The organism is Thermophilibacter sp., assembly GCF_966187215.1.
In genome coordinates this window covers 1-56,691 of the sequence record NZ_CBIFYV010000116.1, presented here as the reverse complement: position 1 = coordinate 56,691, position 56,691 = coordinate 1, and the positions used below count along the sequence as shown (strand labels likewise).

The 56,691-nt window shown below is 65.3% G+C and carries 52 protein-coding genes (1 of these 52 only partly in view); 44 read left to right on the top strand and 8 right to left on the bottom strand.

Annotated elements, in window-relative coordinates; translation table 11 throughout:
• From ACWTSU_RS09350 to ACWTSU_RS09230, 25 genes are all read left to right on the top strand, one after another.
• Positions 1-239, top strand: partial view of a Gfo/Idh/MocA family protein gene (locus ACWTSU_RS09350; protein WP_455140024.1) — the end only. It extends 808 nt beyond the left edge of the window; the window shows 239 of its 1,047 coding nt (coding positions 809-1,047); its start codon lies beyond the left edge, outside the window; it ends in the stop codon at positions 237-239.
• Between the two features lie 4 nt (positions 240-243).
• Entirely contained in the window at positions 244-1,164 is a 921-nt protein-coding gene (locus tag ACWTSU_RS09345) for a sugar phosphate isomerase/epimerase family protein (protein WP_455140022.1), read from the top strand.
• Between the two features lie 107 nt (positions 1,165-1,271).
• A complete protein-coding gene (locus ACWTSU_RS09340) occupies positions 1,272-2,387 on the top strand; it encodes a substrate-binding domain-containing protein (RefSeq protein WP_455140020.1) in 1,116 nt (371 codons plus the stop codon).
• 162 nt (positions 2,388-2,549) lie between these two features.
• Entirely contained in the window at positions 2,550-4,061 is a 1,512-nt protein-coding gene (locus ACWTSU_RS09335; protein WP_455140018.1) for a sugar ABC transporter ATP-binding protein, read from the top strand.
• Between the two features lie 9 nt (positions 4,062-4,070).
• Positions 4,071-5,126, top strand: a complete 1,056-nt coding sequence (locus ACWTSU_RS09330; RefSeq protein WP_455140016.1) for an ABC transporter permease — start codon at positions 4,071-4,073, stop codon at positions 5,124-5,126.
• A gap of 289 nt (positions 5,127-5,415) precedes the next feature.
• A complete protein-coding gene (gene metK / locus ACWTSU_RS09325) occupies positions 5,416-6,693 on the top strand; it encodes a methionine adenosyltransferase (protein ID WP_455140014.1) in 1,278 nt (425 codons plus the stop codon).
• Positions 6,694-7,039: 346 nt separating this feature from the next.
• Positions 7,040-7,702: a YveK family protein gene (locus ACWTSU_RS09320; protein WP_455140012.1), complete on the top strand. Its 663-nt coding sequence runs from the start codon at positions 7,040-7,042 to the stop codon at positions 7,700-7,702.
• A 2-nt stretch (positions 7,703-7,704) separates the two neighbouring features.
• Positions 7,705-8,646 (top strand): CpsD/CapB family tyrosine-protein kinase, encoded by a 942-nt coding sequence (locus ACWTSU_RS09315; RefSeq protein WP_455140010.1) that lies wholly within the window; start codon positions 7,705-7,707, stop codon positions 8,644-8,646.
• An 82-nt stretch (positions 8,647-8,728) separates the two neighbouring features.
• Positions 8,729-9,379: a CpsB/CapC family capsule biosynthesis tyrosine phosphatase gene (locus ACWTSU_RS09310; protein WP_455140008.1), complete on the top strand. Its 651-nt coding sequence runs from the start codon at positions 8,729-8,731 to the stop codon at positions 9,377-9,379.
• A gap of 229 nt (positions 9,380-9,608) precedes the next feature.
• A complete protein-coding gene (gene loaP / locus ACWTSU_RS09305) occupies positions 9,609-10,130 on the top strand; it encodes an antiterminator LoaP (protein ID WP_455140006.1) in 522 nt (173 codons plus the stop codon).
• A complete protein-coding gene (locus tag ACWTSU_RS09300) occupies positions 10,108-10,827 on the top strand; it encodes a sugar transferase (RefSeq protein ID WP_455140004.1) in 720 nt (239 codons plus the stop codon). Before loaP ends, ACWTSU_RS09300 begins: the two co-directional genes overlap by 23 nt.
• Positions 10,828-10,832: 5 nt before the next feature.
• Positions 10,833-11,846: a sugar phosphate nucleotidyltransferase gene (locus ACWTSU_RS09295; protein WP_455140002.1), complete on the top strand. Its 1,014-nt coding sequence runs from the start codon at positions 10,833-10,835 to the stop codon at positions 11,844-11,846.
• Positions 11,746-12,954, top strand: a complete 1,209-nt coding sequence (locus ACWTSU_RS09290) for a glycosyltransferase (protein ID WP_455140000.1) — start codon at positions 11,746-11,748, stop codon at positions 12,952-12,954. Before ACWTSU_RS09295 ends, ACWTSU_RS09290 begins: the two co-directional genes overlap by 101 nt.
• Positions 12,955-12,960: 6 nt before the next feature.
• The gene (gene gmd / locus ACWTSU_RS09285) at positions 12,961-14,001 is read left to right on the top strand and encodes a GDP-mannose 4,6-dehydratase (RefSeq protein WP_455139998.1); all 1,041 of its coding nucleotides are present in this window, start codon (positions 12,961-12,963) and stop codon (positions 13,999-14,001) included.
• Positions 14,001-14,945, top strand: coding sequence for a GDP-mannose 4,6-dehydratase (locus tag ACWTSU_RS09280; protein ID WP_455139996.1), 945 nt, complete (start codon positions 14,001-14,003; stop codon positions 14,943-14,945). Before gmd ends, ACWTSU_RS09280 begins: the two co-directional genes overlap by 1 nt.
• Positions 14,946-14,959: 14 nt before the next feature.
• Entirely contained in the window at positions 14,960-16,153 is a 1,194-nt protein-coding gene (locus tag ACWTSU_RS09275; protein ID WP_455139994.1) for a glycosyltransferase family 4 protein, read from the top strand.
• A 40-nt stretch (positions 16,154-16,193) separates the two neighbouring features.
• Positions 16,194-17,249 (top strand): glycosyltransferase family 4 protein, encoded by a 1,056-nt coding sequence (locus ACWTSU_RS09270; RefSeq protein WP_455139992.1) that lies wholly within the window; start codon positions 16,194-16,196, stop codon positions 17,247-17,249.
• On the top strand, positions 17,246-18,460 hold the full coding sequence (locus tag ACWTSU_RS09265) for a glycosyltransferase family 4 protein (protein ID WP_455139990.1): 1,215 nt from the start codon (positions 17,246-17,248) through the stop codon (positions 18,458-18,460). The genes ACWTSU_RS09270 and ACWTSU_RS09265 overlap by 4 nt, the downstream gene beginning before the upstream one ends.
• Before the next feature lie 9 nt (positions 18,461-18,469).
• Positions 18,470-19,798 (top strand): O-antigen polymerase, encoded by a 1,329-nt coding sequence (locus ACWTSU_RS09260; protein WP_455139988.1) that lies wholly within the window; start codon positions 18,470-18,472, stop codon positions 19,796-19,798.
• Between the two features lie 339 nt (positions 19,799-20,137).
• Entirely contained in the window at positions 20,138-21,592 is a 1,455-nt protein-coding gene (locus ACWTSU_RS09255; RefSeq protein ID WP_455139986.1) for a flippase, read from the top strand.
• 171 nt (positions 21,593-21,763) lie between these two features.
• Complete coding sequence (locus ACWTSU_RS09250) at positions 21,764-23,017, top strand: nucleotide sugar dehydrogenase (protein ID WP_455139984.1); 1,254 nt, start codon at positions 21,764-21,766, stop codon at positions 23,015-23,017.
• Positions 23,018-23,413: 396 nt separating this feature from the next.
• Positions 23,414-25,036 carry a phospho-sugar mutase gene (locus ACWTSU_RS09245; protein ID WP_455139982.1) on the top strand — a complete coding sequence of 541 codons (1,623 nt, stop codon included), beginning with the start codon at positions 23,414-23,416 and terminating at the stop codon, positions 25,034-25,036.
• 340 nt (positions 25,037-25,376) lie between these two features.
• Positions 25,377-27,908, top strand: coding sequence for a hypothetical protein (locus tag ACWTSU_RS09240; protein ID WP_455139980.1), 2,532 nt, complete (start codon positions 25,377-25,379; stop codon positions 27,906-27,908).
• Between the two features lie 262 nt (positions 27,909-28,170).
• The gene (locus ACWTSU_RS09235) at positions 28,171-29,058 is read left to right on the top strand and encodes a hypothetical protein (protein WP_455139978.1); all 888 of its coding nucleotides are present in this window, start codon (positions 28,171-28,173) and stop codon (positions 29,056-29,058) included.
• A 13-nt stretch (positions 29,059-29,071) separates the two neighbouring features.
• Positions 29,072-29,686 carry a hypothetical protein gene (locus ACWTSU_RS09230; protein WP_455139976.1) on the top strand — a complete coding sequence of 205 codons (615 nt, stop codon included), beginning with the start codon at positions 29,072-29,074 and terminating at the stop codon, positions 29,684-29,686.
• Between the two features lie 95 nt (positions 29,687-29,781).
• On the opposite strand, the gene ACWTSU_RS09225 is transcribed toward ACWTSU_RS09230, so the two are convergent.
• Together ACWTSU_RS09225 and ACWTSU_RS09220 are read right to left on the bottom strand one after the other, a co-directional pair.
• On the bottom strand, positions 29,782-30,081 hold the full coding sequence (locus ACWTSU_RS09225) for a type II toxin-antitoxin system RelE/ParE family toxin (protein ID WP_455139974.1): 300 nt from the start codon (positions 30,079-30,081) through the stop codon (positions 29,782-29,784).
• Positions 30,078-30,347: a type II toxin-antitoxin system RelB/DinJ family antitoxin gene (locus ACWTSU_RS09220; protein WP_455139972.1), complete on the bottom strand. Its 270-nt coding sequence runs from the start codon at positions 30,345-30,347 to the stop codon at positions 30,078-30,080. Before ACWTSU_RS09220 ends, ACWTSU_RS09225 begins: the two co-directional genes overlap by 4 nt.
• A gap of 113 nt (positions 30,348-30,460) precedes the next feature.
• Between ACWTSU_RS09220 and ACWTSU_RS09215 the strand changes: the two genes are divergently transcribed.
• From ACWTSU_RS09215 to ACWTSU_RS09205, 3 genes are all read left to right on the top strand, one after another.
• Entirely contained in the window at positions 30,461-30,754 is a 294-nt protein-coding gene (locus ACWTSU_RS09215; protein ID WP_455139970.1) for a hypothetical protein, read from the top strand.
• A gap of 119 nt (positions 30,755-30,873) precedes the next feature.
• Positions 30,874-31,173 carry a type II toxin-antitoxin system RelB/DinJ family antitoxin gene (locus ACWTSU_RS09210; RefSeq protein WP_455139968.1) on the top strand — a complete coding sequence of 100 codons (300 nt, stop codon included), beginning with the start codon at positions 30,874-30,876 and terminating at the stop codon, positions 31,171-31,173.
• Positions 31,170-31,481 carry a type II toxin-antitoxin system YafQ family toxin gene (locus tag ACWTSU_RS09205; RefSeq protein ID WP_455139966.1) on the top strand — a complete coding sequence of 104 codons (312 nt, stop codon included), beginning with the start codon at positions 31,170-31,172 and terminating at the stop codon, positions 31,479-31,481. Before ACWTSU_RS09210 ends, ACWTSU_RS09205 begins: the two co-directional genes overlap by 4 nt.
• Before the next feature lie 109 nt (positions 31,482-31,590).
• Here ACWTSU_RS09205 and ACWTSU_RS09200 read toward each other — a convergent pair whose 3' ends face one another.
• Positions 31,591-31,815, bottom strand: a complete 225-nt coding sequence (locus ACWTSU_RS09200) for a helix-turn-helix domain-containing protein (RefSeq protein WP_455139964.1) — start codon at positions 31,813-31,815, stop codon at positions 31,591-31,593.
• A 255-nt stretch (positions 31,816-32,070) separates the two neighbouring features.
• Between ACWTSU_RS09200 and priA the strand changes: the two genes are divergently transcribed.
• The 4 genes from priA to ACWTSU_RS09180 all read left to right on the top strand — a co-directional run bounded on the left by priA (position 32,071) and on the right by ACWTSU_RS09180 (position 37,276).
• A complete protein-coding gene (priA, locus tag ACWTSU_RS09195) occupies positions 32,071-34,380 on the top strand; it encodes a replication restart helicase PriA (protein WP_455139962.1) in 2,310 nt (769 codons plus the stop codon).
• Positions 34,381-34,476: 96 nt separating this feature from the next.
• Positions 34,477-35,028: a peptide deformylase gene (def, locus tag ACWTSU_RS09190; protein WP_455139960.1), complete on the top strand. Its 552-nt coding sequence runs from the start codon at positions 34,477-34,479 to the stop codon at positions 35,026-35,028.
• Between the two features lie 2 nt (positions 35,029-35,030).
• The gene (gene fmt, locus ACWTSU_RS09185; protein WP_455139958.1) at positions 35,031-35,963 is read left to right on the top strand and encodes a methionyl-tRNA formyltransferase; all 933 of its coding nucleotides are present in this window, start codon (positions 35,031-35,033) and stop codon (positions 35,961-35,963) included.
• Positions 35,945-37,276 carry a transcription antitermination factor NusB gene (locus ACWTSU_RS09180; protein ID WP_455139956.1) on the top strand — a complete coding sequence of 444 codons (1,332 nt, stop codon included), beginning with the start codon at positions 35,945-35,947 and terminating at the stop codon, positions 37,274-37,276. Before fmt ends, ACWTSU_RS09180 begins: the two co-directional genes overlap by 19 nt.
• Positions 37,277-37,416: 140 nt before the next feature.
• On the opposite strand, the gene ACWTSU_RS09175 is transcribed toward ACWTSU_RS09180, so the two are convergent.
• Genes ACWTSU_RS09175 through ACWTSU_RS09165 form a run of 3 tightly spaced genes read right to left on the bottom strand, consistent with a single transcriptional unit; the run spans position 37,417 to position 41,624 of the window.
• Positions 37,417-38,088: an HAD family hydrolase gene (locus ACWTSU_RS09175; RefSeq protein WP_455139954.1), complete on the bottom strand. Its 672-nt coding sequence runs from the start codon at positions 38,086-38,088 to the stop codon at positions 37,417-37,419.
• A complete protein-coding gene (locus ACWTSU_RS09170) occupies positions 38,085-40,292 on the bottom strand; it encodes a hypothetical protein (RefSeq protein ID WP_455139952.1) in 2,208 nt (735 codons plus the stop codon). The genes ACWTSU_RS09175 and ACWTSU_RS09170 overlap by 4 nt, the downstream gene beginning before the upstream one ends.
• 42 nt (positions 40,293-40,334) lie before the next feature.
• Entirely contained in the window at positions 40,335-41,624 is a 1,290-nt protein-coding gene (locus ACWTSU_RS09165; RefSeq protein WP_455139950.1) for a DUF1015 domain-containing protein, read from the bottom strand.
• A gap of 347 nt (positions 41,625-41,971) precedes the next feature.
• Between ACWTSU_RS09165 and ACWTSU_RS09160 the strand changes: the two genes are divergently transcribed.
• From ACWTSU_RS09160 to ACWTSU_RS09145, 4 genes are all read left to right on the top strand, one after another.
• A complete protein-coding gene (locus ACWTSU_RS09160; RefSeq protein WP_455139948.1) occupies positions 41,972-42,643 on the top strand; it encodes an HAD family hydrolase in 672 nt (223 codons plus the stop codon).
• Positions 42,644-42,784: 141 nt separating this feature from the next.
• On the top strand, positions 42,785-43,141 hold the full coding sequence (locus ACWTSU_RS09155) for a hypothetical protein (protein ID WP_455139946.1): 357 nt from the start codon (positions 42,785-42,787) through the stop codon (positions 43,139-43,141).
• Between the two features lie 33 nt (positions 43,142-43,174).
• Positions 43,175-44,944: an ABC1 kinase family protein gene (locus ACWTSU_RS09150; RefSeq protein ID WP_455139944.1), complete on the top strand. Its 1,770-nt coding sequence runs from the start codon at positions 43,175-43,177 to the stop codon at positions 44,942-44,944.
• Positions 44,945-45,116: 172 nt separating this feature from the next.
• Positions 45,117-45,710, top strand: a complete 594-nt coding sequence (locus ACWTSU_RS09145; protein ID WP_455139942.1) for an HdeD family acid-resistance protein — start codon at positions 45,117-45,119, stop codon at positions 45,708-45,710.
• 613 nt (positions 45,711-46,323) lie between these two features.
• Here ACWTSU_RS09145 and ACWTSU_RS09140 read toward each other — a convergent pair.
• Both ACWTSU_RS09140 and ACWTSU_RS09135 read right to left on the bottom strand, forming a co-directional pair.
• Complete coding sequence (locus ACWTSU_RS09140) at positions 46,324-48,333, bottom strand: ABC transporter ATP-binding protein (RefSeq protein ID WP_455139940.1); 2,010 nt, start codon at positions 48,331-48,333, stop codon at positions 46,324-46,326.
• Positions 48,330-50,171, bottom strand: a complete 1,842-nt coding sequence (locus tag ACWTSU_RS09135; protein ID WP_455139938.1) for an ABC transporter ATP-binding protein — start codon at positions 50,169-50,171, stop codon at positions 48,330-48,332. Before ACWTSU_RS09135 ends, ACWTSU_RS09140 begins: the two co-directional genes overlap by 4 nt.
• A gap of 388 nt (positions 50,172-50,559) precedes the next feature.
• On the opposite strand from ACWTSU_RS09135, the gene ACWTSU_RS09130 reads away from it, so the two are divergent.
• The 8 genes from ACWTSU_RS09130 (at position 50,560) to ACWTSU_RS09095 (ending at position 56,642) form a co-directional block, all read left to right on the top strand.
• Entirely contained in the window at positions 50,560-51,510 is a 951-nt protein-coding gene (locus tag ACWTSU_RS09130) for a phosphate ABC transporter substrate-binding protein PstS family protein (protein ID WP_455139936.1), read from the top strand.
• Between the two features lie 80 nt (positions 51,511-51,590).
• Positions 51,591-52,490 carry a phosphate ABC transporter permease subunit PstC gene (pstC, locus tag ACWTSU_RS09125; RefSeq protein WP_455139934.1) on the top strand — a complete coding sequence of 300 codons (900 nt, stop codon included), beginning with the start codon at positions 51,591-51,593 and terminating at the stop codon, positions 52,488-52,490.
• Positions 52,483-53,409, top strand: a complete 927-nt coding sequence (gene pstA / locus ACWTSU_RS09120; RefSeq protein ID WP_455139932.1) for a phosphate ABC transporter permease PstA — start codon at positions 52,483-52,485, stop codon at positions 53,407-53,409. Before pstC ends, pstA begins: the two co-directional genes overlap by 8 nt.
• Positions 53,406-54,212: a phosphate ABC transporter ATP-binding protein gene (locus ACWTSU_RS09115; protein ID WP_455139930.1), complete on the top strand. Its 807-nt coding sequence runs from the start codon at positions 53,406-53,408 to the stop codon at positions 54,210-54,212. The genes pstA and ACWTSU_RS09115 overlap by 4 nt, the downstream gene beginning before the upstream one ends.
• Positions 54,213-54,224: 12 nt before the next feature.
• Positions 54,225-55,022, top strand: coding sequence for a phosphate ABC transporter ATP-binding protein PstB (pstB, locus tag ACWTSU_RS09110; protein ID WP_455139928.1), 798 nt, complete (start codon positions 54,225-54,227; stop codon positions 55,020-55,022).
• Positions 55,022-55,717 (top strand): phosphate signaling complex PhoU family protein, encoded by a 696-nt coding sequence (locus ACWTSU_RS09105; protein ID WP_455139926.1) that lies wholly within the window; start codon positions 55,022-55,024, stop codon positions 55,715-55,717. Before pstB ends, ACWTSU_RS09105 begins: the two co-directional genes overlap by 1 nt.
• Before the next feature lie 49 nt (positions 55,718-55,766).
• Positions 55,767-56,447, top strand: a complete 681-nt coding sequence (locus ACWTSU_RS09100) for a response regulator transcription factor (protein WP_455139924.1) — start codon at positions 55,767-55,769, stop codon at positions 56,445-56,447.
• Between the two features lie 9 nt (positions 56,448-56,456).
• A complete protein-coding gene (locus ACWTSU_RS09095) occupies positions 56,457-56,642 on the top strand; it encodes a hypothetical protein (protein WP_455139922.1) in 186 nt (61 codons plus the stop codon).
• The last annotated feature ends 49 nt before the right edge of the window (positions 56,643-56,691 follow it).

Genomic DNA, 56,691 nt, shown 5'->3' with positions numbered 1-56,691 from the left:
ACTCCATCGTGATCGACCGGCGCGACGGCGAGCGCGAGCTCTACGACGTCGAGGCCATCCAGACCAACGACAACCAGACCGCCTCGGGCGTCATCGACGCCTTCGTGGACGGCCTCGTGCGCGGCGAGGGACCGCTGATCAGCGGCGAGAGCGTGCTGCCCGCCATGCGCGCGGTCTTCGCCAGCATCGAGTCGAGCAGGACCGGCCGCACCGTGGCGGTCGCGACGGACAAGGAGTAGCGCCATGAAGATGGGATTCATCACCTCGCTTCTCGATGGCTGGACCTACGAGGAGATGATCGACGAGGTCGCGCGCATCGGCATCGAGTGCGTCGAGGTGGCGTGCTGGCCCAAGGGCAAGGCCGAGCGCAAGTACGGCGGCGTGACCCACATCGAGGTCGACCGCGTGGTGGAGGACGACGCCTACGCCCGGCACGTCCTGGACTACGCCGGCGAGAAGGGCGTGGACATCTGCGCGCTCGCCTACTACCCCAACAACCTCGACCCCGACCCGGAGCGCCGCGCGTTCTTCAACGACCACCTCGTCACGACCATCCGCGCCGCCGCCAAGCTCGGCGTGCCCAAGGTGACCACGTTCATCGGGCGCATGACCGACAAGACCTTCGAGGAGAACCTCGAGGTCCTGCCCGAGGTCTGGGGCCCCATCCTGAAGGTCGCCGAGGAGGAGGGCATCCGCGTGTGCATCGAGAACTGCCCGATGCTCTTTGACGCCTCCAACTGGCCGGGCGGCCAGAACATCATGACCTCGCCGGCCAACTGGGAGCGCGTCTTCGAGGTGCTGCCGAGCAAGAACCTCGGCATCGCGCTCGACCCGAGCCACTTTGTCTGGCAGCAGATCGACTGCGCGGCCGCCATCCGCGACTTCGCTGACCGCATCTACCACGTGCACTTCAAGGACATCAAGCTCAAGCCGGCCGAGCTCGCGCGCCGCGGCACGATGGCCTACCCGCTCGACATCATGGAGCCCAAGATCCCGGGCTGGGGCGACGTGGACTGGGGCGACTTCGTCTCGCAGCTCACGATGATCGGCTATGACGGCGACTGCTGCCTGGAGATAGAGGACCGCTTCTTCGAGGACAGCCGCGAGCACCTCGTGCAGTCGATTGAGCTCTCCAAGCGCTACATGGACCAGTTCGTGATCTAGGCGCCGGGCCCGCGGGACCGACCCGCGACCCGCGCCACGGGAAGGGTGATCTGCCCCGCCCCAGGGAGGGCGGGGAGAAGGGAAAGAAGAGGGAGAAAGGAACCGCCATGTCCAACATCTCGCGTCGTTCGTTCGTCGCCGCGTCGAGCGCCTCGCTGCTCAGCGTCTTCCTCGGCGCCTGCAGCAACGACACCGGCTCCGACGCCGGCTCCGACTCCGGCGGGGACGCCGCCGCGGCCTCCGGCAAGCACATCTACGTGCTGACCGCCTCGCCCGACCACGGCTGGACCGGCCAGGTGGGCGTCTTCGCCCAGGAGAAGGTCGACGAGATCAACGAGGCCGGCACCTACACCGCCGAGCTCCAGACCGCCGGCGCCGCCGCCGACCAGATCGCCCAGGTCGAGGACATCCTCGCCGGCAACCTCGACGACGTCGCCGGCATCGTCATCCAGCCGCTCGACGACACGCTCCAGTCCGCCATCCAGTCCATCGTCGACGCCGGCGTGCCGTACGTGGCCTTCGACCGCATCATCGAGGCCGTCCAGGACAGCGCCGTGGCCAACGTCAAGGGCGACAACGAGGGCATCGGCGCGGGATCTGCGGCCTACTTCGTGGAGAACGGCATGCAGCCGGGCGACGCCGTCTACATCTACCAGGGCGACACCTCGTCGGTGACCACCCTGCGCGACGACGGCTTCACCGAGTACCTGCTCGGCAACCTCGAGTTCGACGGCTCGACCGTGCCCGAGGACCAGAAGTGGACCCAGGAGCAGATCGACTCCGCCATCACCAAGTCCGGCGCCATGAACTGGAGCCGCTCCGACACCAAGGCCGCGTTCGAGTCGCTGCTCGGCGACGAGACCAACGCCAAGATCAAGTGGTGGTACGCCGAGGACGACGAGCTCGCCATGGGCATCCTCGAGGCCCTCAACGGCGGCGGCATCTCCGACTCCGCCAAGGAGGCCTTCTACGAGACCAAGCCGTTCATCACCGGCTGCGGCGGCCTGCAGGAGTACTACGACGTCATCGGCGGCGAGAGCTACCAGGACATCGTGGCCAACCTCGGCGGCGCCATGTCCGTCACCTACTCGCCGATCATGATCCAGACCGCCATCCAGGACATGGTGGACCACCTCGACGGCAAGGAGGTCACGCAGGACCACGTCATCGCCTGCGAGAACGTCACCGCCGAGAACGTCGACGAGTACGTCGGCTTTGAGTAGGAGGCCCTCCTCGGCACCCGCCCGTCGGCAGCACGCGGGCGGGTGCCCCCCATGCGCCCGCCGCGCCCGTGCTGCGCGCGGCGGCCGCACGGGGACGCGCCGCGAGGGGCCCGGCCCCGTCGAGCGCCGCCCGATTCCCAGCCGTCAGACGAAGGGAGCCCCATGGAGCTTCTCGCCATGAAAGGCATCCGCAAGTCGTTCAGCGGCGTGAGCGTCCTGAACGGCGTCGACCTGCACGTGCGCCGCGGCGAGGTCCACGCGCTGCTCGGCGAGAACGGCGCGGGCAAGTCCACGCTCATGAACATCCTGACCGGGTCGTACGCGGCCGACGCCGGCACCGTCGCCTTCGACGGGGCCGACCTCACCGGCGCCTCGATCCGGGCGGTCGAGAGGGCCGGCATCGCCTTCGTGCACCAGGAGCTGAACCTCTTCAACGACCTGCTCGCCTACGAGAACATCTTCCTCGGTCAGGAGGAGACCGGCCCGCTCTTCTCGCTGCGCAAGCGGAGCATGGTCGCCAAGGCGCGCGAGCTCTTCGAGCGCCTGGGCGTGGACATCGACCCCATGACCCCGGTCTCCGAGCTCAAGCAGAGCCAGAAGCAGCTGCTGGAGATCAGCCGGGCGCTGTTCTTCGACGCCAAGCTGCTCATCCTGGACGAGCCCACCACGGCGCTCAACACCGCCGAGGTCGAGCACCTGTTCCGGATCGTGCGCGGCCTGCGCGACCAAGGGACGTCGTTCATCTTCATCTCGCACAAGATGCCCGAGATCTTCAGGCTCTGTGACTCCTACACGGTGCTGCGCAACGGCAGCCTCGTGGGGTCCGGCGCGATCGCCGACACCACGCCGCGCGAGGTCACGGGCCTGATGGTGGGCGCGACGCTCTCGGAGCGCGGGGCGTGGGAGCCGCGCGAGACCGGCGAGGTCGTGCTCACGCTCGACCACTACTCGGGCCCGGGGTTCGCCGACGTCTCGATGGAGGTGTCGCGCGGGCAGGTGATCGGCCTCACGGGCCTCATGGGCTGCGGCTCGACCGAGCTCATGCAGTGCCTCTTCGGCATCGGGCGGCCCACGGGCGGCTCGGCCAGCGTGAGGGGCCGGCGGCTGCGCGGCGGCTCGATCCACGAGGCCATGAAGGCGGGCGTGGCCATGCTGCCGAGCGACCGCAAGGAGAACTCCGTGGTGCCGGACATGTCGCTCCTGGAGAACATGTACCTCTCCGAGCACGTGCTCTCGGCGCGGCGCCCGCGGATCAGCCGTCGCCGCGAGCGGGAGCGCTTCGAGCGCTACCAGGGGCTGCTGAGCATCAAGGCGAACTCCTGCGACGACAGCATCCTGTCGCTCTCGGGCGGCAACCAGCAGAAGGTGTTCATGGCGCGCTGGCTCAACACCGACGCCGAGATCCTTCTGCTCGACAACCCCACGCAGGGCATCGACGTGGGCGCCAAGGCCGAGATCTACCACCTGATTCTGGACCTGGCGCGCGAGGGCAGGACGGTGCTCATCAACACGCTCGAGATCCCCGAGCTGCGCGAGGTGGCCGACGTCTGCTACGTGCTCTACGAGGGCCGCGTCGTGAGACGGCTCGAGCACGACGAGATAGACGAGCGGACGGTCATGCTGTACTCGACGAACTCCGTCCAGGACGACCAGCCGGTCGAGACAAGTGAGTGAGGTGCTCCCATGGTGAACGAGAAGCAAGCGGCGCGGCCGGCGGGCCTGTCCGCCGCGCTCGGGTTGGTGAAGAGGTACAGCTTCGTCCTGGTCTTTCTCGCCATCCTGATCGTGTACGCGGTCGCCAACGGCGGCCTCACCCTGAACGCGGGCATGAACGTGCTGCGCCACAGCGCCGTGATCGGCACGATCGCCATCGGCATGGGCATCGTGTGCCTGACCGGCGAGATCGACCTGTCGGTGGGCTCGATGCTCGCGCTCGTGGCGGGGTTCTCGGTGGTGGTGTTCAACGCCACGGACTCCATCCCGCTCACGCTGGTCTTCGCGCTGGCGTTCGGCGCGGCGTGCGGCCTGGTCAACGGCTTTCTGGTGGGCGTGGTCAAGATGCCGGCGTTCATCGTCACCCTGGCCACAATGCTCATCTACCGCTCGGTCGCCCAGTATGCCTGCCAGCACCTCCCCAAGGAGCTGATCGGCAACGGCAGCTCGGTGTACCGCATGTCGAGCGAGCTGTCCTCCTACGACCCGCTCTACACGTTCGGCAACGCGCGCGTGGCCGGCGTGCCCATCGTGGGCCTCGTCATGGTGCTCATGGTGGTGCTGTTCGTGTACGTGTGCACGTCCACCAAGTTCGGCAAGAAGATCTACGCGGTGGGCTCCAACGCCCGCGCCGCGCACCTCGCCGGCATCGGCGTGCCGCTCATGAAGACGCTCGTGTTCACCATCGCCGGCGCGCTCGTGGGCCTCTCCGCCTTCCTGTGGGTGGCCATGAACGCCTCCGCCGACCCGGCCACCACCGGCTCGAGCTACGAGATGTACGCGATCGCCTCGGTGGTGCTCGGCGGCATCAGCATGAGCGGCGGGCGCGGCCGGATGATCGGCGTGCTGTTTGGCGCGCTGTCGTACGACGTCATCGACAAGATCATCATCGCGCTCAAGATGGACGCGCTCATCCAGGACACCATCAAGGGCGTCATCCTGATCGTGGTCATCATGATCCAGGTGGCCGGCCCTCAGCTCAGGGAGTTCTTCGGGCGGCGGCGCGGCACGGGCGGCACGCAGTAGGCGCACCCGCGCGGCGCCGAGCCCGCGAGACCTTTCCCCCTCCGCCCTCCCGCCGGTCCCGAGCGGGAGGGCGGACGTGCGCGCGCCGGAGGGGCCCTCAACCGGAAGCTCCCGTCAATACGCACGCTTTCAGCGGAAGCTCCCGTCTATACGAACGCTTTCGACCCCCAAAGCGTTCGTATCGGCAGGAGCATTCCCGGCGCGCATGGGGCTCGCCCCACGTGGGTATCATGTAGGGGTTGCCCCGGCGGAATGGTAACGGCCACCGGGAGTCGTCGAAAGGGAGACCATGTCTGACACCAATCGTTCCAGCGCGTCGCGCAACTACCTCTTCACCTCCGAGAGCGTCACGGAGGGCCACCCCGACAAGATATGCGACCAGATATCCGACGCCGTCCTCGACGCGCTTCTCGCCAAGGAGGCGGAGCTCGAGGCCGCGGGCTACGTCTCGCCCACGGGCGCGCCCGCCAGCGTGGAGAACGTGCGCTGCGCGTGCGAGACCTTCGTCACCACCGGCACCGTGGTCGTGGCCGGCGAGATCCGCACCGAGGCCTACGTGGACGTGCAGAAGATCGCCCGCGACGTGATCCGCCGCATCGGCTACGACCGCGCCAAGTACGGCTTCGACTGCGAGACCTGCGGCGTCATCAACATGATCCACGAGCAGAGCCCCGACATCGCGGCCGGCGTGGACGAGTCCTTCGACGCGCACGAGGGAGCGACCGACCCGCTCGACCGCGTGGGCGCCGGCGACCAGGGCATGATGTTCGGCTACGCCACCGACGAGACGCCCGTCCTCATGCCGATGCCGCACTACCTCGCGAGCCGCATGGCCGAGCGCCTGGCCGCCGTGCGCAAGGACGGCACGGTGCCGTACCTGCGCCCGGACGGCAAGACCCAGGTGACGGTGCGCTACGAGGACGACCGCCCCGTCGAGGTCACGGCCGTGGTGGTCTCCACGCAGCACGACGCCGTGGTCACCGACATGGGCGTGGTGCGCTCCGACATGATCGAGCACGTGATCGCGCCGGTGCTCGACGCCGCGGGCATCGCGTGGGGCGACGCGGACGTCTACGTGAACCCCACCGGGCGCTTCGTGGTGGGCGGGCCCATGGGCGACACGGGCCTCACCGGCCGTAAGATCATCGTGGACACCTACGGCGGCATGGGCCGGCACGGCGGCGGCTGCTTCAGCGGCAAGGACTGCACCAAGGTGGACCGCTCGGCCGCCTACGCCGCGCGCTGGGTGGCTAAGAACGTGGTGGCCGCGGGGCTCGCGCGCCGCTGCGAGATCGAGCTGGCCTACGCGATCGGCGTGGCGCACCCGCTGTCGGTCATGGTGGACACGTTCGGCACGGGCGTTGTGGACGATAGCGTGATCGAGGCCGCCGTCGAGAAGGTCTTCGACCTGCGGCCGGGCGCGATCATCCGCGATCTGGACCTGCGGCGGCCGATCTTCGAGAAGACCGCCGCGTACGGCCACTTCGGCCGCGAGCTGCCGGAGTTCAACTGGGAGCGGCGCGACCGCGTGGACGCGCTGCGCGCCGCGGTGGAGGAGCTTCGGTAGGGGAGACACGGGCGGCGGGTCTGTCGTCTTGGAGGAAGGGCGGTCGGTCCCTGGGGGCCGGCCGCCCTTTCGCATGACGGGGCGCCGCCGCAAGCCCCCGGTGCCCGCAGCCGCACTTATTGTTGTCCGGGTGACATTGTGAACATCATCAGCGAATCAGCGGACCTTTGCGTAAGATTCTTGTTAAAGAGCAGGTAAACAGCGCATTCGCCAAATTGTCCTTCGTGACGTTGTTGTGCAAACACAACATTTTGGCTACTGTTAATGACACCGGGGGTACATTGCTGTGCCGGAATGACTGACTCGGGCGCCCGCGCGCCCCGTACGTGGAAAGGGGTAGGGTTCCATGACCCTGCTGGAACTGCTCGCGCTGCTGCGAAAGCACCTCAGGCTGGTGGTGGCGCTCCCAGTTGCGTGCGCGCTCGTCATGGGCGTCTACAGCCTCCTCTTCATGCCCGACACCTACACCGCCACCACGAGCATGTACGTGCTCGCGAGCGCCCAGGACGGCGGTAGCTCGAGCTCGCTCTCGAGCGACCTGTCGGCCTCGCAGATGGTGGCCAACGACGTGGCCACGCTGCTCCAGAGCGACCGCGCCCTCTCCGAGACGGCCTCCGACCTCGGCCTGCAGAGCCTCTCCGACTACGACGTCTCCGTCACCAGCGAGACCACCTCGCGCGTCATCACCCTCACCGTCACCGGTCCCGACGCCCAGACCGCGGCCGACGCCGCCAACGCCATGGTGAGCAACGTCTCCGCCATCGCCCAGGAGGTCATGAGCGTCGAGTCCGTCAACCCGATCGACCAGGCCCAGGCCCCCACGGCCCCCAGCGGCCCCAACCGCGCGCTCTACGTGGCGGTGGCGCTGATGGCGGGGCTGTTCGCCGCGGTGGCCGTCGTCGTGGTGGCCGACATGCTCAACACCAGGGTCCGCGGCCAGGAGGAGGTCGAGGAGCTCCTCGGCATCCCGGTGATCGGCCGCGTGCCCGCCATGAGGGGTGGGATGTAGCCATGCCGAAGAAGGGGAGCACCGACCGCGTCTTCCTGCAGAACTCCATCAAGACGCTGGCGACCAACATCCGCTTCGCCTCCGTGGACGACCCCGTCACGAGCCTCGTGGTCACGTCGTCGGTCCCCAACGAGGGCAAGTCGACGATCGCCGTGGAGCTCGCGCGCGCCATGGCCGGCGGCGGCCAGCGCGTGCTGCTCGTCGAGTGCGACATGCGCCGCCGCACCATCGCCAACATGCTGGGCCTCCACGCGCGCTCGGGGCTCTACGCCGTGCTCTCCGGCCAGGCGGAGCTCGCCGACGCGGTCGTCGAGACCGGCACGCGCGGCCTGCAGTTCCTGGACTGCGAGCCCCACATCCCCAACCCGGTGGACGTCCTCTCGTCCAAGCGCTTCCACCGCTTCGCGCAGGAGCTGCGCGGACAGTACGGCTTCGTGATCTTCGACACGCCGCCGCTGTCGGCGTTCGTGGACGCCGCCGTGCTCTCGTCGGTGGCCGACGCCACGCTTCTGGTGGTGCGCCAGAACTTCGTGCGCCGCGACGAGCTCACGGCCGCCTACGCGCAGCTCCAGAAGGCAGAGGCCAACGTCATCGGCGCGGTCCTGAACTACTGCGAGAGCGAGAAGAGCGACTACTACTACAGCTACTACGCCAAGGGCGAGAAGGGCGGCAAGCCCCGCCGCGAGAGGGACGAGAGCCCGGTCATCACGCCCGCACCCGCGCCCGCCGCACCGGCGCAGAAGGCGCCGGCCCCGCAGGCGGCGCCCGCGGCCCGTCGCGCCGCGGCCCCGGCGGCGACGCGCGGCACGGGGTCCGCGAAGGCCCCGGCGGGGGCGGCCGGCCTGCGCCCGCTGCCCAACGCGCCCGCGGCCTCGCCGGGCTCGACGGCGCAGTTCCTCGCGGGGACCAGCTACCGTCCGCGCGTCCCGGTGGACGACGAGTAGGGCCCGGCGCCGACTCGAACCGCGGCCCGGACAAGGACGGACCACCAGAGATCTCAGCGGGGGGGCGACTTCAATGAGGGACATGCACTGCCACATACTGCCCGGCGTGGACGACGGCGCGCGCGACCTGGAGATGAGCCTCCAGATGCTGGAGGCGGCCCAGGAGGCCGGCGTGACGTCGATCGTGTGCACCCCGCACGCCCGCGACCCCTACTTCGACTACGACGCCATGTGGGAGGCCTACCGCGAGCTCACGGCCGCGACGGGCGACTTCCCCATCCGCATGGGCTTCGAGGTGGCGCACGCCAAGCTCATGGAGCTCGGCGTGGAGGAGTGGGCGCCGCGCCTGGCCTTCGACGGCGGGCGCGAGTTCCTGCTCGAGCTGGACCCGGGCTGTCGCGAGGCCACCTTCCAGGAGTACGAGCGCACGATCTTCGAGCTCCAGGGCATGGGCTACGACGTCATCATCGCGCACCCGGAGCGCTACCGGGCCATCCAGGAGAACACCGACATCGCCGTGCGGCTCGTGCGCATGGGCTGCAAGCTCCAGGCCTCGGCCGACTTCGTGGCCGGCGGCCGCCTGGGCAAGGAGAAGCGCCCGGCCAAGAAGATGTTCGACCAGCGGCTCTACCGCTACATAGCGAGCGACGCGCACCGCCCGGAGCACTACGCCTACCTCAAGGCAGCCGTGCGCGACTATCCCACGAGGGGGGCGCACATGCGCGTGACGTAGGCATCGCGCGGCCGGCCGTTTGCCGTGGCCGCACTCGTCGCGCGCGACGCCCGCGCGCCGTCGAGCGGGGCCACGGCAGGGGACCGGGTCCTCTGCGACATATCTCGTAGGCAGGCGATGGACGCCAGGTGCGCCTCGTATCGGGTCTCGGGAGGATGAATAGCCGTTCGCTTTTTCGGTCTGTCATCGGACTGATGGGTGATGCCCCGACGACATGAGGAGGTCGCGTATGAAGACCTATGTCATGCAGGTGAGCACCGGGCGGGAGCGACAGACCATCGAGCTGCTCGAGCACGTGCTCGGGGGCGGGTCCAAGGCCCGGTTCTTCTCGCCGCGCTATCGCTTTCGCAGGAAGATCAAGGGCGCCTGGGTGCTCACCGAGGACCTGCTAATCCCCGGATACGTGTTCTGCGCCGCGTCCATGCTCGACATCGACGAGGTGGTGGGCCAGCTCAGACGGGTCCCCGCCTTTACCAAGGTTCTCTCCGTGAACGGCAGCTTCATCCCCCTGAACCAGGACGAGGAGTCGTGGCTCAATGCGCTCACCGGCGAGAGCCACGTCGTGGAGCCCTCGTACGGGTTCGTCGAGGGCGACCGCGTGGTCATAACCGACGGCCCCCTGGTGGGGCTGGAGACCCAGATTAAGAAGCTCGACCGTCACAAGCGCCTGGCCTACGTGGAGGTGCACCTTCTGGGGCGCACCAAGCTCGTCAAGGTGGGGGCAGAGATTGTCAGGAAGAGTATCAGCTAGCTCGGGCGCTGCTTGTGGAGAAGGGTGCGGGCCCGCTGCCGTCGAGGATGATGTCACGGCTGTCGCGGCGGAGCGCCTGCGGAACGGCCGGCTGGGCTACCGCGCCGTGAAGCGCGCCTTCGACGTGGCGTTCAGCGCCTGCGCGCTCGTGTGCCTGAGCTGGCTCTTCCTCATCGTGGTGATTGCGATAAAGCTCGACGACCCCGAGGGGCCGGCGATCTTCCGCCAGGTGCGCGTGGGTCGGGACGGGCGCGAGTTCGTGATGTACAAGTTCCGCAGCATGCGGGCGGACGCCGAGGAGCGCCTGGCCGAGCTCCAGGCGATGAATGAGAAGGACGGCCCGGTCTTCAAAATCGCCGACGACCCGCGTGTGACGCGCGTGGGGCGTGTGATCCGGAAGACGTCGATCGACGAGCTGCCGCAGTTCGTGAACATCCTCAAGGGGGACCTCTCCGTGGTGGGCCCTCGCCCCGCGCTGCCAAATGAGGTCGCGGAGTACACGCCGAGGCAGCTGCAGCGCCTGAGCGTGAAGCAGGGGATTACCTGCTATTGGCAGACGCGTCGAAACCGAGACGCGATTCCCTTCGACGAATGGGTCGACCTCGACCTGCTCTACGTCCGCCAGTGCAGCGTATGGACGGACCTCAAGCTGATCGTCCAGACCGTGGGCGTCGTCCTCACGGCGCAGGGGAGCTGATATCCATGGAAAACACTATACACATCGTCCTACTCTCTGGCGGATCGGGTACGCGTCTGTGGCCGCTCTCGAGTGATGAGCGCTCCAAGCAGTTCCTCAAGGTCCTGCGCGACGCCGAGGGTCGGCACGTCTCCATGGTGCAGCGCGCCTTCGGCCAGATCGCGCGCATGGTGCCGGAGGCCGACGTGACGGTCGCCACCTGCGCCGACCAGGAGCGGATGCTGCGCCTGCAGGTCGGCGCCTCCTGCGACGTGGTGACCGAGCCCGAGCGCCGCAACACCGCCCCCGCCATCCTGCTCGCGTGCGAGTACCTGCGCTCAGAGCGCGGCCTGGCGGACGACGAGGTGGTCGTGGCCATGCCCATCGACTCCTACGTGGAGGACTCGTACTTCGCCAAGGTCGCTGATGTTGCCCGCGCGGTTCGTGACGGCGCCGGCGACATCGTCCTGCTCGGGGTGGAGCCGACCTACCCGAGCGAGAAGTACGGCTACATCGTCCCGGAGGCCCCCGAGGGCTCGCCCCGAAAGGTGTCCCGCTTTACCGAGAAGCCCGATGCGGCCACCGCGGCCGAGCTCATCGCGAGGGGCGCGCTCTGGAACAACTGCGTCTTCGGCATGAGGCTCGGCTACGCGCTCGGCGTGCTCGCTCGCTACGGGGAGTTCTCCTCGTACGCCGACCTGCGCGATCGCTACGCGGAGCTCCCCAAGAACAGCTTCGACTACGAGGTCGTGGAAGGGGCGGACTCTGTGGCCGTGGTGCCCTACGCGGGCGAGTGGAAGGACCTCGGCACCTGGAACACCCTCACCGAGGAGATGACAGACGCTGCCTCTGGTTGGACGGTGCTCGACGAGGCGACGTGTCCCGATACTCATGTGATTAACGAGCTCGATTTGCCCGTCGTGATCGCGGGAATACCCGATGTCGTCGTGGTGGCCACCACCGACGGCGTCCTCGTCTGCTCGAAGGAGCAGAGCCCGAGACTCAAGGAGCTCGTTGCAAGGATTGATGATGCCCGATAGTAAGAGACCAAGGGTAGCGCTTGTCCACGACTGGCTCGTCCAACAGGGTGGGGCCGAGCGTGTGCTCAAGTGTCTCCACGAGATGTGGCCTGACGCCCCAATCTACACGCTCGTCTACGACGAGGGGCGCGCACCCGCTTGGTTGCGCGACTGCGACGTCCGTACCACCTACATCCAGCGGTGGCCGGGTGCCAAGCGCCACCACAAGCTTCTGCTCTCCTTCATGCCACGCGCCTGGGAGGCGCTCGATCTCACCGAGTACGACCTTGTGATCAGCTCCTGCGCGAGTTGCTGCAAGGGCGTGCTCACGCGGCCGGACGCCACGCACATCTGCTGCTGCTACTCGCCCACGCGCTACGTGTGGGATCTCTACTACGAGTACCTAGCCGGTGCGGGAGCTATCAAGCGCCTTTTCATGCCCCGCATCATCCACAAGGTGCGGATGTGGGACTTCCTCGCCGCGCAGCGCGTGGATGAGTTTGTCGTGGACTCCGACTTCGTGGGCAAGCGTGTGGAGAAGTTCTACCGTCGTCATGCCACGACGATTTATCCCGGCGTCGACATTGACAAACAGGAGGTCAGGGACACACCCGAAGACTACTACCTCGTCGTGTCCAGGTTCGTGGGGTACAAGCGGGTTGACATCGCCGTCGACGCCTGCAACCGTCTTGGACGCAAGCTTGTGGTCATCGGCTCAGGTGGAGAGGACGAGGAGCGCCTTCGCGCCTCGGCCGGTCCCACCGTGCGATTTCTGGGACGCGTCTCCGACGAGGAGATGCGCGAGTGGTACGCCGGGGCAAGGGCCTTCCTCTTTCCCGGCATGGAGGACTACGGTCTCACTCCCGTCGAGGCCATGGCGGCTGGTGTTCCCGTGCTCGCCTATGGGAAGGGCGGCGCGCTCGAGACCGTATCCGATGGCCGCACCGGCCTCTTCTTCTATCAGCAGGACGCGGACGGCCTCTGCGCCTGCATCGAGCGCTTCGAGGCGGAGGGGGTCTCCCTCAGCCGCCAGGAGATACACGAGTACAGCAAACGATTCTCAGAGGCCAACTTCGTCAAGGAGTTCCGCGCCTTTGTGGACAAGACCCTGGAAGAGAGAAAGGCATAGCATCCCATGAAGAAGGCTCTCATCACCGGCATCACCGGCCAGGACGGCAGCTACCTCGCCGAGCTCCTCGTCGAGAAGGGCTACGAGGTCCACGGCATCGTCCGCCGCTCCGCCGAGCACACCACCGGCCGCATCGACCACCTGATCTCGGCGGGCTCGGTGACGCTGCACGACGGCGACCTGTCCGACTCCTCCTCCATCGTCCGCGTGATGGGCGAGGTGCGCCCCGACGAGGTCTACAACCTCGCCGCGCAGAGCCACGTGGGAGTCTCGTTCGACGCGGCGGAGTACACCGGCGACGTGGACGCCATCGGCGTCCTGCGCGTGCTCGAGGCCGCCCACATCCTCGGCATGGACAAGACGTGCCGCATCTACCAGGCCTCGACCTCGGAGCTCTACGGCAAGGTGGAGGAGGTGCCCCAGAACGAGGAGACCCCGTTCCACCCGTACAGCCCCTACGCCGTGGCCAAGCAGTACGGCTTCTGGATGGTGAGGGAGTACCGCGAGGCCTACGGGATGTTCGCCTGCAACGGCATCCTCTTCAACCACGAGTCACCGCGCCGCGGGGAGAGCTTCGTGACGCGCAAGATCACCCTCGCCGCCGCGCGCATCGCCGAGGGGCTGCAGGACCACCTCGAGCTCGGCAACCTCGACAGCCTGCGCGACTGGGGCTACGCCAAGGACTACGTCGAGTGCATGTGGCTCATCCTACAGCAGGACGAGCCGGACGACTTCGTCATCGCCACGGGCGTCCAGCACTCCGTCCGTGAGTTCGTGGAGTGGTCCTTCAGGCACGTGGGCATCGAGCTGCGCTGGGAGGGCTCGGGCGTCGACGAGAGGGGCTACGACAAGCAGACAGGTAGGATGCTGGTGTGCGTGAACCCGGCCTTCTACCGTCCGACCGACGTCGTGAACCTCTGGGGCGATCCAACGAAGGCGAGGACGAAGCTCGGCTGGGACCCTCAGCGCACCAGCTGCGAGGAGCTCTGTCGCATCATGGTGGAGCACGACCTCGAGCTGGCGAAGCGGGAGGCGAGTCTCCTGTGATGAGCGGCGGCAATAGTGTGCTGATCTTCGGAGTATCCGGCTTCGTGGGCGGCTACCTCACCCGCGAGCTCAAGACGCACGGCTACAAGGTGTTTGGGTCGGATAGGGGCGGGTCCTCGTCGGATACGTCGCTAGATGCATACTGCGGCTGCGATGTCACCGACTCGGCGGGGGTCGCGAGGGTGGTCGAGGAGCTCACGCCCTCCGTCATCGTGAACCTAGCAGCAGTCAGCTCGGTTGGCCAATCATGGAGGATGCCCCAGGCGACCGTGTCCGTCAACGTCAACGGAGCGCTTAACATCTTGGAGGCGGCCAAGGCGATGGAACGGCCCCCGAAGGTTCTGCTCGTGGGCTCAAGCGAGGAGTACGCTCCCAGCACCAAGCCTCTCAAGGAGACAGATCCGCTCGACGCCACGAATCCCTACGGCATCTCGAAGATCGCCCAGGAGAGGTTCGCGGAGATTTACTGCGAGCGTTACGGTTTGAAAGTCTACCTAACACGCTCCTTCAACCACACGGGAGTGGGCCAGACCGCGAGTTTCGTCCTGCCGAGCTGGTGCAAGCAGGCCGCCGACATCCAACGTGTAGGTAGGCCGGGATTCATGCGAGTCGGCAACTTGGACGTCTCTCGCGATTTCTCGGATGTCAGAGACATTGTCAGGGGCTACCGCATGCTTGTAGAGAGTGACCATTATGGACAAGCGTATAATTTCGGTAGTGGGGAAAAGCATTGTCTAAAGGAACTCCTCGACTATGTTACAGCACTTGGAAATGGCAATATAGAAATCCAATCGGATGAAAACCTGCTTCGTCCGAGCGATAACCCTGTTGTATGGGCAGACTGCTCTAAAGTCGAACGTGATATCGGCTGGCGTGTCCGGTATCCAATCGAAGAAACAATACAATCCATTTTTAACTCGTATCTTAATCAGAGTTTAGTATAACCATGAGAATACTATTGATTAGCTCTCTATACCCGCCAAATGTAGTTGGAGGGGCTGAGATAAGTGTAGAGAAGCTGGCAACGCAGCTAGCCGGCATGGGGCATAAGGTGTATGTTCTTACCACTGGGGAGACTGACAGGGAGTCATTGCGCGATACCGGAGTTGCGGTAGTTGAACGACGGTTTAATAATATTATGTCGTTTTGGGAGTTTAAGCACTCGGCGTTTAGTAAAAGAGTAATTTTTAAATTAATAGATTATTTTAACGTGCTAAACAAAGCCATATTGATGAGAGTAATACAAGATATCCAGCCCGATGTAATACATGCAAACAACATATACGGAATCAGCCCCGTTGTTTGGCAGGTTGCTTATTACAGCAAAGTTCCTCTTGTACAAACATTGAGGGATTATTACTTTGTTTGTCCTAAAGCAAATCTTATGAGACACGGATTAGCTACGTGCAGTAATCCATTATTTGTCTGCAAGCTGTTTCGATTGTTCTACAGGCGTCAGTCAAGAAGTGTTACAGCACTGACGGCACCCTCGTCTTATACTCTGAAACAGTTTGTCGATGAGCGATACTTTGAGAATGCGATACAGGAAACAATTTATAACGCAATCGATATCGAACCAAAACGTTTTGAAGCACTATCTGCCCTAAGAACAGTCTCTCGCCCAGATAATGGCGCGTTCAACGTTGTGTTCGTGGGGTCGCTTATAGAATCAAAGGGCGTTCGCGTTTTGTTAAAGGCGATAGATAAGGTCGATTCGTCTTTTGTATTTCACTTTGCTGGGAAGGGTCGGCTGCTGCCAGAGGTGGAAGAATTTGCACGATGTCATGACAATATTGTAATACACGGATTCTTAAGCGAGGACAAGCTGAATCGTCTGTTGTCTGAAATGGATGTGCTAGTCTGTCCTTCGATTTGGCCCGAACCGTTCGGCAGAGTAGTTCTCGATGCATATAAATCATGCTTGCCAGTCATATGTACCAATTCGGGAGGGCTTCCAGAATTGGTAATCGATAACGTGACAGGCCTGATAGTTGAGCCAAATAACGCAGGGCAGTTGGCTCAAGCGATAATAGAAATAAAGGGTTGGGAATGGTCTGAAGATCGCGTTAGGGCGATGGAGAAGAATCTCGAGAGGTTTTCTATTGCATTTCAAGCAAATCAATTCGTGGAGTTATATAAGCAGATTATTTGACTGTGCTGACGCGCGATGAAGCGGCGGTGAAAGAGATCGCATGAACAATAGTAAGCGGATTGCTATTAGCGGTGTTTTTGCTGAACGGCCTTTAACGGGAGTGACGAGGTATTGCTGGGAAATCATCAAAGCATTGGATAGAAAACTACCAGCAGATATAACGGTAGATTTCGTAATTCCAGCCGGTGTCAAGGTGCCGTACGCGTTCTCCCATATACGTACGGTTGAATACGGAAGAAACATTCGCTTTCTTTGGATCAACTACTACTTTCTTAGATATTTAAGAAAGTTTGACGCAATAGGACTTAATATCGGAGTAAATGTACCTTGGCTGCGTCCTGATATTGCATTAATATATGATGTCAATTCAATAGTAAATAAACAGTATTTCAGCCGATATCATGTTATGAAAACGACGTTCGAGAAGAGCCTTGCGGCAAAAAAGGCAAAGCTCCTTCTCACCATCTCCGATTTCTCGAAATGTGAGATATCAAGAGTGCTGGGCGTTGATGGGGATAGGATACGAGTCATTCCGTGCGCTTGGGATCATGAGACTAAAGTCGAAGCGGACTTAAGTGTTTTAGGGAAATGGAAGATAGACCCAGGCAATTACTATTTCTCTCTATCGAGTATTGCGCCAACTAAAAATTTCAAGTGGGTCATAGAGTCCGCCAAACGTAACCCTCGCTTTCAATACGTTATAGCGGGCTCGACGGATCCAAAATCTTTTGGTTCCTCTGCCTTAGAGTTCGGTTGCGACAACATCTTGTATGTCGGAAGAGTGACAGATGGTGAGGCTAAAGCCCTGATGAGTTTTTGCCGAGCGTTTCTCTTCCCGTCATTTTATGAGGGCTTTGGAATTCCCCCGTTGGAGGCGCTTGCCTGTGGATCTCCGATCGTTGTCGCGGATATTCCAGTGATGCATGAGGTGTTTGGCAATCTGGCGACATATATCAATCCGTATAATTATGACTCATCGGGCGAGTTCTGTGTAAAACCTCCCGATCAAGTTCTGACCCAGTCCGTGCTCGGGCGATATCGCTGGGATCGCTCGGCATCCCTGCTCCTAGAGGTCTTGGAAGAGCTTGTAAAATGACTATTCTTTTCGTTCACACGTATTACTATCCTGAGATTCATGGCGGTGCGGAGATTAGCGTTCTTAAGCTTGCAGAGGAATTGGTAAAAAAAGGACATAGATGTTGCGTATATTGCACAAGTAATTGTGATAGTGATGAAATTATAAACGGGGTTGAGATCTATCGAAGAAAAAGCATGGTCCGCTCAAATGCAGATATGCTGGGTGTATTCAAACGGCCAGCTCATTTTCTGGGAGAAGTGTCATCACCGAAGGTGAAATCTCAGATAAGTAGCATTATTGACACATGTAAGCCAGACATAGTACATACAAACTGTCTGTACTATCTATCATCTAACGTATGGAAAGTATCGCATCGTAGGGGTATTCCGATTGTTCAAACAATTCGGGATTATTTCTTTTCGTGCTTTCGTGGGTTTTCGACGACGGATCGTGAGCGTTGTGCGCAATGCATGGTGCCATCGTTTGCATGCAATGTATTTAAGAGGAGGTATCGCAACGTCTCAAAAACCGTCAGCGTCGTAACAGCACCTTCATCATTTACCTTAGGCAACATGATAGACCAGGGTCTTTTTTCGAGCTCAGAATCGGTGGTCATTCCCAATGCCATCGATTTTGAGGAGGCATCGGTTTTGGATTGCATTCAAGCACATAAGCATCGTGATAGAGAAACGTTCAATTTTGCATTCTTGGGAACCTTGTCAGAAAAGAAAGGTATTAAATGGCTGTTGAGATCATTTCAAGACCTTTCTGATCAGAAAGTCCGTCTTTTTATCGCGGGAAAGGGGGAACTTGAAGATTTAGTCAGAAAAGCAGCATCGACTGACGAAAGGATTTCCTTTAAGGGGTTTCTAGCTGAAGAAGGGATATCAGAGCTGCTCCGAATGTGTGACGCTCTTATTGTTCCCTCCATCTGGGATGAGCCTTTTGGACGGGTTGTGTTAGATGGATTCAAAAACGGAGTACCGGTTCTCGCATCTCGGTCGGGTGGTCTTCCTGAAATAGTATCAGATGGCGTAAACGGTTTCTTGGTGTCGCCTAACAGCAAGAATGATTTGATTAGTGCTATGAATAGAATACAAAATCCTGAAGTGTACCGTTTATTGTGTGATGGAATTTACCCAACAATTAGCAGGTATTCAATTGGGGAGCAGGCTAACAGATTTGTCCGTTTATATGAAGCCTATGCTGGTCTAGCTGGAAAGCTGTGATAAACAACAATGGCCATGTTAATTATCCTCACATCGCTAATGACTGCGGCATTAGTCTATGTCATAGATAGGAATTGGTATAATCCAGTATGTGTGTTTAGCATCCTGTGGCTTGTTTTGACGTTACTGTATGGATTGCAGTTGTTCGGAATTAAGAGCGCTAGGGAATCCACATTTTCAATTGTTCTAGTCGGATTGATTAGTTTTGTTGTAGGGTATCTTTTCTCAATGATATTCCGAAAGCGGCAGACAGCTGCTTTCGGAATAAGAGTTGACTGTATTTCGGCAGGCGCAAATCAGAATCTTTTAAAAGTTGCCGTATCTATTGTGGCTATTTACTACATATTCGAAGCCCTGATGATTCTTAGATTGCTCTCATCGGGAGTGTCGTTGTTTGACATCAGAACCGCTTTTCAAGGTTATGCAAGTTACTCATTTAGCGATGTCCTTCTCAGCCTGAGATCCGGGGCGCTCTATTCGTGGTTTATTATTCCTCTCTACAATACCTGCGTTGTATTAGCGGCTATCAATCTCTTTTATGGTCGCCGAGATCCTTATGTTATCCTGGCGTCTCTTTTTTGCGTTTTGGTAAGGACTCTGTTTGAAGGGTCGAGATTCGCAATCTACAATCTTGCTATTTTCGTTTTTTTCTCATTTTTGATTTCGAAAAAAAAGATTGTAATCAGCCGGAAAACAAAGAAAGTGTTAGTTGGTGTAATTGCGCTAGGCGTCGTCTTGGTTCTTGCCGTCACTGTGACTCGAATTAGCTCTGGTGAAAAGACCATTGCGGAAGAGCTCTATATGTACATGACGTGCTGTTTTCCACTGCTAGACTTCTGGACTAATTCAAGCTTACCCATGACGAATGGATCAACATCGTTTTATGGTGTTCTGCAACCTTTTGCGATTGTTCTTCAGAATCTTGGATTTGATACATCGTGGTATACGGCTGGGGCAGACAACATTGCGCGATTCGAAAGTTTTGTTCCAATCAGACATCGAGGTTACTCTGATAATTGGAATGCATTTATTTCGGCGTTTGGGTATCTCTATGTTGATGGAGGATGGGTCGGTGTCGTTTTAGGGATGTCGGCTCTCGGCTTAGTTTCGGGGCTTATTTATAGCAAAATGCAAGGACTTAGTTTTGAGAACGGCAGGAATACCTATGTTCGCTGGTTGGCATTGTATCTTATGATTCTTGAGTTCGTGATGATGACAATGGTTAGATGCTCCTTTTCCGTTGCCTCCTTTTCAATAACATTCATATATATATTGATATTTACGTCTACTTTTACCGCAAAACGCTGTCGTTCTTCATACGATGTGTTACACCACTAGAACAAGAGCGAAAATCCGTCAGGGGCTTATCAATGCCGCCAACGCGAAACTTCGTTTTCCGTATCGGTTCGCCCCAGAAAAATGATTGCCGAGCCAAGGTGCGATCGCTAGGCTTCTAAAGATTACCTGTATGGTCGCTGGCTTTCTGGTAGTGATGTATCGGTTTTCATAACTTCGAATTATGTTGAGTGGAAAACTGATAATGGGACGAAGTCGTCATTTTGAATTCAGTGTCTATTTGCATCTTTTGCCCCTCCTTAAGGCTGTATTTGTAGTGTGAGCTCTATATGCATACTTTGTAGTTAAGATATATATGAAAACTTCACGAAAAGAGTAGCTTTGACGAGTTTAAAAATTAACTTTCTTTACAACGTCGCCTACCAGCTGCTAACAATCGCGTTGCCGCTCGTGACTGCCCCGTACCTCTCACGAGTGCTGGGGCCGGAGGGAATGGGGACGTACTCGTACACCTACTCGGTGGCTTATTACTTCGTCCTGTTCGCTATGCTCGGCGTCAACAACTACGGGACCCGGGCGGTCGCGTCTGCGCGCGACGATGAGGGTGACCTGAGGATGACCTTTTGGAGCATATGGGCGCTCCAGGCAATCCTAGCGCTCCTTTGCTCCGCCCTCTATATCGGCTACTCCTTCGTGGCCGGCGACGCGGTCCTCTCCCTGCTGTGGGTCCCGTACGTCATCTCGGCCGCCCTCGACGTCAACTGGCTCTTCTTCGGCCTCGAGAGGTTCAAGGTCACGGTCGTAAGGAACTTCGCGGTCAAGCTCGCCACGTTCGTCCTGACGTTCGTCATCGTGAGGGGGGAGAATGCCCTCGAGCACTATCTTATCCTCATGTCCGTCAGCTTCTTCGCGTCCGCCGCTATGCTCTGGCCGTTCGTCCTTCGAGAGGTGAAACCATGTCTTCCGGGGGGAAGGGAAGTCCTCTCGCACCTGAAACCGAACCTCGTCCTTTTTGTTCCCGTGATTGCAGTGAGCCTCTATACTGTGCTCGACAAGGTGATGTTGGGGCAGATGGCAGGCATGAGCGAGTCTGGCATCTTCGAGAACTCACTGAAGATTGCCCAGGTACCGTTCTCTCTTATCACGGCACTCGGGACGGTGATGCTGCCTCATGCCGCGAACCTCTTTGCGTCCGGGAAAACTGAGGAGGGGAAGCGCTACATTGCGCCTTCGATGTGGTTCGCGCTGCTCCTCTCCTCGGCATTCACGTTCGGCCTTATCGCGATTACCCCTGAGTTCGTGCCAGTGTTCTTCGGAGAGAGGTTCTCCACATGCGCTGTCGTGATGCCAGTGATTGTGCTCGAGATGCCCTTCATGGCGTGGGCGAACGTCATAAGGACCCAGTACCTCATCCCTGCCCGGAACGATAGGGCCTACGTCGCCTCGGTGATTGTCGGCGCCATTCTCAACGTCGTGGTGAACGTCTGCCTCATTCCCCGGCTGGGCGCTCTCGGCGCGGGGATTGGGACGCTGGCGGCGGAGATCTCCGTCTGTTTGATTCAGACCGCCGCCGTTGCCGGGAGGCTCCCGATAGCGCGGTACCTCGCGGAGTCGGTCCCCGGCTTCGCGATCGGCCTGATTATGCTCATGATCGTCAGGGGATTCGCGACGGTTCTTCTTGGCGGCGTTTTGGGGCTCGTCCTTGAGATTGCCGTCGGGGCGGCCGCTTTCGCTGCCATCGCCTCGGCCTGGTTTGCGGTCTCAAAGAACCAGTACGCGGAGGAGCTGCTGTGCCCCCTGGTGAGGAAACTTGCCAGGGGGCTGTGCAGAAAGTGATTCGGCCTAGCGCAAAGGGCGCTTCGGACTGATCAATGTGCCCCCAGCTATTTCTGAGCCTGGGGCTCCCAGTAACTGTGTCTATCTGCATCGATATCTGGGGTAATCATAGAAACGCTCTCAGACATAGACACTCGTTCGTTGACAACCGAAGAGAAGGAGAAGATTGACATGAGGATTGCCGTAGCGGGTCTCGGTTACGTCGGGCTGTCGGTGGCGGTGCTGCTGAGCCAGCACAACGAGGTGCGGGCGCTCGACGTGGTGCCGGCCAAGGTCGAGATGGCCAACCGGGGGGAGTCGCCGATTCGCGACGCCGAGATCGAGCGGTTCCTGGCCGAGCGGGAGGGGAGGGGCCTCTCGCTCCTGGCCACGACCGACCCCGCCGAGGCGTATGCCGGCGCGGAGTACGTGGTGGTGGCGACGCCCACGAACTATGACACGGAGCGCAACTTCTTCGACACCTCCGCCGTGGAGGCTGCGATGGACGCGGTGCGCGCGGTCAACCGGGAAGCCTGGATTGTCGTGAAGTCGACGGTGCCGGTGGGCTACACGGAGCGCGTGAGGGCGGAGCGCAGTGACGACCGCGTGATCTTCTCGCCCGAGTTCCTGCGGGAGGGGCACGCGCTGTATGACAACCTGCACCCGTCCCGCATCGTGGTGGGGGCGCCCAAGGGCGATTCGGACGCCGTGGCTGCCGCCGAGCGCTTCGCGGCCCTTCTCGCCGAGGGCGCCGACCCCGCGGAGCGCGTACGCGAGAACGCTGACGGCACGATCGGCATCCCGACGCTTGTGCTCGGCCCCACCGAGGCAGAGGCGGTGAAGCTCTTCGCCAACACCTACCTGGCGCTGCGCGTGGCCTACTTCAACGAGCTCGACACCTACTGCGAGGTGCGCGGGCTCGACACGGCCGGCGTCATTCGCGGGGTGTGCCTGGAGCCTCGCATCGGGAGCCACTACAACAACCCCTCCTTCGGCTACGGCGGCTACTGCCTGCCCAAGGACACCAAGCAGCTGCTCGCCAACTACCGCGACGTGCCGCAGAACCTGATCGGCGCCATCGTGGACTCCAACAGGACGAGGAAGGACCACGTAGCCGACGAGGTGCTGAGGAGGGTCAACGAGCTGGTGTACTCCGGGGTCGAGGCGCCGGTCGTGGGCGTCTACCGGCTCACGATGAAGAGCGGCTCGGACAACTTCCGCGCCTCGAGCGTGCAGGGGATCATGAAGCGGGTCAAGGCCAGGGGCGTGCCCGTGGTCGTCTACGAGCCCACGCTCGACGCGCCCGACTTCTTCGGGAGCGAGGTCACGCACGACCTGGGCGCCTTCAAGTCCCGCTGCGACCTCATAGTCGCCAACCGCTGGAGTGACGACCTCGCGGACGTGGCGGGGAAGGTCTACACGAGAGATCTCTTCCGGAGGGACTAGGAGCCTGCTTTGTCGTGGGCCTGACGAAATAAGATAGTTGCTTTACCCGGGAATTGAACTTGACCGGGGTATGGAGCTTGCCAACGGCGCCATTTTAGTTTGCCAGAACTGCGAATTGGTTCGGATGCATCCTTATTTCCACTTTTTCTCAGATTGATGTTGCTTTGACTTATGATTCAGCTGATGAATGGTGGGGGAGTCGAGCGCATGGAGTGCTTCTCGCCTCGCCCGGAGATTACTTTTAGCATCAGTCCTTAGTGTTTCTCGGTATTACTTGTACTTTGATAACTGATTTCGGAGGTTGCGTTGTCTTTTGGAGACACTCTTGAGCGTTGGAGCGCCAACATCGATGACGAGGGGAGGGCGTCCCTTGAGCGCCTTCTTGCTGACCGAGCTATGTTTGAGGATGCGTTTGCACATGATCTAAGATTTGGCACTGGTGGCTTGCGCGGGAAGGTTGGTATTGGCCCCAATCGTCTCAATGTTTGGACGGTGGGAAAGGCTACCCAAGGCTTAGCAGACTATCTCAAGGCGAACTTCGTGGAGCCCTCCGTTGTCATAGCTCGTGATAGCCGAAGGGGCGGGGAGGACTTCTCTTGGCGTGCTGCCGAGGTTCTGGCGGCAAATGATATTGTCGTGCACATTCTGGGACTGGCGTCTACGCCGGAGCTATCCTTTGCGGTGCGAGATTTGGGATGCTCTGCCGGCGTGTGTGTGACGGCCTCCCATAATCCTGCCGAATACAACGGCTACAAGGTCTACGGGTTGGATGGTTGCCAGATCACGACAGAGGCGGCGCGGCAGATCCAGGCTTCGATAGACGCTGCTGACACCTTCGAAGGGGTTTCTCGCTTGGCGTATGAGGACGCGGTTTCCCGTGGAGTCGTCCAGGTAGCGGATGCGGGAACGCGAGGGCGCTATTTTGATGCTGTGCGTGACCAGCTCGTCGGTATTGACTGCTCGGGGCTCAAGGTGGCGTACACGCCGCTCAACGGGACGGGCGGGTTCTATGCGCCCGGGCTGCTGCGAGGCATGGGCGTTGACGTCTTGGTGGTGCCCGAGCAGAAGGGGCCCGACGGGGAGTTTCCAACGTGCCCCAAACCCAACCCCGAGGTTCCTGCTGCCATGGAGCTGGTGACCACGCTCGCACAGGAGCGTGGCTGCGATCTAGCTCTTGCGACCGACCCGGATGCCGACCGCGTGGGCGTGGTGGTTCCGCATGAAGGCTCGTGGAGGCTGCTTTCCGGTAACGAGGTGGGGGAGCTTCTGTTTGACTGGCTGCTCGCACGCGCGGCTTCGCGAGGTGAGGACCTCTCGCGGTTCGTGTGCGCGACGACGGTGGTCTCGGCTCCGCGTGCCGATGACATCGCGCGTGTCTGGGGCGTGCAGCTGCGACGCACGCTCACGGGGTTCAAGTTCATCGGCGAGCAGATCGGCCTTCTCGACGCTGCGGGGGAGGCCGACCGGTTCCTCTTCGGTCTCGAGGAGAGCTGCGGCTACCTCAAGGGGTCCTACGTGCGCGACAAGGACGGCGTCGAGGCGCTGGCGCTGGTGTGCGAGATGGCGGCTGACTATCGGGCGCGTGGCATGGACCTTGTTGAGGCGCTCGAGGACCTTGCACGGCGTGTGGGATTTCAGGCGGGGAAGCAGCTAACGATCCCGTTTGAGGGGGCGGATGGTTCGGAGCGGATGACGTGGCTGATGGCGTCGCTGCGCGCTGAAGCACCTGAGACGGTTGCGGGCCAAAGAGTCGAATCCATCGTTGACTACTCGAACGGGGCGCCCATGCCCGTTGTCAATCCTTTGCCATACGACCCCGAGCAGACGCTTTCCCCAACTGACATGCTCGAATGGCGTCTCGAGGGAGGCTCGCGCGTGTTGGTTCGTCCGAGCGGCACCGAGCCCAAGCTCAAGGCGTACTGCTTTGCCAAGGGTGCGAGCGAAGGCGGGGCCGAGGCGGCTGTTGCGAGCCTTTCTGGCGGTACGCGCGACATTCTCGCTATCAGGGCGGAGCTGTAGGTGAGGGGCTCTTTCTCCCATGCATCGCCAGTTTTTCGATGAGGGGGCAGCAATGAATTCCCTCAGATTCTTATGCGTTATGCCGTTGATCTTGGCCCAAACACTGGTGATTGATGAGGTGAATTAATTGAGTATGGATAAAGATGCGGCTCCGCTATACCTGTCTCGCAAAGATGCTCTGGCTAGCGTTAGCAGCTGGTATGAACGCTGGGAGCAATGTTGGCGACCAAGCACTCTCCTGATTTCTGGATTTGGGCTTGCGGGAAAGACATCCTTCATACGAAATGACGTTGCACCCCTGCTTTCCGATGCGTCTAACGTGCATAAATCAGAAACAAGGGTGGCGTTTGTCCACGTTGACTACGATGCGTTCGACCATTATCCATCTGAAGTCGATGTGCTGCTTGCGGTTCGAAATGGGCTCGCTGAGTATGGATTTCTGACCCCTCATCTGGACTGCGGCCTTCGGGCCTATCATGAGCGCGTCGACTCGTCGCCGTTTGCCAAGGCCCGCCTTGGAGCGCACGGCGTTGCTTCCGGTGTTTTGGGCCTAGGTGCTGCGTTTGCCGAGGCCCTGGCTTCGACGTCAACGGATGCAATCAGTATTGCCGCAGAGGCATTGGGTCTAGCCGCGGGATTTGCCGGTACTGGTGAGTTACTACAGGCCATAACGGACCGCCTCAGCAGACCGGTGGATGTAGAGAACTTCCTCAGCAGCGTTCCGGATTCTACGCTTATTCAATATCTGATCCCACTGTTCGCCGATGACCTCGGCGCTATTGGCGTGCGACCGTGCAATGGTAACGTGAGCCGGGCGGCGTGCATTGCTCTCGATGGGATCGGTGGGTCTTTTGGTGTGCAGGAGGGAGCCTGGGAACTTTCTTTTGCCAAGGCGACGAACTCTATGACCATACTGTCAGCCCGTGCTTTTCCGAATGAATGTAAGGATGTTCGGAGGGTTGACCTTGATCTTGTTCGTGAAGAGACCATGTGCGAGTTGGTTAACCAGTACAACGTTAATACCGGCCTGCGTGATTTCCTTCTTCGCGGAAACGACGGCCATCCTGTCTCTCTCGGCCTTGCGCGCCTCTGCCTCGACACCATCAAGCATGGGTTGGGAACCGAGAGCGAACTCATCAATTACATCCAGAGGTTCAAAGCTGGTGCCCATGGCAATCAAGAGCTTACGCCGGAGGCCGTAACGAGCACTCTTGCGCGTGACGTGCTGAGGGTACAGCTCAATCATCTGCCTAATGACGTAGTCCAAGTAATCTACGTCTTGGCATGGTTCGAGGCTGTTGATCCCTACTGGCTGATCAAGAAGCTGAGCATGCTCCAACCGCATTCGCACGCCTTGCATTTGTGTCGGTCGCTGCCCTATGTCATTGCCGAGGGCGAACACTCGTGGCACGTGCACGCACTTATCGCTCACTTTATTCGCCAGGAGTGCGATGTGTTTACCGTCGAGTCGCTCCAGTCGCTCTTAAGAGGGTGTGTCCCTTCTCTTGCAAGGTATGGGGAGAGCGAGGACAACCGACGCATCAGAGAGGTTATTGTTAGGCTGCAGTCCCACAGGGTTCTTTATGCTCTGGGAGGTATCGACGATGCAGCGGCTGTTGCCCTGCCATACGTCACGCTCGACGGCGGGCTCGAGAGGTGGGCAGGGTACTTCAAGGTCAAGTGGAATGGATCTGAACGGTGTCTCTCGGAGTTCGAGGACATGGTTGACCTGTACCTCTCGTGGAATGAGTCGATGCGCGGCGGGGGTTCGGTAAAGGAGCTGGACAGGGCAGAGAGGCTCAACGTCGTCCTGGATGAGCTTAGGGGGCTTGCCAAGAACGCCAGCCTTTCTGCGGGCGCTCTTGAAAAGCTCGAGCTTCTCCGCGCCAAAGCGCTTGTGCGCTGCGGCGCGATTGGCAGCGACGTGTACCGGCACACCTCGAAGCTCGGGTATCACAGGGAGGCGCTCAGAAATGAGATGAAGGCGCTCAAGCTCAGGCTTGGGATGTCGAATACCGTAATTGACCAGACGCTTGTGGACAACATCAATTCTGTGGCTGTGTCCGCGTATCGTCTCCTGGGATATGAGTACTCCATTCCGCTTCACTCGATAGCCCTTCTCGCATATGGACGCTGCAAAGATCAGAACAAGACGTTCGAGGGAAGGCTTCTGAGAAACTGGGCCACTACGCTCTACTCCTGTGCGGCCGACATCGGCAAGGGCCTCTACAGAGCGCCGAAGTCTACAGAATTTGCCATAAGCTTTGATCCTGGGACGCTGCTCTCTGATGCGGAGGCGCTCTGTGATGCGGCCGCTCGGATAGATTCGGGAGGCGAGTGGGCAGCGCTCATGACGAAGGCAGAGTGTTTCTTGCAGGGCGGCGAATCCGAGGAGGCGTTGGCGGAGCTCGACCGAGTCTGGAATCGCATAGAAGAAAAGGGCGCCGTTCGGTCGACGCATGCGAGCCGCTGTCTATATCTTCGGGCAAGAGTCGAAATGGAACGCGGCAAAGCAGAGAGACTGTCTCAGGCGTTCGAGGACGCTCTCCGCGCTTTTGATATTCGGTATCAGGCGGGACGATTCAAAACGGATACCGAGAAGTCGTATGAGCAAATCTGCTCAATAAAAGACCAGTTTATCGCTATGGACTTATCGGCCCCAGAGGTTCCTGAGAAGACCCGAAATGCACTGTGTGATATCAAGCAGCTGGCGGAGGGTCGAGTCAGTGCTGGCGGAGATCGGGAGGAACGCTGTCTTCTCGATGATGAGCGCTCGAGCCTTCATGAGATAGTCACGGGGCTTGTCGGTCTACTTGGTTTTGACCGAACGAGTGTGTACCAGACCGAGATGAACAAAATTAGGAACAAGTAATAATCTGTCGGTTTACCGAGTGGATGGTATTGATTCGGTCCCGGCTGCGGAAAACCGCGCCGGCTATGAGTGCGCAGCGGAGGTTGTCTTCAAGGTAACCTCCGCTTACTTAAGAGGCTCAATTTAATGTCAACAAGAACATCTGCTGAACTCGTAATAACGCGGGGGGGGGGTGCTCCAAGGCATTGTGCCGCGGGGGCGCTCGCCGCCCGGCCGTTTGATGCGTCGATGAATCCACCAACATAGAACAGGAGAGTCAACCATGGGCAAGTCTCAGAAGATCCAGGACGAGGTCAGCATCAACCAGGAGTTCCAGAGCTACCTCGACCAGTGCCAGGCGAAGGTCAGCCAGCGCTGCAAGGACGAGTTCGGAAACTTTGACGATCAGGTCGAAAAGTACTACCAGGGTGCCGACATGAACACCCTCTCAAAGGGCGAGAAGTGGAACTTCCGCCAGACGCACGACACGGGCATCGAGCACATCCAGCAGGAGGTCCGCGAGGCGCTCGAGAGTCTGTTCGGCGTTGCGGCAACGGGCGAGACGGACGACATGACCTCCGAGGCGGCCAAGGCCTTCGGCACCATCCTGTCCTACAAGTCGGCCGCCATCAACGTCGCGTCGACGGTTATCGTCAGCGCGATGAAGCTCCTCTCCTCGAGTATCGAAATCAAGTTCGATCACCAGTACACCGCCACCGCCCTCGCGCCCGGCCTGACGCTGCACCTTCTCGTGGCGAACGACTCCTTCAGCAACGAGCGGTTCCTCGACGGCGAGCGGATAATCGAGAGCTACCTTCGCTATGCGCTGATCTTCTCCTACCAGAAGGGCTACGCGGACTTTGGTATCGCGGAGTTCAACAAGCAGAACGCCTACATCTCCGAGGCACGCGGCGACCTGCTCGCGCTGAACCTCGAGATTGTGAACGGTCTCAGGAATCACACCCTGACGATTGAGGAGGCAAGGGGGCTCAGTGAGACCGCGTCGTTCATGGGGGCTATGCTCAGAGAGGCCGAGGACGACGTCCAGAATATGATCAACAACTACATGCTCAAGGTCCCTGCCAACGAGGGCGGCCGCACGAGGGCGCTTCCCATGGGACGCGAGGAGCTGGCGATCGTGCGCGACATTCTCTCTGACTATCAGAACTGACAGGGGGACTGCCATGCAGTGCTTCTGCAACGCGTTCATCCAGAATGAAACGGGCAAGGACATCACCTGCGTCACGCTGATTCATAAGTTTGGTGACGACCCCGCCCAGATTCTCACGTGGGACGAGGTCAAAGACAGATGGATGAGCGACTCAAATCCCGTTCCCGTGAGCTACCGGACCGGGTTCGGGAACATGACCTCCTACGACTGGTGGAGCGTGAGCTGGCGCGCGGGAAACGTCGTGTACACGAGCAACCCGTCTGCGTTTGGGTATTTCATGGGGTTCATAGCCGGCATCGGAGCGGGGCTCATCTCTGCGACGGGAACGATCGTCAAACCGACCGTCGGTACCGGCGCGGGCATCGGCCTGGCCTCTGCGGTAACCGCGGCAAGCTATGCGACGCAGCTCGCAGTGGGGAGCACGGCCGGTACGAAGGAGCTCAAAGAACATATGCTCCACGAGGAGGATATGGAGAACGGCATCACGGTAATCCTCGAGCGCGCGACAAGAGGGAAGGAGGGGGAGATGCAGGCCGTGCTCGAGACCGGTGACCGCAGGACGGTCATGGCGTGCACGGCTGCGAAGCTTCCGCCTTGCGTCGAGGCGGAGAACGTTCCCGAGCTCTAAGTTGCGTGAAGGCTCGGCGGTCAAGGCTCGGTTGGGCCGGCCGCCGAGCCCTCGCTTTGCGAGCCCCAGACTGCGGAGGTTCGCAGAGATTTCGCCTACCTAAACAGTTCGTCGTGCGTCCCGGTGCGCTCGAAGTACGCATAGTTATCATCAGATGACCAGATGAGGAGCCAATCGCCCATATTGGCAACATGGCACTCTCTTCGGCCAGCCCAAACTCCCGCAAGCGTATGCATGCGATGTCTGCGCCTCAGCTCCTCGAGTGATTCCAGGGAGTTCTCAAGAATGAGATCGATGACCTTGTCGAGCTCATGAATGTCTCGATTGTTTCGCCTGGCGATGCGCTTGAGATCGCGGCTGAACGTCGTGGTGAACTTTGCCTCGAGCCTGCTCACGACGCGAGCGCCGCCTCGATGAGCTCCTTGCTCGTCGAATAGCTCTCGCCAGTTCCGTCACGCATCATCCTCTCGGCCTCGCGGATGGCCTCCAGGCTCTCCTCGTTGGGCTCCTCGTTGCCAAGGTCGAGCGGGATGCGGCCAGTACGCCCCATCTGCTTCCAGAACGCGCGGGTCACCGAGGAGAGGTCGAACCCGTAGTACTCGGCGACGCGGGCGGCCTCGCGCTTGTCCCTCTCGTCGCATCTAATGGTCATCGTGGCCATGGGTGCCTCCTCAATATCATATGTACTTCTCTTATAAGGACACTGTAACACATAGTTTGGCATCTTCAACAAACGGCCATCGGCCGAACCCTGCCACGCACGATAGGAGGAGAATGAACAGCAATCCCAACCGCCTCACGCCCACCGAGCGAGACATCCTGCGCCACGTTGCGGCGGAGACCGCGCTGCGCGGAGGCGCGGTCTGCTCAAAGCGGGACCTCGCCGAGGTCGTGGGTCGCAACGTCAAGACCGTGGACCACGCGGTCGCGTCGCTGCGGTCGCGGGGCCTGGTCGAGGTGGAGGCGCGCTTCGACGAGCGCGGCGGCCAGCTGGCGAGCCGCTATCGCGCGACCTTCTCGCCGCCTGAAGGGTCTGCCGCTGAGCCGTCTCAGTGCTCCCCTCGATAGGCTGGTCGAGCCTGTCTCTAGTGAAATAAACGTCACTATGACATCACTTTGAAACTATGCCGCGTCAATACGACGAGCTTTGGGTACCATAGAGAGGATGGATGACGAAAGGGGGAGGCATGGCGACCGCAACGATGAAGCCGACCACGGTTCGGTTTGACGAGAAGCTGAAGTCGGAGGCTGTGAGCATCCTCGACTCAATTGGGCTCGGGCTCAATGCGTATCTGACGCTCTCGCTGCGCCAGCTGGTGAACCAGCGGCGCGTGCCCTTCGAGCTCGTCGCGGCGCCGGAGGAGCCCAACGAGGAGACGCGCCGCGCCCTGCTGCTCGCCGAGGCAAAAGAGGCGGGGCTCATCGAGGATGATGCCGTGACGTTCGATAGCGTCGATGACGCGATGGCTTGGCTTGACGGCAAATGAGGTACGCGATTAAGTTCGACTCTGCGTTTAAGGCGGACTACCAGCGCGTGACTCGTCAGCATCCCAGAATCAGGGAGGAGCTGCGCGCCGCCATGGTCGAGCTTGCCGATTGCGGGGCTCTCCCGGACGCGTATCGCCCCCACGTGCTGGACAACCCCGGCGGCAACTACAACGGCCACATTGATTTTCACCTGTCCGACGGCGCGGTGGACGTTGTGGTGCTTTACCTGCCGCATCGGACAAACCCCGTGATTCGCTTTGTGCGCATGGGCACGCATGGGGAGCTGTTCCAGGGGCCGGAGAGATAAGCGGCAAACTCTGCCGGCGGATACCAACGGAAGGGACGGGGCAGGAAGGCACCGGCATGGAGATTGCCCGACTCCGTCCCCGGCCCCCGTCCGGCATGCGCCTCTACGCCTACGCCTCCACGCCCTCGAGCAGCTCCGAGAGGCTCACGCCCAACCCGTGCGCGATCTTTGACATGTTGACCAGCGTGACGTTGCGCGTGCCCGTCTCGATCGACGCGTAGCACGACCGGTCCATCCCAATGGCGAGCGCCAGCTTCTCCTGGCTCAGGCCGGCTTGGTCCCTGAGCTGGCGGCAGCGGTTGCCGAAGGACTTTTTGAGGCGAGTCTCCCACATGCGTTCAGATTCGTCTCTTGTTGTATTTGAGCCAACGGACTATATACAACAATCCACACCTATCTGAACGCTGAAAGAGCGGGGTCCTGAGCAGCACGGCCTTAGTCCCGCCTCTCCGCACGGAATCGGGGGCCGAATCGTTCGGATAAGCAGGAATAAGCTTGCTGAACCCGTCGTGCCGAACGCGCGCGCCGCGCGCCTCGGCCCCCGCGCCCGCCGCGCTACAATGGGTGGCCGAGAAGAACGGAGCCTCCCATGCCCTACGCGAGCGTCGCGCTCGACATACCCACGCGCGCGCTCGCGTCCGCCTACGACTACGCCGTCCCGCCTGAGCTCGCGGGTGCCGTCGCCGTGGGCGCCACGGTGCTCGTGAGCTTCTCGCGCCGCGTGGCCGTGGGCTACGTGATGGCCGTCTCGGACGAGCCTCCCGCGGACGTCCCCGCGAGCAAGATCCAGCCGATTGCCCAGGTCCTCGCGCCGCCGGCCTTTGACGAGGTCGCCGCCGCCACGGCCGCGTGGATGGCGCGCGAGTACGCCTGCCCGCTCTGCGAGGCCGTGCGCCCCTTCCTCGCGCCCGGCCAGAAGGTGCGCGTCACCCGGCCCGCGCCGGACGCGCCCTGGGAGCTCGTGAGCGAGCGCGCCGGCGCCGTGGACGCGCGCTGGGTCTCGCTCACGCCGGCCGCCAACGACTTCGAGCCCGCGCGCAACGCCAGCCGCCAGCGCGCCGTCATCGAGGCCCTGCTCGCGGGCGCCATGCGTCTCGCCGAGCTCTCGGCCACGATCCCCGGCGCGTCGTCGTCCGTGCGCGCGCTGGAGCGGCGCGGCGTCGTGGCCGTGGAGGCGCGCCGGGTCGTGCGCGGCGCCGCCGAGGCCGCGACCACGCTCTCATCGGCCGCCGCGCCCCGTCCCGCAAAGCTCACGGACGGCCAGCGCGCCGCCCTGGCCGCCATCGACGAGGCCCGCCGCGCCGCTCGCGGCGACGTGGTGCTCGTGGACGGCGTCACCGGCTCGGGCAAGACCGAGGTCTACCTCGCCGCCATCGAGCGCGCCCTGGACGCGGGCCGCGGGGCCATCGTGCTCGTGCCCGAGATCTCGCTCACTGCCCAGACCGTCGGCCGATTCCGCAGCCGCTTCGGCGACGAGGTGGCCGTCCTGCACTCGCGCCTCACCACCGGCGAGCGCTACGACCAGTGGGACCTCGCCCGCGCCGGCCGGGCCCGCGTGGTGGTGGGCGCGCGCTCGGCGCTCTTCGCGCCGCTCGCCGACGTGGGCCTCATCATCATCGACGAGGAGCACGAGGGCTCCTACAAGCAGGACAAGTCGCCGCGCTACCACGCCCGCGAGCTCGCCTGCGAGCTGGCCCGCCGCCGCGGCGCCGCGCTCGTGCTCGGCTCGGCCACGCCCTCGCTCGAGAGCCTCGCGCGCTGCCACGCCGGTTCTTGGCGCGGCGCCCGCTGGACGCGCGTGGAGATGCGCGAGCGCCCGGGCGGCGCGCGCCTGCCGCGCGTGGAGGTGGCCGACATGGCCGAGCAGTTCCGCGGCGGCGGCCGCTCGGTCTTCTCGGCCCCGCTCGCCGACGCCCTGCGCGACGTGGCCAAGCGCCGCGAGAAGGCGGTGCTCTTGCTCAACCGCCGCGGCTTCGCCACCTTCCTCATGTGCCGCGAGTGCGGCTGCGTGCCCGAGTGCCCGCACTGCTCGTGCGCGCTCACCTACCACGAGCGCACGCACGCGCTGGTCTGCCACTCCTGCGGCCGCACCTGGCCCGTCCGCGCCTTCCCCGACCCCTCCACGCGCTGCCCCAACTGCGGCAGTCGCTACCTGGCCGCCTACGGCGTGGGCACCCAGCGCGTGGAGGACGAGCTGCGCCTGCTTCTGAGCGACGACGTCGAGGTCATCCGCATGGACGCCGACACCACGCGCGGCCGCGGCGACCACCAGCGCCTGCTCGAGCGCTTCGACGCCGCGGAGTGCGCGGTGCTCGTGGGCACGCAGATGATCGCCAAGGGGCTCGACTTCCCCGAGGTCACGCTCGTGGGCGTGGTCAACGCCGACACGGTGCTCAAGCTGCCCGACTTCCGTGCCGCCGAGCGCACCTACGACCTGCTCGAGCAGGTGGCCGGGCGCGCCGGCCGCGGCGGGCGAGAGGGACGCGTGATCGTGCAGACCTACTGGGCGAGCCATCCTGCCATCCGCGCCGTGGCCGCCCACGACCGTGCGCTCTTTACGGAGCCCGAGCTCGCCGAGCGCGCCGAGGCCGGCTACCCGCCGTTCTCGCGCCTGGGCAACGTGGTGGTGTGGGGCCGCGATGCCGCCGCGGTGCGCGCCGCCACCGACGAGCTGGCCGCGGCCGTCCGCACCGAGGTCGCCGGCGCCGCGGGCTGGGAGGTGCTCGGGCCCGCCGACTGCGTGCGCGCCCGCAGCCACGACCGCGTGCGCCGCCACGTGCTGGTGAAGGCGCCGGTGGACGCCGCGCTCGGCGAGGTGCTGGGGCGCGCGGCGGCCTCCGTCGCGCGCCGCGCCGGCGTCAGCATGGCCGTTGACGTGGACGCCTACGACCTGATGTGAGCGGGCGCCGCGCGGCGGGCCCCGGCGGCGTGGGGTACCATGTCAGGGACTGAAAACGCGCCCCGCCGGCGCGCGCCGCCGGCAGAAGGAGGACCCGTGAACGAACTCAACGACATCGTGCTCTCGCCCGACCCGCGCCTCGCGCAGGAGTGCGCGCCCGTCGAGACCATCGACGACGAGGTGCGCGCGCTGGCCAAGCGCATGCTCAAGACCATGTACGCCGCCGACGGCTGCGGCCTGGCCGGACCCCAGGTGGGCGAGATGCGCCAGATCGTGGTCATCGACGTGGACTGGGCCGGCAAGGGCTCCAAGAAGAACCCCTACGTGCTCATCAACCCCGAGGTCGTGGTCGCCGACGGCCCCGAGCGCACCGGTTCGGAGGGCTGCCTGTCGTTCCCGGGCGTGAGCGTCAGCGTGACGCGCCCGAGCCACGTGGTCGTGCGCGCCCGCAACCTCGACGGCGATCTCATGCAGTACGAGGCCTCCGACAACCTCATGGCCGTGTGCCTGCAGCACGAGATCGACCACGTGCACGGCGTGACGATGTTCGACCACCTGGCGCCGCTCGCGCGCGCCGAGGCCGAGCGCGAGTACCAGGTCGCGCTCGCCGCCGGCGCCCGCCCCGGCGACACCGAGGTGGAGGGCTAGCCATGGGCGAGAGGCTCCGCGTCGTCTTCATGGGCACGCCCGACTTCGCCGTGCCGTCGCTCGAGGCGCTCGCCGCCGCCCACGAGGTCGCCCTCGTGCTCACCCGGCCCGACGCCGTGCGCGGCCGCGGCCGCACGCCCGTCCCCTCGCCAGTCAAGGCCCGCGCGCTCGAGCTGGGTCTGCCGGTGCTCGAGGTCGGCCGCGTCACGCCGGAGGTCACGGGGCGCGTGGCCGCCTGCGGCGCGGACGTGGGCTGTGTGGCCGCCTTCGGCTGCATCCTTCCCGACGACCTGCTCGCCGCCCCCGCGGCCGGCTGCGTGAACGTGCACGCGTCGCTGCTGCCGCGCTGGCGCGGCGCCGCCCCCGTCCAGCGCGCGATCCTGGCCGGCGACGCGGAGACCGGCGTCTCGATCATGCGCGTGGGCCACGGCGTGGACACGGGCGCCTACTGCGCGCAGGCCGCCACGCCGATCGGCGAGAAGAACACCGGGGAGCTCACGGCCGAGCTCGCGCGTCTCGGGGCCGACCTGCTGGTGAGGGCGCTCCCGTCGGTCGCGGACGGCACCGCGCCGTGGGTCGAGCAGGACGAGGCGCTCGTCACGCACGCCGCCAAGGTCGAGAAGGCCGAGCTGCTGCTGGACCCCGCGGTCCCGGCGCGCGAGAACGCCCTGCGCGTGCGGGCCTCCGGCGACACGGCGCCCGCGCGCTGCGAGGTGGCCGGCCGCGGCGTGCGCGTCTGCGCGGCGCGCGCGGTGGGCGGCGCGGGCCTGGCCGCGGGCGCGGTCCGCGTCGAGCACGGGCGCGTGCTGCTGGGCTGCGCGGACGGCGCGCTCGAGGCGCTTCTCGTCAAGCCCGACGGCAAGCGCCAGATGGAGGCGCGCGCCTGGGCCGCCGGCCTGCGCGGCGACGACCTCGCGTGGGGACGCGTCGCGTGACGCGCGCCACGGCGGCGAGAAGGGCCGCGCTGGCGCTGGTGGGGGAGCGGAGGCGCCGCGGCGCCCGCGTCCGCGAGCTCATGCGCGCCTCCGAGCGGCTCTCGTCGCTCGACCCACGCGACCGAGCGCTCGCCACGCGGCTCGCGATGGGCTGTGTGGCGGCCGAGGGCGCGCTCGACCGCGTCATCGACGCCCACCTGCGCGCCGGCGCGCGCCTGGAGCCACGCGTGCGCGACGCCCTGCGCGTCTCCTCCTTCGAGATCCTCTACCTCGCCACGCGTCCCGACGTCTGCGTGAGCCAGGGCGTGGAGCTCGTGCGCGGCGTCGCGCCGCGGGCCGCGGGGCTCGCCAACGCCGTGCTGCGCCGGGTGGCGTCCGAGGACGCGCCCGCGCTCGCCGCCGCCCGCGCGCGGCTCGGGTCCGATGACGTCACGGTCGATGACCTGGCGCTCGTTGGCGGCATGCCCGCGTGGCTCGCGGAGCGGGGGCTCGCCTCGCTCGGGTCGGCGCGCGCCGCCGCGTGGGCCGCGGACGCGCTCGAGCCCGTCGGCGCCTGGGTGGCCGCCAACCGCGCGCGCCGCACGACGGACGAGGCCCGCGCCCTTCTCGACGATGCCGGCTGCTCGCCCGAGGCGGGGCCGCTGCCCGGCTCGCTTCTGCTCGGCGCCCCCGCGGCGCTCGCGCCGTCCGGCCTGGTGGAGGCCGTCGACGTGCTGCCGTGCGACCTCGCGGCCCAGCGCGTCGCGCTCGACGCCGCGCCCGCCCCCGGGGCGCGCGTGCTGGAGATCGGCTCCGGGCGGGGCACCAAGACCGTGCTGCTCGAGGGCGCGGCGTGCGCCGCCGGCGGGCCCTGCGAGATCGTGGCCGTGGAGGCCGACGCCCGCCGTTCCGAGCGTGCCGCGCGCCGCATGGAAGCAGCGGGCGTCGCCGAGCACGTCCGCTGCGTCGCCGCCGACGCGCGCACCCTCACGTCCGAGCTTCTCGGTACCTTTGACCTGGTCTTCGTTGACGCTCCGTGCTCGGGTTCGGGCACGCTCGCCCGCCATCCCGAGATCGCGTGGTCGCTCGAGCCCTCCGCGCCCGCCGAGCTCGCGCGCCTCCAGGGGGAGATCCTTGCCGCCGCCGCGCCGCTCGTGGCGCCGGGCGGGAGGCTCGTCTACGCCACCTGCTCGGTTTTCGCCGAGGAGGACGAGGGCGTCGTGCGCGCCCTTCTCGGCGGCCCCGCCGGATTCGGCCTCGAGCCCGACGCCATGGGTCGCACCGACCTGCCGCGCGCCGACACGCACTTCTCCGCCACGCTGCGCCGCCGCTGACGTGCGGGAACCTGACGCTTTGGCGCTCGAAACCGTCAGGAGGCCGCATCCCAACCATTGACGTGCGGGAACCTGACGCTTTCGCGCCCCAAACCGTCAGCAACCCGCGCCTCGTCGCGCCGTACCCCAACCGCGCGGCGTCACCCGGCTAGGTCCTCCCATCCGTCGAGCCACGCGTCGGCCGCCGCGCGCAGCTCGCGCACGGGCTGGCGCGGGTCGCTCGAGCGCACGGCCACCGTCGCCATGCCCGCCCGCGCCGCCGAGCGCACGCCGGGCAGGATGTCCTCGAAGACAACGCAGGCCCCCGCCCCCGCGCCCAGGCGCCGCGCGGCCTCCAGGTAGATGTCGGGGTGGTCCTTGCCGCGCGTCACCTCGCGTCCGCAGACCACCTCGTCGAAGAGGGCGTCCACGTCCACGTGGCGCATCGCGCGCAGGACCTCGGGCGCGTTGGTCGTGGCCAGCGCGAGCCGCACGCCGCACCCGCGCAGGCCCCGCAGGTACGCCTCCGCGCCGGGCCTGAGCCTCACGTCCGTCTCGTAGAGCGCCGCGCCGAGCCGGTTCCACTCGTCCACGATGTCGGACACCTCGTCGCGCAGCCGGTAGCGCTCCACGCACCAGCGCGCGCCCGCCTCGAAGCCGAGCGTTGAGATCGTGAGCGCGGCGGACTCGTCGAAGGGCAGCCCGCGCGTGGCGAAGAAGATCTCGTCCACGCGCCGCCACAGGCGCCAGGTGTCGGCGAGCGTGCCGTCGAAGTCCAGGACGGCGGCCGAGAAGAACGGCGGCCACGGCGCGCGGGCGTCCGCGCGCCTCATCGGTCGGGCTCGTCCTCGAGCGAGCGGAGCACGCCGAAGGTCACGTCGTCGCGCACCGCGGCGCAGAGCGTGCGGGTCACGTCGCGCGCCACGTCGAAACGCTCGGCGTCCACCGCGGCCTGCGCGGCGCCGAGCAGCGCGCCCACGACCTCCTCGGTGGGGGCGAGCGGGATGTCGGCCCCCTCCAGCGCCGCGTCGGCCTGCTCGGCCGAGAGCGAGCCGTCCGACGCCACGCCCACCTGGCCCAGGAGCGCCGCCACGGCGAGCCCGCCCACGAGCGCCGGCCCGCCCAGGTGGCGGCATGCCCGCTGGTAGCAGGCCTGGGCCGCGAGCACGTGCCCGGTGTGCCACTGCAGCTGCGACATCCGCAGGTAGGCCATGCCGACCGACTCGGCGTCACAGGCGCGCCCGAGCGTGCGGCGCAGCTCGTCGGCCGCCCCGGCGGCGTCGCCGGCGGCCTCGAGGCACTGCGCGAGGTTGAGGCGGACCTGCGCGGAGGCGGGCGCCAGCTCGGCCGCGCGCCGCGCGCGGGTCACGGCGCCGGCCGCGTCGCCCCGCGCGAGCGCGCAGGCGGAGGCCACCAGGTTTGCCTCGAGGTAGGCGTCGGGCACGAGGGCCACCTCGCGACCGCCCTCGTCGCCGAGCAGGTTGTGCAGGACGCGCTCGGCGTGCGTCGAGAAGGACCGCCAGACGCGGCGCTCGTCGTCCGCGTACGCGCCCGAGGCGTCCGCCTCGCCGAGCGGGCCCTCGAGCGCCCGCCCCGCCTCGTCCGCGCGCCCGGCGAGCAGGAGGTCGCGGGCGCGGTCGACCGCCTTGCGCAGGGGACCGCCGTCCACGAACGCCTCGACCACGGCGAGCGGGTCGGCGTCGAGCGTTCCGTCCACGAGCTCGCGCACGCAGCGCAGCGCGGCGGCGCGCACGTCGCCGGTCGCGTCGGGGGCGTCGGCCACGGCGAGCAGCGCGCGCACGTCGTCGGCCGTGGTCTCGCCGAGCCCGCGCGCCAGCCCCGCGCACGCCGCGCGCCGCGCCGCGGCCTCGTCGGAGCCCAGCTCGCGCACGAGGCGGCACCCCAGCGACTCGGCCGCGGAGAGCGGCAGCGCCTCGTCGCTCGTCTCCACGGGCTCGAAGCGCGCGTCGGGACAGAAGAGCTCGTCGTCGAGCGAGAAGCCCTGTCGCACGGTCGACAGCTCCCCGTTGGCGGCGTCGACCGTCGCGCCCGCCGCGCGCAAGAGCGCGAGCGGGTCGAAGCGCCCCGTGAGGTCCACGGTCTCCATCAGGTCCCGCTCGAGGCGCGCGGAGTAGTAGCACGCGTGGCCGGTCGGGTCGTCCGTCACGCCGGCGACCCACACGGCGTCCAGCTCGGGGGCGACCGCCAGCGCGTACCCGGCGAGAAGGACGCCGAGCCGCAGGTTGTAGTCGGTGGCCGCGCGGCGGCGCATCTGGGCCGTGGCGGGCACCACGCCGAGACCGTCCACGTAGGCCGTGGCGGCCCAGAGGCGCGGGACCGTGAGGTCGACCTCGATGGCGGCCGCGCCGCGGCGCAGGTTGACGCGGAAGCGCGCGGTGAGCCGGTGGGGGAGCCTGAGCGCCTCGATGCCGAACGAGATGGCCTCGCGCACGGACCACTCGCCGTGGGCGGGGCCGCCCGCGCGCTCGACGACGCTCGGGACCTGCGCCGCGATCGAGCGCGCGACGCGCTGGGAGCAGCGCACCACCTCGTCGAGCGGGGCGGCGTCGGGGTCGTCCAGCGCCCGCTCGGCGAGCAGCGTCTCGTTGAGGGCCGCCTCGACCCCCAGGGCCGCGAGGCGCGAGGCCCACGTCAGCTCGGGCTCCTCGATGCGCAGGTAGAAGAGGTCGGAGGTGCGGGGTCGCACCACGCGTAGGGCGGGCAGCTCGACGCCCTGGTCGCGGATGCCGGCCTCCTCCAGGCGCCCGGCCAGGAAGAGCTCCAGGCCCGAGGGGGCCGCCTCGCCGCCGAGCCCGGCGCGCCGGCGCACGTCGGCCACGAGGCCGCGCAGGATGCCCACCGGGTCGGCGGACGCGGCGAGCCTGAGCGCGAGCCGGTCGAGGTCGAGCGCCTCGCGCCCGTTGTCCCCCGCGCCCGCGTCGCCCGTCTCGGGCGCGGCACCGGCGGCGTCGGTGCCCACGAGCGCCGCGAAGAGCCTCCCGAGCCGTCCGTGCGGCTGCTGCTCGTCGTCTGCCATGGGCACCTCCCCTCGGGTCCCGTCCCGCTCGTCGTCCACCCGCTACTCCTCGCGCCGCGTCCTTCTCGCCCCGTCGATCAGGGTCTCGCAGTGGTTGATGCGACGGATGAAGAGCCCGCTCAAAAGCTTGGGCTCGAACCACGTGGACTTGGGCGGCATGAGCAGGCCCGCGTCGGCCACGTCCATGAGCTCGCCGGCCGAGGTGGCATAGAGGCTGAACGCCACGCCCGTCTCGCCCGCCCGGCGCTCGAGCTCGGACGTGCCGAGCACTCCGCCCACGAAGCTGATGCGCGCGTCGCTGCGCGGGTCCTCCACGCCGAGCACGGGACCGAGCACGCGGTCCTGCAGCACCGAGACGTCGAGGCCGGCCACCGGGTCGTCCGGCGCGGGCGCGTCCGGGCTCACGGTCAGCTCGCGCCAGGCCCCGAACGCGTACATCCCGAAGGTGCCGCGCCGCGCAGGCTCGACCGCCTCGCCGCGGCGCTCGCCCACGGTGAGCCCGGCCGCGCGCAGGGCGTCCACGAGCTCGTCCTCGCCGAGCCCCGCGGTGTCGGCCACCACGCGGTTGTAGGGCAGCACGGTGAGCTGGCTCGCGGGGAACATGACCGCGAGCAGGTAGTTGTAGGCCTCGTCGCCGGTGAAGCGGTCGCCCTCGCGCGTGCGCATCTCGCTGCAGACGCGGGCCGCGGCGGCGGCGCGGTGGTGGCCGTCGGCGATGTAGGCGCGCGGCACGTGCTCGAGCATCAGCCGCAGCGACTCCACGGCGGCCGGGCGCGCCACGCGCCAGACGGTGTGCCGCACGCCGCTCTCGTCGGTGAAGTCGTAGAGGGGGTCGGCGGCCGTGGACGCCCCCACGAGGGCCTCGAGCACCGGGTTGTCGCGGTAGGCGAGCAGCGCCGGGCCGGTCTGGCAGCAGGTAGCCGAGATGTGGCGGACGCGGTCGGCCTCCTTGTCGCGGCGCGTGAGCTCGTGGCGGCGGATGACGCCGTTGGTGTAGTCATCCACCGAGAACGCGCCCACGATGCCGGTCTGCGCGCGCCCGGCGCGCGTCAGGCGGTAGAGGTAGAAGCAGGGGGTGCCGTCGCGCAGCAGCGTGCCGTCGGACACGCGCGCGGCGAGAAGGTCGTGCGCGTGGGCGTAGACGTCGTCGGCGTAGGGGTCGTGGTCGGGGCCGAAGCCGGTCTCGGGCCGGTCGATCGCCAGGAACGAGTCGGGGTGCGCCTCGACGTAGGCCGCCGCCGAGGCGCGGTCGAAGACGTCGTAGGGCGGTGCGGCGAACGCGGCGGCGCGGTCGGGGCGCGGGCGGTAGCAGGTGATGGGCTCGACGCGCATGGATTCCTCCTCGGTCGTGGTGCGTCCCAGACATGATACCCCGTGCGCCGGCGGGCGTGGCGGCGCACGGGCTTGGCGCGCCCCTCGACCCGTCTCCGCCCCCTCTCTTTTATCGAGTGCGCGCTATTCAGGGCGAGTTCTTTAAAACGGGCCCGCCGTCCTTCTCGCGAACTGGGAAAACACAGGCGAGAAGGAAAGAGTTGCAGCCGGCATACTCGGAATAGCGCGCACTCGATGAGGGTGGGCTGGGCCGGGGTCGAGAAGGGGTGACGAGAAGGGCCGCGCGGTCGCACCCGTCGCGCCCGTGCTACCCTGATGCGCGAGAGACCCCGTCCCCGGGAGGTGCCATGACCGGTTCGCTTTCCATTCCCGAGCGCCCCTACGTGCTCTTCGACTTCGACGGGACGCTCGCCGACTCCGTGGGCGCCATCACGAGCACGGCGCGCGGCGCCCTTCTCGCCAACGGCATGCGCGAGGAGGAGCTCGGCGACCTCACGCGCCTGGTGGGCCCGCCATTCCCGTACGCGTTCTCGCTGGTCTACGGCCTGTCGGACGAGCAGGCGCAGAAGGTGACCGAGGACTATCGCGCCGTCTACGCCACCCTGGGTCGCGCGGCGTGGCCGCTCTTCGACGGCATGGCCGAGCTGCTGGGGCGCCTGCGCGCGGCGGGGCGGCACCTGGCGGTGTGCTCGTCCAAGCGCACGGACATGATCGAGCACGCGCTCGCGGACAACGGCGCGAGCGACCTCTTTGACCTGCGCTTCGGCAAGCTCGACGATGAGGGCGAGAGCAAGGCGCACGTCATGGGCCGCGTGCTCGACGCCTTCGGCGCGGCCCCGGGCGAGGCCGTGATGGTGGGCGACCGCCACCACGACGTCGACGCCGCCCGCGAGCACGGCGTGGCGTGCGTGGGCGTGACCTACGGCGGCGCCGGGACGCGCGAGGAGCTCGCGTCCGCGGGGGCCGACGTGGTGGTGGACAGCCTGGCCGAGCTCGAGCGGGTGCTGCTGGGGGCCTGACGGCGGCCGTGCGGCGGTCGCGGCCCCGCACGCCGACCGCCCGCGGCGCCCGACCGGAAAGACGCGGCCGCGGACGGGTACAAGCATCACCATGACGGAGTCGGGGCGCGCGCCCCGCGGATCGCGAGGATGGGAGCAGACATGGCAGACTTTGACCCGATGGACGGTCTCCGCAAGATGTTTCTGGCCGGCGTGGGCGCCGTGGCGGTGGGCGCCGAGAAGACCCAGGAGGTCGTCGGCGAGCTCGTGCAGAAGGGCGAGCTGACGGTCGAGCAGGGCAAGACCCTCAACCAGGAGCTCACCCGCAAGGCCAAGGAGGTCATCGAGAACACCTCCGACGGCGCCCTGCGCGCCCGCCTCTCGGCGATGACGCCCGAGGAGCGCGCGGCCTACGCGGCCAAGGTGGCCGAGATGAGCGAGGAGCTCGACGCGGCCTCCGTCAAGGTCGACGTCGAGGACGCCTCGGCCGCCGACGACGCCGAGGGCGCCGCCGAGTAGGGGACGCGCGTGCCGGAAGAGCGACAGGAGGACATGACGGAGGGTCTCCCCGAGCGCGAGGAGGCGTCCGGGACCGGCTCCTCCGGGGGGCGCCGCAGCGCCGAGGAGCTTCTCGACGCCTGGTACGAGAGCGTCCGCAACGCGTCGGCCGACGACGACCGCCAGACGATCGGTCTGTTCGGCGGCCGCGGCGGCGAGGACTACGGGCTCAGCCGCGCCTCGCGCATGCGGCGCATCGGCGAGATCCTCTCGATCGTGCGCCGCTACGACATCTTCCACGGCCTCACGCCCAAGGGCCTGCGCCGCATGCTCGAGGAGCTGGGGCCCACGTTCGTGAAGGCCGGCCAGATCCTCTCGATGCGCTCCGAGATCCTGCCCGAGCGCTTCATGCGCGAGCTCGGCCGGCTGCGCACCGACGTCGAGCCGATGGACCGCGACACGGTCCTCTCCGCCCTGCGCGCCGAGTACGACCAGCCGATCGAGGACATCTTCGACGCCATCGACGACTGCCCTTTGGGGTCGGCCTCGGTCGCCCAGGTCCACAAGGCGCGCCTGGTCACGGGCGAGCTCGTGGCCGTGAAGATCCAGCGCCCGCACGTCCAGGAGATCATGGCGCAGGACATCTCGATCATGCGCAGCCTGGCGCGCTACGCGGGCCGCTTCATGGGCGGCGAGCAGTTCCTCGACCTGCAGTCGGTGGTCGACGAGCTCTGGCAGAGCTTCCGCGAGGAGACCGACTTCCTCGTCGAGGCCCGAAGCCTCGAGGAGTTCCGCCGCAACAACGCCGGCTGCGCCTTCGTCGACTGCCCCAAGCCCTACCCGACGCTGTGCACGCGCCACGTGGTGGTGATGGACTACGTGGAGGGCATCCCGATCAACGACGTCGCGCGCCTGCGCGCGGAGGGCTACGACCTCGCCGAGATCGGCACCAAGATCGCCGACAACTACACCGACCAGATGCTCGAGGACGGCTTCTTCCACGCCGACCCGCATCCCGGCAATCTTGTGGTGCGCGACGGCAAGATCGTCTACCTCGACCTCGGCATCATGGGCCGGCTCTCGAGCCACGACCGCCGGGCCGTGCGCGACATGGTGGTCGCGGTGGCGCGCGGCGACTCGGCGGGGCTCGCCGGGGGACTCCTGCGCTTCTCGGTCTCCGGCACCGACGAGATCGACTACGCCCACCTGCTCGCCGACCTCGACGCCATCGTGGCCAACTACGGCCTGGCCGACCTCTCCGACCTCGACATGGGCGCCTTCCTCAGCTCGCTCATCTCGATGGCGCAGCGCGACGGCATCGAGCTGCCGAGCTCGGTCACGATGCTGGCGCGCTCGCTCGTGACGCTCGAGGGCACGGTCCACGACCTGCTGCCCGGCACCTCGATCGTGGAGATCATCAGCGCACACCTGCGCTCGCGGCGCAGCGCCTCCGAGCTGGCGCGCCGCGAGGGGACCCGCCTCGCGCACGAGACGGTCGCCGCCACGCACGGGCTTCTCGGCGCGGCGGGCGAGGCGGGGCTGGCCATGCGCATGCTCACGCGCGGCCAGCTGCGCTTCAACCTCGACCTCGCCGGGACGGCCGACCCGCTCGAGGACCTGGCGCGCATCGCCAACCGCCTCACGCTGAGCGTGATCATCGCCGGCCTGTTCATCGGCTCGTCGGTGGTCTACTACGCGCGCATCCAGCCGGTCATCTTCGGCATCCCGGTCATCGGCTTCGTGGGGTACCTCGCCGCCTTCGCGCTCGGCGTGTGGGTGGCGCTCGACATCATCCGCGAGAGCCGCCGGCGCCGTCGCCGCTGACGGTTGGCGTTGCTGACGGTCGGCGCCGCGCGCGGCGAATTGTGGACATCCTGTTGGCGCGCCGCTCGTTTTCGCTCGCCGCGTTGGGACGCCCGTGTTCGGGAAGAACAAAGGTAGCCAACGGCCCCGGGACCGCTCAGGTCCCGGGGCCCTTTCCGTTAGAGGTGATCTCATGCTCAACCGTTACGACTTCGACTTTGACTACGCCGACGACTTCGCCACGCGCTGGAACGAGGGGTACCGCCGCGCCCGGACCTGGATGGTCGTGCTCGGCGTGCTGCTCGCCCTGGTGGGCGTGGCCAGCGCGCTCGACCCGTTCAGCATCTACGCGCTCGTGCAGGCGGTCATCGCCGCCGCGCTCATCGTGGGCGGCGCGAGCCAGCTCGTCTCCTACGCCCGCACGCCGGAGCTCCTGCGCAGCCCCGCGACGCTGGTGATGGGCGTGCTCAACGCCCTTCTCGGCATCATGCTGCTGACGCTGCCGGCCTACCTCACGGCGGGTACGGTGGTGTTCCTGCTGGCCTTCCTGTTCATCATCGCCGGCGCCGAGCGGATCACGTCCGCGCGCCGCATGCGCTACTTCGGCCTGCCCAGCTCGGGCGTCAACACGGCCGTGGGCGTCCTCAACGTGGTGGCTGGTGTGGCGTTCCTGCTGCTGCCGGTGGCCTCGGGCGTGGTGCTCGGCTACGTCATGTCCGCCTACCTCGTGATCGGCGGCGTGACCCTGATCGTGCAGGGCGTCTCGATGCGCCGGATCGATCGCTAGGCGAGAAGGGCGCGCGGCGGCGGGCCGGACGTCCCGCCTGCGCGTCCTTCTCGCCCCCGGGGTCCACGCCCCTGCCCATGCACATGCGTCGGATTGCTGCATGTGAGTGAACCGCATCGTGAGAGCCCACGTTCCGGCCCGTGCATATGCGTCAATCCGACGCATGTGCACGGGCCGTCCGTGCGAGAGGGTCTCGCCAGTCGGTCCCCGGAGATGCACATGCGTCAAGTTGCTGCATGTGCGTGGGCAGGAGGGGCGGAAGTTGTCGTGACGACCCGGTCCTGCAACTCACATGCGTCATCTAGCTGCATGTGCATAGGTCAACGGGCTCTCAGGCCGTTGGGGCCTCGTGCACATTCGTCAGCTTGACGCATGTGCATGGCTGCTGAGGGGAAGTCGGGCTTCCCAGACAATGCACATGCAGCTAGATGACGCATGTGCATGAGGGGGTGCGGATAGCGCTCATCTCTCCCGTGCACATGCAGCTAGATGACGCATGTGCATGGAGCGGAGGGGGAGGGGCCGGTGGGCGAGAAGGACGTGCGGCAGACAGAGAAAGGGCCCGCGCACCCAGACGGAAGCGCGGGCCCCGGAACGGCGGACGGCGCCGGCCCTACTCGAGCTCGAAGGCCCCGGTGTAGAGCTGGTAGTACGTACCGTGCTTGGCGATCAGCTCGTCGTGCGTGCCGCGCTCGATGATGCGGCCGTGGTCCAGCACGATGATGACGTCGGAGTTGCGCACGGTGGAGAGCCGGTGCGCGATCACGAACGTGGTGCGCCCGGTCATGAGCGCGTCCATGCCGCGCTGCACGATCGCCTCGGTGCGCGTGTCGATCGACGAGGTCGCCTCGTCGAGCACCATGACCGGCGGGTCGGCCACCGCCGCGCGCGCGATCGAGAGCAGCTGCCGCTGGCCCTGCGAGAGCGCCGCGCCGTTGTCGGTGAGCCAGGTGTCGTAGCCGTCCGGCAGGCGCCGCACGAAGTCGTCCGCGCCGGCCAGTCGCGCCGCGGCCACGCACTCCTCGTCGGTGGCGTCGAGCCGCCCGTAGCGGATGTTGTCCATCACGGTGCCGGTGAACAGGTTGGTGTCCTGCAGCACCATGCCGAGCGAGCGGCGCAGCGCCGGCTTCCGGATCTTGTTGATGTTGATGCCGTCGTAGCGGATCTTGCCGTCCGCGATGTCGTAGAAGCGGTTCAGCAGGTTGGTGATCGTGGTCTTGCCCGCGCCGGTGGCGCCCACGAAGGCGATCTTCTGGCCCGGCTTGGCCCACACGGTCACGTCGTGCAGGACGGTGTGGCCGGGGCGGTAGGCGAAGTCCACGTCGAAGAGGCGCACGTCGCCGCGCAGCGGCACGAGCTCCACGGTGCCGTCGTGGTGCGGGTGCTTCCAGGCCCACTCACCGGTGCGCTCCTCGCACTCGCTGAGCGTACCGTCCTTGGCCTTGCGGACGTTGACCAGGGTGACGTAGCCCTCGTCCTGCTCGGGCTGCTCGTCCATGAGCTCGAAGATGCGCTCGGCGCCGGCGAGTCCCATGACCACGGAGTTGATCTGCTGCGAGATCTGGCCGATCTGGCCGGCGAACTGCTTGGTCATGTTGAGGAACGGCACGGTCACGGCGATGGAGAAGCCCAGCCCCGAGATCGAGACGTTGGGCACGCCCAGCTCGATGAACACGCCGCCCACGAGCGCCACGATGACGTAGAGCAGGTTGCCGAGGTTCATCAGGATCGGGCCCAGGGTGTTGGTGTACATGTTCGCGGCGCGGCTGGCCTCGAAGAGCTTGCGGTTGCGGACGTCGAAGTCCTCCTGGGCGGCCTGCTCGTGGCAGAACACCTTCACCACGCGCTCGCCGTTCATGACCTCCTCGACGTGGCCCTCGACGATGCCGATCTCCTTCTGCTGCGCCACGAAGTTGCGCGCCGAGCGGGAGCCCAGCACCTTGGTCATGTAGGCCATGAACAGCACGCCGGCCACGATGATGACGGCCATCCACACGCTGTAGTAGATCATGACGCAGAACACCGACACGAGCGTCACGCAGGTGAGCGTGATGTTGGGCAGCGACTGGCCGATCATCTGGCGCAGGGCGTCGATGTCGTTGGTGTAGTGGCTCATGATGTCGCCGCGCTGGTGCTGGTCGAAGTAGCTGATCGGCAGGTCCTGCATGTGGTCGAAGAGCCGCTCGCGGAACTTCTCGAGCGAGCCCTGGGTGATGACGGCCATCGCGCGCGTGTAGGTGAAGTTGAGCACCAGCGACACGCAGTAGATGCCGATCAGCGTGGCCACGAGCGTGCCGATGCGGCCGGCCACGCTCTCCCAGTCGCCGGACTCCCAGGTGGCGGTCACGATCTCGAGGGCGCGCTGCATGAACGTGGCGGGCAGGGCCGACAGGACGGCCGACACCACGATGCAGACGAGCACCAGCGGCAGCATACGCGGGTAGAACGAGAAGAGCGTCTTGATGAGGCGCCCCATCGTGTGGCCGCGCCCGCTCTTGCGGGGCGGCTCGCTCACCTGGCGGCCGGCCACGTTCTGGCGCTCGGGCGCCGGCTCTGGGTCGACGTGGCGCTTGGACCCGGTCACGTTGGCCATCACGTTCTCAGCGGAGTTCCTGATGCTCATCGGGCGTCACCCCCCTTCGCGGCCGCGTCGTCCGCGGCGGTCGCGTCCTCGTCGTCGCTCTTGCGGTTCTGGGCGAGGTAGGTGTCGCGGTAGAACGGGCAGCTCTCCATCAGCTCGTCGTGCGTGCCCAGGCCCGCGATGTGGCCGTTGTCGAGCACGAGGATGCGGTCGGCGTCAGCCACGCTCGAGGTGCGCTGCGCGATGATGATCTTGGTGGCGTCCGGCAGGTACGACCGCAGGCCCTCGCGGATGAGCGCGTCGGTCTTGGTGTCCACGGCGCTCGTGGAGTCGTCGAGGATGAGCACCTTCGGGTGCTTGAGCAGCGCGCGGGCGATGCACAGGCGCTGCTTCTGGCCGCCGGACACGTTGGTGCCGCCCTGCTCGATGTAGTAGTCGTACTTGTTGGGCAGGCCCTGGATGAACTCGTCGGCCTGCGCGAGCTTGCAGACCTCCACGAGCTCGTCGTAGGTGGCGTCGGGGTTGCCCCAGCGCAGGTTCTCCTTGATGGTGCCGCTGAACAGCACGTTCTTCTGCAGCACCACGGCCACGTTGTTGCGCAAAAACTCCAGGTCGTAGTCGCGCACGTCCACGCCGCCGACCTTCACGCTGCCCTCGGTCACGTCATACAGACGGCTGATCAGGTTCACGAGCGACGTCTTGGCCGAGCCGGTGCCGCCCATGATGCCGATCGTCTCGCCGCTCTTGATGTGCAGGTCGATCTCGGCGAGGGCGCGGTGCTCGGCCTTCTCGGAGTACTTGAACGTCACGTGGTCGAAGTCGATCGAGCCGTCGCGCATCTCGGTCACGGGCTGGGCGGGGTTCTCGATCGTGGGCTCGGTGGTGAGGACCTCGCAGATGCGCTCGGCGCTCTCCTGGGCCATCGTGATCATGGCGAAGACCATCGAGACCATCATGAGGGCCATGAGGATCATGAAGCCGTAGGTGGTCAGCGCCGAGAGCTGGCCCACGTTGAAGGCGGTGCCGCGCGTGGAGATGATGAGGTAGCTGCCGAACTGGATGACCACCACGAACACGGCGTACACGGCGAAGTTCATCATCGGCGTGTTGAGCGCGAGGATCTTCTCGGCGCGCGTGAAGTCGCGGCAGACGTCCTGCGCGGCGACGCCGAACTTCTGCTTCTCATAGTCCTGGCGCACGTAGCTCTTGACGTCGCGCATGCCGGTGACGTTCTCCTCCACGGACTCGTTGAGCGCGTCGTACTTGTGGAAGACCGAGCGGAAGATCGGGTGCACGGTGCGCACGACCTTGAACAGGCCGAAGCCCAGGATCGGCACGATGATCACGAAGACGAGCGCCATCGGGCCCGACATGACGAAGGCCATCACGATGCCGGCAATCAGAAGCATCGGGCAGCGGATGGCGGTGCGGATGACCATCATGTACGCGAGCTGCACGTTGGTGATGTCGGTGGTGAGGCGCGTGACGAGCGAGCTCGACGAGAACTGGTCGATGTTGGCGAACGAGAAGCGCTGCACGGCCGCGAAGACGTCGTGGCGCAGGTTCATGGCCAGACCGCAGGAGGCCTGGCTGCACGTGACGCCCGCGCCGATGCCGAAGGCGAGCGACGCGAGGGCCATGAGGACGAGCACGCCCGCGTAGGGCAGCATCTGGTTGATGCCGGCGCCCGCCTGGATGGTGTTGATGAGCTGGGCGGTGACGAACGGGATCGCCACCTCCATGGCCACCTCGCCGAGCACGATGATCGGGGTGGCGATCGAGGCGCCCTTGAACTCGCGGATGCTGCCGCCCAGGGTCCTGATCACCTCCCGGCCGCCGATCTCGCGGGACGTGGCCGCCGCTGCTGTGTCTTGCTGCATGTAACTCCTTTCCCCCTCATGCCGCGCGGGCCCGGCGCGCCCGCGGACAACGTGTCATTGTGTGGCGCTCCCGGCGAGATTGCAAGGTACCTTGCGATTATCTGGGGGCGCCTGACAAACTCCCCACATGTGGGGCGCGCCCGCGCGGCGAGAAACCCGCGCGTAAGCTCCGGCAAACGGTAAATACCCAGTTCAGAAAATCGGTAAACGGTCGTCGGGACCCCGCGGGACCAAATGTAAGGCCCTCTGTAAGCGCCGCGTAAACCGCTGTCAGCCTCCCGTAATGCATCGGAAACAAGGCCGATCGCCGCCCGACACGCGCCTAGGATTCAAGCCGACACGGCCGGCGCCCCCACGGGTCGGCCACATCCACGGGAAAGGAACATCAATGTCCAAGCTTGATCTCTCTCGTCGTCAGTTCCTGGGCGTCTTCGGCGGCGTCGCCGCGCTGTCCGGCCTCGGCCTCGTCGGCTGCGGCGGCACCGACAACGCCGCCTCCGGCGAGGGTGGCGACGCCGCGGCGGCGCTGTCCGGCTCGATCTCCTGCTCCGGCGCCACCTCCTTCCAGCCGCTCGTCGAGGACGCCTCCGACGCCTTCTGCGACGCCAACCCGGACGTCTCGATCGCCATCTCCGCCGGCGGCTCGGGCCAGGGCCTCTCGCAGGTCGCCGACGGCTCCGTCCAGATCGGCCGCTCCGACGTCTTCGCCGAGACCAAGCTCGAGGCCGACCAGTGCGAGGGCCTCGTCGACAACCAGGTCTGCATCGTGGGCATGGGCCCGATCGTGAACGCCAACGTTGACGTCGACGACATCTCCACCGAGGACCTCAAGGGCATCTTCATGGGCGAGATCACCGACTGGTCCGAGGTCGGCGGCTCCGCCGGCGCCATCCAGGTCATCCAGCGCGAGGCCGGCTCGGGCACCCGCGCCACCTTCGAGTCCGCCGTCCTCGGCGGCGACACCGCGCCGGACAGCTTCCGCCCGGTCGCCGAGGTCGACTCCTCGGGCACCGTCGTCGAGCAGGTCGCCGCGACCGAGGGCGCCATCTCCTACGTGGCCTTCAACTACATGGAGTCCGACGGCATCAAGGCCCTCTCGGTCGACGGCGTCGACCCCACCCAGGAGAACGTCGAGAACGGCGACTTCAACATCTGGGCCTACGAGCACATGTACACCCGCTCCGACGAGGACGAGTCCACGGCGCCCGTGACCAAGGCGTTCATCGAGTTCATCATGTCCGACGAGTTCGCTGACACCGTCGTGGCCGACGGCTTCATCCCCATGGGCAACATGAAGGTGAAGAAGGACGTCGACGGCAACGTGACCCCCGTCGAGTAGCACCGCTCCACACCCTGTCGGCGGCGTCCCCCCGCAGCGCGCGGGGGGCGCCGTCGACCCCTGACGAGAAAGGCTCTCCCATGGCAAAGCTCATGCCCAAGCGGAGGCTCGAGAACATAGGCCTGGGCGTCACGGGCTTCTGCGTCGCCCTCGTCGCGCTCGTCGTCGTGACCCTCATCGTGATGGTGGCCCAGCAGGGCCTCTCCACGTTCTTCGTCGACGGGCTCGACCCCGTGTCGTTCCTCACCGGACAGAACTGGATCCCCGAGCAGGAGCGCTACGGCGCCCTGCCCATGATCGTCGGCTCGTTCGCGGTCACGCTGCTCTCGACCGTCTTCGCCCTGCCCGTCGCCGTCGGCTCGGCGATCTTCGTCGTGGAGGTGGCGCCGGGCTTCGGGCGCCGCTTCTTCCAGCCCGTGATCGAGCTTCTGGTGGGCATCCCCTCGGTCGTCTACGGCGTGCTCGGCCTCTACGTGATCAACGGGATGGTCCACGCCATCTTCGGCAACGCGGCGCCCACCGGCGCGGGCATCCTCTCGGGCTCGATCGTGCTGGCCATCATGATCCTGCCGACGATCACCACGCTCTCGATGGACGCCCTGCGCGCGGTGCCCAACCAGTACCGCGAGGGCTCCTACGCCCTGGGCTGCACGCGCTGGCAGACCGTGTGGCACGTGGTGCTCAAGAGCGCGCTGCCCTCGCTCATGACGGCCGTCATCCTGGGCATGACCCGCGCCTTCGGCGAGACGCTCGCCGTCCAGATGGTCATCGGCGGCGTCGAGCGCTCGATGCCCTCCGGCCTTCTCGACCCGGCGTCCACGCTCACCGCGGCCCTCACGGCGGGCCTCTCCAACGCCACGTCCGGCTCGGTGTACTACCACGCGCTCTGGACGCTCGGCCTGATCCTGCTCGTCATGTCGCTCGTGTTCATCCTCATCATCCACCTCATCGGCCGGAAGGGGGCGAAGGCCAATGGCTAGCGAGAAGAGCGCCCCGCTCGACCTCGACGCCCACGTCAGGCGCATCAACCGCCAGGACCGGGTCGCCACAGGCGTCCTCACCGTCATCGTGGGGCTCGTCATGCTGCTCGTCGTGGCGATCATCGCCTACATCGTGGTCCGCGGCGGCGGCCGCGCCGTCACGCCGGGGTTCCTCACCAACCCCTACAACGATGACGTGCTCCCCGGCATCGTCTACCAGCTCTGGGACTCGTTCTACCTGCTGATCGTCACGCTGGTCATCTCGGTGCCCATCTCGCTGGGCGCGGCCATCTTCCTGGTGGAGTACGCGCCCGACAACTGGGTCACCTCCGCGGCCAAGACCGCCATCGAGACGCTGTCCTCGCTGCCGTCGATCGTCGTGGGCATGTTCGGCTCGCTGTTCTTCGTGGTGACGCTCGGCTGGAAGATCTCCATCCTCGCCGGCGCCTGCGCCCTCACGATGTTCAACATCCCGATCCTGGTCCGCACGATCCAGCAGGCGCTCGAGGACGTGCCGCGCAGCCAGCGCGACGCCGCCCTCGCCATGGGCCTCACGCGCTGGGAGACCACGATCAACGTGCTGCTGCCGGCTGCCATGCCCGCCATCGTCACCGGCATCGTGCTCTCGGCCGGCCGCGTCTTCGGCGAGGCCGCCGCGCTGATCTTCACCTCGGGCTCGGCGCCCGCGCGCCTGAACTTCGGCTCGCTCAACTTCCTGAGCCCCACCAACCCCTTCAACATCTTCCGCCCCGCCTGCTCGCTGGCCGTCTACATCTGGCGCCTCACCTCCGAGCCCACGGAGGGCAGCGTGGAGATCGTCTGGGGCACCGCCACCGTCCTTCTCGTCTGCGTGCTGCTGTTCAACATCCTCGCGCGCCTGCTCGGGAAGTTCCTCTCGAGGAGGCTGACCGCAGAATGACCGACACCACCGCCACGCAGGCCGCGCCCGCCCAGGGCACGGACCACCTGCTCCAGACCCAGGACGTGACCGTCACCTACGACCTCACGCACGAGGCCCTGCACAAGACCTCGCTCAGCTTCGACGCCGGCCAGGTCACGGCCCTCATCGGCCCCTCGGGCTGCGGCAAGTCCACGTTCCTGCGCTGCCTGAACCTCATGAACCGCGAGATCCCCCGCTGCGTCGTGGGCGGCCAGATCCTCTACCACGGCCACGACATCAACACGCCCAAGGAGAACCTCTTCGAGCTGCGCAAGTCGATCGGCATGGTCTTCCAGCAGCCCACGCCGTTCCGCAAGTCCATCCGCGAGAACATCCTCTTCGCGCCCAAGAAGCACGGGCGCATCCACTCCAAGGACGAGGCTGACGAGCTCGTGGAGACGTCGCTCAAGCAGGCCGCGCTCTGGGACGAGGTCAAGGACAAGCTCAAGCAGTCCGCGCACGCCCTCTCGGGCGGCCAGCAGCAGCGTCTGTGCATCGCGCGCACCCTGGCGATGAAGCCCGACGTGGTCCTCTACGACGAGCCGTGCTCGGCGCTCGACCCGATTTCCACGTTCTCGATCGAGGAGACCATCCGGTCGATCGCCGAGTCGGGCATCTGCGAGATCATCGTCACGCACAACATGGAGCAGGCCACGCGCGTCTCCGACCGCACCGCCTTCTTCTACGTGGGCGACATGGTCGAGACCGGAACCACGCAGCAGATCTTCTCGGCCCCGCGCGACCAGCGCCTCGTTGACTACCTGACCGGCCGGTTCGGCTAAGGAGGGGAGAACATGGACACACAGAACATGGTGGACCCGTCCGCGCGCACCCTCGAGGGCGCCGAGACCGAGCTCTCCATCCGCGACTTCAACCTCTGGTACGGGGACTTCCAGGCTCTCAAGCACATCTCGCTCGAGATCCCCAAGAACCGCGCCACGGCCTTCATCGGGCCGTCCGGCTGCGGCAAGTCCACGCTGCTGCGCACGTTCAACCGCATGTGCGACTTCGTAGAGTCGGTGCGCACCGAGGGCACCATCGAGTTCGGGGGGCGCGACATCTTCCAGATGGACGCCAACGCCCTGCGCGTCTACGTGGGCATGGTCTTCCAGCACCCCAACCCGTTCCCGATGAGCATCCGCGAGAACATCCTCTACGGGCCCAGGCGGATGCGTCGCATCTCGCGCTCCGAGGGCGACGAGATCTGCGAGCGCTGCCTCACGCGCGCGGCGCTGTGGGACGAGGTCAAGGACGACCTCGACAAGAGCGGCCTGGGGCTCTCCGGCGGCCAGCAGCAGCGCCTGTGCATCGCCCGCGCGCTGGCCACCGACCCGTCGGTGCTGCTCATGGACGAGCCCACCTCCGCGCTCGACCCCATCTCCACGAGCATGGTCGAGGAGCTCATGAGCGAGCTCGCCGAGGACCACACCGTGGTCGTGGTGACGCACAACATGCAGCAGGCAGCCCGCGTGGCCGACAAGACCGTCTTCTTCTACCTGGGCGAGCTCGTCGAGAGCGCCCCCACCCGCGAGTTCTTCGCCAACCCGCGCGAGAAGCGCACGCAGGAGTACCTATCAGGGAGGTTCAGCTAATGGCTACCCGCACCAAGTTCACCAAGCAGCTCGAGGACATCGAGGGCTACCTCAACCGCCTGACCGAGAAGGCCGCCTCCGACGTGCGCGCGGCCGGGCTCGCCGCCACCGGCGACAAGGGCGCCGCCGAGGGCGTCATGAGCGGGCGCAAGACCGAGGACCGCCTGCGCAACGCCATCGAGGAGAACTGCCTCGACGTGATGCTGCTCCAGCAGCCGCTCATCGGCGAGGACCTGCGCTTCGTCTCGGGCGCGTTCCGCATCGTCTCGGACCTCACCCACATCGACGGCATGACCCGCGACGTCTGCTGGCTCGTCGAGGAGATCCCGGCCAAGGCCGCCAAGAAGCTCAGCGCCGAGCTCTCCGAGATGTCCGAGTGCGCCGCGCGCATGGTCGAGCAGTCCGGCGCCGCCTTCGCCGCCTCCGACGTGGAGGCCGCCCAGAAGGTCGTCGAGCAGGACAACCGCGTCAACGAGCTCTATAGTGAGGTCGAGGAGAAGCTCGTGGGCCTGATCCGCGAGGGCAAGTCGTCGGCGCGCTACCTGCCCGAGCTGCTCATGGTGGCCAAGTACTTCGAGCGCATCGGCGACCTCTCCAAGCGCGTCGCGGCCTGGGCCATCTTCCGCGTCACCGGCGAGCACGTGGTGGCCGAGAAGACGAGCCAGCGCCTCGATGCCGAGGAGCAGGAGGACTAGCCGCGGCGCGGGAGCGCGGGGACCGGGAACGAGAGACGAGGGACGAAGCGTGGTCTACTACGTCGAGGACGACAAGAACATTCGCGAGCTGACGGTCTACGCGCTCGGCCAGGGCGGCATCGAGGCCCGCGGCTGCGCCGACGACGCCGAGTTCAGGCGCGCCTGCGCCGAGCGCACGCCCGACGCCGTCCTTCTCGACATCATGCTCCCCGACGCGGACGGGCTGGAGATCCTGGCCCGCCTGCGCCGCACCCCCGGGCTCCAGAACGTGCCCGTGATGATGCTCACGGCCAAGGACACCGAGCTCGACACCGTCAAGGCCCTCGACTCCGGCGCCGACGACTACCTCTCCAAGCCGTTCGGCATGATGGAGATGGTGAGCCGCACGCGGGCCCTGCTGCGCCGCGCGGGCCGCGAGTCGGCGGTGCGCGAGAAGCCCGAGGAGCTCAGGGTGGGGGAGGTCACGCTGTGGCCCGACCGCCGCGAGGTGCGCGTGGGCGACCGCGAGGTCCAGCTCACGATGCGCGAGTTCGACCTGCTCGAGTTCCTGATGCGCTCGCCGGGCGTGGTCTTCTCGCGCGAGACGCTCCTGCAGCGCGTGTGGGGCTGGGACTTCGACGGCGGCTCGCGCACTGTGGACGTGCACGTCCAGCAGGTGCGCGCCAAGCTCGGCGACGCCTCCGACCTCATTGAGACCGTGCGCGGGGTGGGCTACCGCGCCAAGGGCTAGGGCCACGCCGTGGTGCGCCAGCCGGGCGTCAAGGGGTCGCTCTCTCACCGCATGTTCGTCGCGCTCGTCGCGGCGTGCGCCGTCGTGGCCGTCGCGGTGACCGCGGCGGCCTCCCTCATATACCAGGGGGCGTTCCTCGCCGACGAGCACGCCCAGCTCGCCGAGGAGTGCCGGGCCATCGCGGCCCGTTTCTAATACACCAAAAAAAAAGCCGCTCCGCTCGAGGGGAGGGAGTTGGGGTCGT

What these genes read in the sequence shown, in the direction of transcription:
- ACWTSU_RS09345 (WP_455140022.1), top strand. Translation starts at nt 244, where the DNA reads ATGAAGATGGGATTCATCACCTCGCTTCTCGATGGCTGGACCTACGAG.
- ACWTSU_RS09340 (WP_455140020.1), top strand. Translation starts at nt 1,272, where the DNA reads ATGTCCAACATCTCGCGTCGTTCGTTCGTCGCCGCGTCGAGCGCCTCG.
- ACWTSU_RS09335 (WP_455140018.1), top strand. Translation starts at nt 2,550, where the DNA reads ATGGAGCTTCTCGCCATGAAAGGCATCCGCAAGTCGTTCAGCGGCGTG.
- ACWTSU_RS09330 (WP_455140016.1), top strand. Translation starts at nt 4,071, where the DNA reads ATGGTGAACGAGAAGCAAGCGGCGCGGCCGGCGGGCCTGTCCGCCGCG.
- metK (WP_455140014.1), top strand. Translation starts at nt 5,416, where the DNA reads ATGTCTGACACCAATCGTTCCAGCGCGTCGCGCAACTACCTCTTCACC.
- ACWTSU_RS09320 (WP_455140012.1), top strand. Translation starts at nt 7,040, where the DNA reads ATGACCCTGCTGGAACTGCTCGCGCTGCTGCGAAAGCACCTCAGGCTG.
- ACWTSU_RS09315 (WP_455140010.1), top strand. Translation starts at nt 7,705, where the DNA reads ATGCCGAAGAAGGGGAGCACCGACCGCGTCTTCCTGCAGAACTCCATC.
- ACWTSU_RS09310 (WP_455140008.1), top strand. Translation starts at nt 8,729, where the DNA reads ATGCACTGCCACATACTGCCCGGCGTGGACGACGGCGCGCGCGACCTG.
- loaP (WP_455140006.1), top strand. Translation starts at nt 9,609, where the DNA reads ATGAAGACCTATGTCATGCAGGTGAGCACCGGGCGGGAGCGACAGACC.
- ACWTSU_RS09295 (WP_455140002.1), top strand. Translation starts at nt 10,833, where the DNA reads ATGGAAAACACTATACACATCGTCCTACTCTCTGGCGGATCGGGTACG.
- ACWTSU_RS09290 (WP_455140000.1), top strand. Translation starts at nt 11,746, where the DNA reads ATGTCGTCGTGGTGGCCACCACCGACGGCGTCCTCGTCTGCTCGAAGG.
- gmd (WP_455139998.1), top strand. Translation starts at nt 12,961, where the DNA reads ATGAAGAAGGCTCTCATCACCGGCATCACCGGCCAGGACGGCAGCTAC.
- ACWTSU_RS09280 (WP_455139996.1), top strand. Translation starts at nt 14,001, where the DNA reads ATGAGCGGCGGCAATAGTGTGCTGATCTTCGGAGTATCCGGCTTCGTG.
- ACWTSU_RS09270 (WP_455139992.1), top strand. Translation starts at nt 16,194, where the DNA reads ATGAACAATAGTAAGCGGATTGCTATTAGCGGTGTTTTTGCTGAACGG.
- ACWTSU_RS09265 (WP_455139990.1), top strand. Translation starts at nt 17,246, where the DNA reads ATGACTATTCTTTTCGTTCACACGTATTACTATCCTGAGATTCATGGC.
- ACWTSU_RS09260 (WP_455139988.1), top strand. Translation starts at nt 18,470, where the DNA reads ATGGCCATGTTAATTATCCTCACATCGCTAATGACTGCGGCATTAGTC.
- ACWTSU_RS09250 (WP_455139984.1), top strand. Translation starts at nt 21,764, where the DNA reads ATGAGGATTGCCGTAGCGGGTCTCGGTTACGTCGGGCTGTCGGTGGCG.
- ACWTSU_RS09245 (WP_455139982.1), top strand. Translation starts at nt 23,414, where the DNA reads ATGTTTGAGGATGCGTTTGCACATGATCTAAGATTTGGCACTGGTGGC.
- ACWTSU_RS09235 (WP_455139978.1), top strand. Translation starts at nt 28,171, where the DNA reads ATGGGCAAGTCTCAGAAGATCCAGGACGAGGTCAGCATCAACCAGGAG.
- ACWTSU_RS09230 (WP_455139976.1), top strand. Translation starts at nt 29,072, where the DNA reads ATGCAGTGCTTCTGCAACGCGTTCATCCAGAATGAAACGGGCAAGGAC.
- ACWTSU_RS09220 (WP_455139972.1), bottom strand. Translation starts at nt 30,347, where the DNA reads ATGGCCACGATGACCATTAGATGCGACGAGAGGGACAAGCGCGAGGCC.
- ACWTSU_RS09215 (WP_455139970.1), top strand. Translation starts at nt 30,461, where the DNA reads ATGAACAGCAATCCCAACCGCCTCACGCCCACCGAGCGAGACATCCTG.
- ACWTSU_RS09210 (WP_455139968.1), top strand. Translation starts at nt 30,874, where the DNA reads ATGGCGACCGCAACGATGAAGCCGACCACGGTTCGGTTTGACGAGAAG.
- ACWTSU_RS09205 (WP_455139966.1), top strand. Translation starts at nt 31,170, where the DNA reads ATGAGGTACGCGATTAAGTTCGACTCTGCGTTTAAGGCGGACTACCAG.
- ACWTSU_RS09200 (WP_455139964.1), bottom strand. Translation starts at nt 31,815, where the DNA reads ATGTGGGAGACTCGCCTCAAAAAGTCCTTCGGCAACCGCTGCCGCCAG.
- priA (WP_455139962.1), top strand. Translation starts at nt 32,071, where the DNA reads ATGCCCTACGCGAGCGTCGCGCTCGACATACCCACGCGCGCGCTCGCG.
- fmt (WP_455139958.1), top strand. Translation starts at nt 35,031, where the DNA reads ATGGGCGAGAGGCTCCGCGTCGTCTTCATGGGCACGCCCGACTTCGCC.
- ACWTSU_RS09175 (WP_455139954.1), bottom strand. Translation starts at nt 38,088, where the DNA reads ATGAGGCGCGCGGACGCCCGCGCGCCGTGGCCGCCGTTCTTCTCGGCC.
- ACWTSU_RS09170 (WP_455139952.1), bottom strand. Translation starts at nt 40,292, where the DNA reads ATGGCAGACGACGAGCAGCAGCCGCACGGACGGCTCGGGAGGCTCTTC.
- ACWTSU_RS09165 (WP_455139950.1), bottom strand. Translation starts at nt 41,624, where the DNA reads ATGCGCGTCGAGCCCATCACCTGCTACCGCCCGCGCCCCGACCGCGCC.
- ACWTSU_RS09160 (WP_455139948.1), top strand. Translation starts at nt 41,972, where the DNA reads ATGACCGGTTCGCTTTCCATTCCCGAGCGCCCCTACGTGCTCTTCGAC.
- ACWTSU_RS09155 (WP_455139946.1), top strand. Translation starts at nt 42,785, where the DNA reads ATGGCAGACTTTGACCCGATGGACGGTCTCCGCAAGATGTTTCTGGCC.
- ACWTSU_RS09150 (WP_455139944.1), top strand. Translation starts at nt 43,175, where the DNA reads ATGACGGAGGGTCTCCCCGAGCGCGAGGAGGCGTCCGGGACCGGCTCC.
- ACWTSU_RS09145 (WP_455139942.1), top strand. Translation starts at nt 45,117, where the DNA reads ATGCTCAACCGTTACGACTTCGACTTTGACTACGCCGACGACTTCGCC.
- ACWTSU_RS09140 (WP_455139940.1), bottom strand. Translation starts at nt 48,333, where the DNA reads ATGAGCATCAGGAACTCCGCTGAGAACGTGATGGCCAACGTGACCGGG.
- ACWTSU_RS09135 (WP_455139938.1), bottom strand. Translation starts at nt 50,171, where the DNA reads ATGCAGCAAGACACAGCAGCGGCGGCCACGTCCCGCGAGATCGGCGGC.
- ACWTSU_RS09130 (WP_455139936.1), top strand. Translation starts at nt 50,560, where the DNA reads ATGTCCAAGCTTGATCTCTCTCGTCGTCAGTTCCTGGGCGTCTTCGGC.
- pstC (WP_455139934.1), top strand. Translation starts at nt 51,591, where the DNA reads ATGGCAAAGCTCATGCCCAAGCGGAGGCTCGAGAACATAGGCCTGGGC.
- pstA (WP_455139932.1), top strand. Translation starts at nt 52,483, where the DNA reads ATGGCTAGCGAGAAGAGCGCCCCGCTCGACCTCGACGCCCACGTCAGG.
- ACWTSU_RS09115 (WP_455139930.1), top strand. Translation starts at nt 53,406, where the DNA reads ATGACCGACACCACCGCCACGCAGGCCGCGCCCGCCCAGGGCACGGAC.
- pstB (WP_455139928.1), top strand. Translation starts at nt 54,225, where the DNA reads ATGGACACACAGAACATGGTGGACCCGTCCGCGCGCACCCTCGAGGGC.
- ACWTSU_RS09105 (WP_455139926.1), top strand. Translation starts at nt 55,022, where the DNA reads ATGGCTACCCGCACCAAGTTCACCAAGCAGCTCGAGGACATCGAGGGC.